Below are 57671 nucleotides of genomic sequence, written 5' to 3'. Positions count from 1 at the left end.
CAGATGAGTGGAGATATTGGGCAAGTTGTCCTTGTAGCAATCACCGATGGGCGGGGTAATATTCCCTTAGCGCGTTCTTTGGGTGAACAGCTAGAACCAGGAGAAAAGCCAGATATCAAAGGAGAATTATTAGAAATCGCTGCGAGAATCCGTGCTTTGGGAATGCAACTATTAGTAATAGATACGGAAAGCAAATTTGTGTCTACTGGCTTTGCTAAAGAATTATCGCAAACAGCAGGTGGTAAATATTATCATTTGCCAAAAGCCACAGATCAAGCTATTGCTGCTATGACCAAAGGTGCGATCGCTGATTTAAAATCTAGATAATTAGTTATTTGTCATTTATCAGTTGCTTTTTTAGTAACCCCTGACCATTGACCAATAACTACGATCCAGTAGGCATTACTTGTGGTTGTAAATAGCAAATCAAATCTTGGATTCCTTTTTGCAGATAGCGCGTTACTGTCATTGGACTGGTTCCAATATTTTTAGCAGCATCTTTGCGAGAAAGTTCTTTCAAAAACACCATTTCAACTGCCATGCGGGGCTTTTCTTCCAGCATATTGATTGCACCTTGCAGTTGTTGGCGTTCTTCTTCTTGTTGCAGAAGAACATGAGAACGAGGACAAGGAAGTGCTTCACCCAAGGTTATTTGACAATCAACATAGTTAACTGCGGTTGCATCTAAACTCAAAGGCATCCGATTTTGAGCAGCTAATTTGGTTTCTTGCCATTCTTGCACAGATACCCGGAGTTGGCTGGCAATTTCAGCATCCTTGGGCTGGCGACCTAAAGAGATTAACAAGTCCTTGCGAATCTTTTGCCCTTCATTGTATAATTCTTGCCAACGACGGGGAATTTTTAATAGAGTACTGCGATCGCGCAAAAAGTGCAGCATCTCACCGCGAATGTATGGCACTGCAAAGGAACTAAAAGCATATCCTTGACTAGGGTCGAAACGCTCAATAGCCCTAATCAAACCAAAATACCCAATTTGTTCTAAATCTTCATAAGGTTCATTACATTGATGGCTGAATTTATGAGCCATTTTCCGTACTAGGCCAGTATGTAACTGTACAAGTTTATTACGAAGTTTAATAGAAGGATTCTGGTGGTACAAGTGTAATAATTCTATACCATCAGTTCGTAAAGAGGACTCACTTGTTGCCATATACATTCCCTTGTTTTAACTCCCATTCCTGAGAAAATGGAGTTGCGTATATTTTCTTCTAAGCTGTTATTATTTTGCTTAGTCAGGGAAGAATAAGCCATCGTCGTTTCACTGAACTTATGAGGGGTCTAACTCCACAATTCAGTATTTGTACGCATGATTTTTTTCATCTCTCTGTTGCAGCTTATGTTTGCTTTTTAGATAATTCTTGAATGACACATAATCTTTAGGTTTTGCAACAAAAACTAGCTATTTATGCGGAACAATGCATAACTGACTTAATAGCCATCTGTCATACTGAGAGCAACGTGAATCGGCGCTGAATTAATCGCAAAAGAGACTGGAAAATTTTATCTCTTAGTACGCACTGTCATTAATAAAGGTCGGGAATCCAAATTAGAAGTTGAGTTGAGGAACAAAACCCAAGCTACAAAAAATAGAATTCCGACTGATTTTTATGAGGATTTGTACTTAGTTGGATATTGACGGACATTTCCATGCTTCTGCAAGCTCTTGTTTAAATAAGCTCGGATTGAATCTAGCCACGATTACAATACAGCCCTCTTTTGCGATCGCAGCTGTTCACGTTCGCCAGTTAGCTTTAATTGTGCCGACCTACTTAAATCCTTGGCTGTTAACCGCAAAGATTGGTAAGAATAGGAATAGGCAGAACGTTTTCTCTAAAAAACAGTTTTTCAACATGAGCAATACTAGTAATTTCCGTGAAGCTATCCGTGAGGCTAAATCTCACGCCCTCGTTGGCCCAAACGTAATTGCCAACGCCCTCCCCTACGTCGGTGGTGGATTGGTGCTAACGGCATTAGGAACCTACGGCGGTTTGGGAGTTATCCGTACTAACCCCGGAATATTCTTTCCCACCTTTATTGGTGCAGTGATTTTGGAGTTAATTTTGTTCTTTGTTGCCCAAAATGTTGCCCAAAAAGGTAACAAGGGTCTCGCGCTACCCCTATTGGCAACCTACAGCCTCTTATCTGGATATACTCTCAGTGGCTTGATATTTGTCGCTTTGAGATCCCAAGGTGTTGGCATTCAAGGCGTTGGGTTGGCAGCCCTTGGTTGTGGCGTGACTTTTATTTTCGCCCGTCAAATTGGTTCAAATCTTTCTGAACAAGACGGGATGGCTTTGACGAAAACCATCAATCTTGGCGTTATCGCCTTGGTGGTTGTGTGCCTTGCCCAGTTCGGGTTTGCCATGTTTGGTTTTTACACGCCAAATTGGTTAGAAATCGCTATCTCCGGTTTAGGAGTATTTCTATTTGTTGGGGTTTCTGTCGTCGATTTCTACATCTTACCCCGCACTTACAGCGATGACCAATATCTACCTGCTGCTTTGTCGATGTACTTAACCTACATCAACTTGTTTGTCTTTATCTTGCGGTTACTCATTGCCATTAATGGCCGCGATTAATTGTCTGTAGGCAATCACAAAAGTAAAGTTTTATAAAGTAAAACCCGTGGTTAAATTTTCAGTAACCACGGGTTTTCATTGTTTTAAAAGTAGAAATAGTAAAGTATATATAACTTTTACCAAGCTAAGTAGAGCGGTATCAATAATTAAAGGTTTGTAGTGAACGCGAATAGCGTCTCGTAGAGAGGAATTTAGCCCTCAAATGAGGACTAATCTCAATATTTTTTACATCACTTAATCTACTTTGATTTATTCTCGCCTACTTACTTAATGAGGTACATCAAAATTTTGTATATCAAGATTTTCGCTTTTTAAAGCGAACATCATGTGATAGGAAAATGCTATATGTCCTTTGAAGTAGTCGTTTGGCTTGCAGCATCTCCTTTCTGCTGTTTCAACTGAAGTAGTTGTTTGGCTTGGAGCAATTGAATCTCACTATCTAAACGGTAGTAAGTTTTAAGAAGATATTCTTCCGTAGTCATCCGTGAATGTGGAAAAGCCACGAAATACCTAACCCCCTAACCCCCTTCCCGACGCGGGAATGGGGAAAATTCAAAGTCTTTCTCCTCTTAGGAGAGAGATTTAGAGAGAGGTCTTCCAGATACCGTGAGAAGTTAAGAATGCAGTCAGATGCAAAACAAAGAGAAAGCCTTGGCTATTCTCAACAATAAACTGCTTGCGATCGCACTAGTCCAAAATGTCCAGCTTAATAAAATTCAACCCCGACTGATAAAGTCTCTATCCAGCAAGCTTATCCGTGAATATATCTTACATCCTTACACCAAGGTAAAAGATTTACGTACCAATGTAGAAACACCTGCTGCGATAGAGGTTTTGAACCGTAAAATTGATCTGTTTATCAAAGCCTATCTGCAACAGCTAAATCACACTACTTCAGAGGACAAAGAAGCCCTTGATAATTTCAAGTAATTTTTGTAACTTAATACAAGTGATGCGGAGTGAAATTGCCCAACTACAGCTAAAATTAATAAACGTAAGTAGAATAAAGAGCAATTTCCCAATCCAAAGCGCTCTATCTATCATTCAGCAAGCACTATGGAAGTTTTAGAACTCAAACGCGAAATCGAAACGTTGTCTGGCCGCCTGGGTAAAACCCAGGACTATCTTTGACGTACCTGCACTGACAGCCAAAATTCAAGACCTGGAAAAAATATCAGCGCAGCCAGAATTTTGGAATGACCAAACCCAAGCCCAACAAACGCTGCAAGAACTCAACGACCTAAAAGCCCACCTCCAGCAATACGATCGCTGGCACGCCAATTTAGAAGATACTAAAGCAGTTGTTGAATTATTGGAGTTAGAAACCGATGAGGCACTACTCCAAGAAGCCGAATCTACTATCACTAAACTGAATCGTGACCTTGACCAGTGGGAATTACAACAGTTACTTTCTGGCCCTTATGATGCAGAAGGTGCTGTACTGACAATTAGTGCTGGCGCTGGTGGCACAGATGCTCAAGACTGGGCATTTATGCTGATGCGGATGTACACCCGTTGGGGCGAAGCTCACGGTTATAAGGTAACTTTAGCTGAAGAGTCGGAGGGTGATGAAGCCGGAATTAAATCGGCAACCCTAGAAATTACTGGCCGCTATGCTTATGGTTACTTGCGTTCAGAAATGGGTACACATCGCTTAGTGCGGATTTCCCCTTTTAATGCCAACGGCAAGCGACAAACCAGTTTTGCAGGCGTGGAAGTAATGCCGCAGATTGATAACTCTGTGCAATTGGATATTCCAGATAAGGATTTGGATATCACCACAACTCGGTCTGGTGGTAAAGGTGGGCAAAATGTCAACAAAGTAGAAACTGCGGTGCGCATTGTTCACCTTCCGACTGGTCTGGCTGTGCGCTGTACAGAAGAGCGATCGCAGCTGCAAAATAAAGAGAAAGCCCTAAATCGTCTCAAAGCAAAGCTTTTGGTCATAGCCAAGGAGCAACGCGCCCAAGAAATTGCTGAAATTCGTGGCGATATGGTGGAGGCTTCCTGGGGAAACCAAATCCGTAACTATGTATTTCATCCCTACCAAATGGTGAAGGATTTACGTACAAGTACAGAGACAACGGGGATTGGCGATGTGATGAATGGCGAACTTGATACATTCATTCAAGCTTATCTGCGCCAAGAAAATAAATTAGTAGAAACTCCTATGGCATAATTTAGGATTATTTACAAGTGCTAAGTGATAATTTTTAACATTACTTAGCACTTGTTATTTATTTTTGAGAATTTCAGATTGGCGCGTAGGTATAGCCTGTTGTAGGCATCGCATAGGATTTTCTTTTATTGGGGCATTTTCAGAGAAATTTCTGAGTAATATACATGCGATCGCCATTCTATGCCCAGACCAACTGTTACAGTTATAAAAGAGTCTGTGGACAAATAACTATGAGCAACTCACCTTCAACAGAACCTCAACCTAGCTATGTAAAACTCGCTATGCGAAACATGGTGCGGAAAGGTGCAACTTCCCTAAAGCATTTTGGGTTGACTGCCATAGGGCTTTTAGCTCTCCTTGTTGGTCTTGCTTACCTAACTCACTAACCCCAAACCATGAAGAGTTTTGAGTAAGGAGACTATGTGCCCCTAAGCGTTGAATTATATGTGGAGGATTCTTTTTACGATTTGTCCCCGACAACATCTGTAAAAATCGCGGATACTGATCCCCGAATTCCTTCTGAAACTTGGCAAAACTGGTTTAATAACTGGTTGGAAATACTTCACCCTCAAATTCCGCCAGCCCCAAGTTATGAAATTGGGCTGCGTTTGACAGATGACTCGCAAATTCAAGAACTGAATGCCCAGTATCGTCAACAAAACAAGCCCACAGACGTTTTAGCTTTTGCTGCTTTGGAGGTGGATTTTCCGCAAAGCAAAGAAATGCTTGCCTCTGTACCATTATACTTAGGTGATATTATTGTTTCTGTAGATACAGCACAGCGTCAAGCTCAACGGCAGGAACATAGCTTACAAACAGAGCTAACCTGGTTAGCTGCTCACGGTTTATTGCACTTATTGGGCTGGGATCATCCTGACGAGGAAAGTTTAGGGCGAATGTTAGAACAGCAAGTAATATTGCTGAACGCAATAGGTATTGCTATTGACATAGAATAGCAGTAGTTATGTCTGCTTAGTGTTAATTTTGGGTAATGCTTTTATAATACTTCTGTGGAAAATTGCTTAAAGATTGCCTCAAAGTTAATTCTGCCATTAAGATCGGCGAATATTCCCACTGTAGCAACTCTATTTTTGTATTTTTAAGTCTATGTCCCCAAAAATTTCTCCATCACCAACGCCTACCTCGTTACAAACACTGGTGTCTAACGAACGGGAATTTTCCTGGAAAGTAGCCTCTAATCTATTTGTGAGTTTTAAATATGCCTGGGCTGGAATCAGTTATAGTTTTCAAACTCAACGTAATTTTCGCATCCACGTCAGTGTTTGTGCAATGGCGATCGCTTTAAGCGTTTTTTTGCATCTGCAAGCTGTGGAAATAGCGGTAATTGGGATAACTAGTGGTTTAGTTTTGGCATTAGAGTTACTAAATACAGCGATCGAATCTCTTGTAGACTTAACGGTTAAGCAGACATACCATGAATTGGCGAAAATTGCTAAAGATTGTGCGGCAGGTGCAGTCCTTATCTCTGCTTTGGTCGCGGTGCTGGTAGCTGGTACGCTATTGCTCCCTCCTTTGGTAAAGTTAATTATATCGACTTTGTAAATATGGTTTGCAACGCCGATAGCGTTCGCGTAGCGTCTTGTAGAGAAGCGGTAGTGAGTCATCGAGCGTCATAGCCCAACTCAGGCATCGGCAAGCGAATTGGTAAGAGAATCACACTCTAACCAATCGACTTTAAAGAACACATATAAGCAATTCAAAATTTAAGAAGTGGCTGGTTGTAGAATAGCCGCTTCATATCTATACGTCTACGTCAGCGTTATTTTTATATCTATAGGACTTACACAAAAAATAGCCCAAACCTTGATTTTCCGGTAGGGGCAATTCATGAATTGCCCCTACCTGTAGTTTTGCGTAAGTCCTAATCTAGCGAAAAAATAGTATGAGTAAATTGGTGAGTGTTAAAAACTAGGAGTGATGAGCTTTGATTATAGTTATCGACAATTACGACAGTTTTACATATAATTTAGTGCAGTATCTGGGAGAATTGGCAGCAGAATTCTCAGTGGCAGATGATATTAAAGTTTTTCGTAACGACAAGATATCTATAAATGAGATTCGGGAATTAAAGCCAAAAGCCGTGGTTATTTCTCCTGGGCCAGGTCGCCCGGAAGATGCTGGTATTTCCCTAGAATTGATTAAACAGCTAGGACAAGAGTTACCAATATTGGGTGTCTGTTTGGGACATCAAAGCATTGGTCAAGTATTCGGTGGTAAAATAATTCCTGCTCCAGAGTTGATGCATGGCAAAACCTCTCAGGTGTCTCATACTGGAGTGGGGGTTTTCCGGGGATTAGAAAATCCTCTAACCGCCACCAGGTATCATAGTTTGGTCATCGAACGTGAGACTTGCCCAGATGTGTTAGAAATCACCGCTTGGGTTGAAGATAACACCATTATGGGAGTGCGGCATCGGAACTATCCTCACATTCAGGGAGTCCAGTTTCATCCAGAGAGTGTCCTGACATCTTCAGGAAAACAGTTATTGCGAAATTTTCTGGAACAGTTACAGTCGAGAACATAATTAATGAAACGACGACAATTGATGGGCTATGCTGGGGCGGCGTTGGCCACAGCTTTAGTTACTACCTTGAGTTCTGAATCTCAAGCTGATGCACAATCTAGCGGTTTATCAGTTCAGTGGTTAGGTCATACTTGCTTTCTTTTTACTGGTGGTGGTGCGAAAATTCTCGTCAATCCATTTCGGTCGGTCGGCTGTACTGCTAAGTATCGTCCACCAAAAGTTGCAGCAGATTTGGTACTAATTAGCAGTCAACTGCTAGATGAAGGTGCTGTGGACGTATTACCGGGAAATGCAAAACTCATCTACGAACCAGGAGTTTACGAGTTTAAAGGTATTAAGCTTCAAGGAATTGCCATAGACCACGATCGCAAAGGTGGTAAGCAGTTTGGCTCAGACACCGCTTGGAGTTGGAAGCAAGGTGGAATTAATATCCTACACTTAGGCGGGGCTGCTGCACCCATTTCCATTGAGCAGAAAATCCTGATGGGACGGCCTGATGTCGCATTCATTCCAGTGGGAGGCAGTGCAAAAGCCTACAATGCTCAAGAAGCAAAGCAGGCTATTCAAGTATTAAACCCAAAACTGGTGATTCCAACGCATTACCGGACACAGGCGGCTGATACTGCTAAGTGCGATATTTCACCACTGGATGATTTTCTCACCTTAATGCAAGGCATGAAAGTACGGCGCAGCAATACAGATAGTATTTCCATTACCCCTAAAGATTTGCCGGAAAATGGAGAGATTCAGGTTTTAACTTACAAGTTTTAAGCCGCAGGCAGTGAGGGAGAAGACGAGAGGTAGGGGATTTCCAAATCAAAAAATATCCTAAAACTGACGCAAAAATCCTCTCCATTTCTACCCTCTCTGTGTTGCGCCAGGTGCTACAAACTCCTCCACCCCCGCAACGCACTGGATTCTCTGCGCCTCTGCGGTTCGTTTATTTGGATAATTTATTTCTTGGAAATCCCTAGCTAGAAAAAATTACTAAGAGACGCGATGCATCGCGTCTCTTAGTAATTTTTAGAACGTATACCACTCTGCACCAAGCTTATCTGCGTCGCTGATGGGAGTCTCAGTTGCTGTTGTCCCATCTATAGTCCAAATTTTGTCTGCACCTGCTGTCTGATCGCGCCAGTAAATATCGGTCTTACCGTCGCCGTTATAATCGCCAAGAGATGGTGTCAAAGCCGCGCTATTAGTTGGTAAGAAAGCTTCTGTAGATACTGTTGTACCATCCATTAACCAAGCGGTGTTCTCACCAGTTGTGCCATTGTGCCAGAAGATATCGGTCTTGCCATCGCCGTTGAAGTCACCAATTTGAGAAGTCCAGGATGAGTCAAGGGTTCCTAAAGCTCCTTCTGTGACTAAGATACCATTCATTGTCCAAACCTTGTTCTCGCCTGTTGTAGCGTTTCTCCAGAGAATATCAGTCTTATAGTCGCCGTTGAAATCACCAAGGCTAGCAGTCCAGGCGGCATCTTGTGATTGCAGGGCAAATTCAGTCTTTTGCGTACCATCCATAAACCAAGCGCTGTTATCGCCGGTTGTGGCATTGCGCCAGAAAATGTCACTCTTACCATTGCCGTCGAAATCAACAATGGTAGGAGTTAATGCTGTGTCTGTTTTATCCAGAACAGTTGCACTCAGAACGGTAGTACCATCCATCTCCCAAATAGCGTTCTCACCGGTTGTACTATTGTGCCAGAAGATATCGGTTTTGCGATCGCCGTTAAAATCTCCAATCTGAGGACTCCACCCTGTATCAACGCTGGTTAAAGAAGCTGTATTAGCAACTTTGGTTCCATCCATTAGCACGATGGTATTCTCACCAGTTGTCTTATTCCGTAATAAGAAGTCGGTTTTGCCATCAGCATTGAAGTCAGCAATTTTGTAATCGTAGGAGGATACGTCGAATTTACCCAAAGAACCCTGTTCGATAACTTTTGTTCCATCCATCAACCTAACGATAATCTCACCGGTTTGAGAATCGACCCAAACTTTGTCGGTTTTACCATCACCGTTGAAGTCAGGACTAATGGCTGCACTGGTTAGGTAAGGATTAGGGTTGGGATTTGATGACGTTTTTACAGGCTTGCTGTCCTCAGTAGACGATTGAATTTGTAATGTTTGTAAGGAACTTTTATTCCAAGATCCCAAATTAGAACTTAAATTCTCAAAAGAAGATGTCAAGATGTCTGATTTTTTGAAAGAAGCTGATGCCCATTCAGATGTATTCAAAGATAAAGGTGAGGAATTTGTAGTTCCAGACATGGTGGATTTTTATGATTGGTTGTCATATTTTTTTAACTTTTTTCCCCAATACTTTTCTGTAACTAAATAACATTTACTATGTTTTAAAGATTTCGTTATAAGCATTTTTTATTTATTAATATCGTTATTTGAAGACAAATGTTTATTTCTTATAAAGGATTTTTAAGTTTTTTTCAAGTCCTATATAAGCAATTTTAAAATATTGATTTTTGTTTGTATATATGCTATTTTGCAGATAAAGTCTTATATAAGATATCCTATTTTAGTTGTCAAATCGAACCGCCAAGCCGCCAAGTCGCCAAGAGAGGAAGGAAGCTCAGAAATCATTTAGGATTGCTATAATTTTATTAATTTCTGACACAAACAAATATTAGTTACAATAACTTAGATTAGCAACTACCGAGAAGCACAATCTGTGCGACCGCTAGTTAATAAAAGTGTAAAATAACACAATACTTTAATACATACATTAGTTATGCAAGCAGAATATCGGCAGCGTCGTGAGCAGTTAATGGCAAAAATTGGTGATGGCACAGCTATTTTTCGCAGTGCGCCAATGGCAGTGATGCACAACGATGTCGAGTATGCTTATCGACAAGAGAGTGATTTTTTTTACCTGACTGGTTTTAACGAACCAGAGGCAGTAGCAGTGTTAGCGCCGCATCATTCAGAACATCGGTTTGTGCTGTTTGTCCAACCGAAGGATCGCGAAAAGGAAGTATGGACTGGTTATCTTTCTGGAGTAGATGCAGCCAAGGAGAGGTATGGTGCTGATGAAGCATACCCCATTAATGAGTTAGATGAAAAGTTGCCCCAGTATTTGGAAAAAGCCAGCCGCCTTTATTATCACTTAGGACGCGATCGCACTTTCAACGACCAAATCCTTACACATTACCAAAGTTTACTGCGGACTTATCCTAAACGCGGTACTGGGCCGATCGCTATCGAAGATACTGGCCCTGTTCTCAATGGCATGAGACTAATTAAAAGTGAAGCTGAATTGGGGTTAATGCGTCAAGCCGTGGCGATCGCAGTCGAAGCACACAATTACGCGCAAGAAATCGCTGCACCTGGACGTTATGAGTATGAAATTCAAGCGGAGATGGAACGCATCTTTCGAGTCCGGGGTGGAATGGGGCCAGCTTATCCTTCGATTGTGGCTTCTGGTGTGAATGCTTGCGTACTCCACTACATTGAAAATAATCGGCAAATGCAGGATGGAGAATTACTGCTAATTGATGCTGGGTGCGCCTACGGTTATTACAACTCAGATATTACCCGGACATTTCCTGTGGGGGGTAAATTTACACCAGAACAGAAGACACTGTATGAGATTGTACTAGAAGCGCAAAAACAAGCGATCGCTCAAATTAAACCAGGTAATCCCTTTAAATTAGTTCACGATACAGCAGTACGTGTTATCACCGAAGGTTTAGTTGAACTTGGCATCCTCAAAGGTGAAATTGATAAGTTAATTGAAGAAGAGAAATATAAACCATATTATATGCATCGCACCAGTCATTGGTTAGGTTTGGATGTTCATGATGTGGGAGTTTATCAGCATGGTGAAGATAAACCACAGATTTTACAACCAGGTCAAATTTTGACAGTGGAACCGGGAATATATATTGTGCCTGATACCAAACTAGCAGAAGACCAACCAGAGACTGATTCTCGATGGATTGGTATTGGTATTCGGATTGAGGATGATGTGTTAGTTACACCCGATGGGCATGAAGTGTTAACTGCGGGGGTTCCCAAGGCAGTAGATGAAGTGGAAAGATAAAAAAATGGGGATGGTACAAACCATCCACAAACTAAAATTGCGGACAAGCCATCAAAGTAGTTGTCAGAATCCCTAAAATTTTATCTATTTCTTTAATAAAGTAATCATTTTTATCGATAAAGATGGTATTCTCACAAAGTTTGAGAAATTTCCAATCTGTTCCTGTTGTGACTACACCATAAATTTCATTGATAATATTTCCTTGTTGTTGGTTAAACAATTGAGATGCAATCATTGTCGCAATGCATTGCCCTAAACCAGATTTAATACTCTCATTTTTAGCTTCCACAATAGTCACGACAGGGCTAGTAATATCATATTGCTCTGGTGAACAACTGAGAATAAAATCACAACGTCCTTCTAAACCTTTAGAAGCATCTACATTAAACTCTGAGCCAGAAAATAGACTAATTTGGTATTTAAAGAAGCGTTTAACTTCAATTAAAACAGGCATAATAATTAGTTCAGAACGAGCTTTTTCTGTATTTATTGCTGTCACCAAAGGTAGATGCTCAGAGAAAATCAAATTTAGATATTCACTTGGAGAAACTGTCTGCACGTTGACAAACAAATCTTGATTTTCAACAAAGATTAATTTAAAGTCAGTTTTAACTTTGCTGAGATTAAAGGCGCTGTACGGCACTATATTTATTACCCCTTAACATAATTCGTAATGGGCTAACGCCCCGCTACGCTAACGTAATTCGTAATTAAAAATCGGGTTAGAGTCCAAATTACCAACCATAACGTAATTACTTTCTTGGGAATTACGAATTACCAATTGTTAACCGATAACGGCTATATCTCAAATCAAGAACAGCCTTCAACAAATTCAACTTCTGGCAGTTTACCTGATCTAAACTGTGTAACACGTTTGCCATCAGTCTCGAAAACAACGCGATAGTTCTGATCAGCACGCTCTTTCGGGATAAATGTCAAGTAGTGTCCACCTTGGACGTATTTATGAGGTGTGACTTTAATTTGTCCTGGATAAAGAGACTTGATTTGCACTTCGGTGTCGCCAATTTTTGCACCTTTGAGGGTAGTAATCTCGGTATTCTGCCGCACATCTACTCTAGAAATACGACCTTCTGTAACCATAAACGAAACATTTTTGGGTTCATTTTGTGGCTTAACATAGTAGCAACTGTTGTTCGGCGAATCTCCCGGTAGCTTAGTACCAGAAGCTTTTGCCGCTTGGGAAACAGTCATCCCAACTCTTACCTCTCCAATACCATTGATGAACAATTTCGATTTATTTGTCAGTTTCGCCTGTGCTACAACTGTGCCGATAGTTAGAAAAGAAACTGCCAACGTTAAGGAAGCAAGAGTCAATAATTTAGTTTTACTATTCATAAATTGTGTAAATAAAAGTGGGTGGATTTTTCTATACAGTAGCTGTGCTAACAGTTTCGGATTTTCAAGTTGGTAATTGGCGAAATTTTGATATTACTTCAATCAAACCAATGATATTACGGTTGAATTCAGGTAAATCTTCCGCAGGTATCCAATATTCTTGATGTATAGAACCGCCTACAGTTTTTACGGAGTAGCGGCTTAAAAACTCTGCACGCACCTGAAAACGTGTAACATAGCCGATGTATTCTGTGTCAGTACTTGCTGCATTCCAGTTACGGGCAATTTGTGCGGCGTATTCTTCGTTAAGTACCGGGTAGAAAATAGGCTGTTCAGGTAGTCGAGGAGGAAATTCGCGATCGCCACTTTCCCTAATCAAAGCCAGTTCTTTTGGCCCAGTGGGACGGAAAAGTGTAATTGTTTCTCTATCAACCTTGGGCAAAGGTTCTCGTGCTTGCAGCCATGCGGTGGGAATACCTGACACACCTGTAGATATTGCCACGATGCCACCCGCGATCGCACAAGTAGTATCTCTATCTCCCAAGCCACTTACAGTTAACCACAGTGCTTCTTCGTAGTTATCAAGGTGCTGGGCAGCACACCATAGTGCAAAGGGGACTGTATCTTGTGCTGAGATATGAGTGCCATTTCCCAGTAGAGTAGCTGCTGATTGCACTGGTGTTTTCTCCGACAAATCATAAGCACTGCGGATTTTTGAACTTACCTCACTTTCTGGAACATAAGGTAAGACAAGGTTAAGAAACTCTTGTTTACTGGGTATAGAACCTTGTAATCTCGCCGCCCAAGCAGCAGCAACTGCTACGGCAATTGCACCTGCGATCGCTTCTGGATGGGTGTGAGTTACTTCGGCACTACAACGAGCTTGATTGACAACCAAATCCAGATCCTCTGCGAAGAACGCCCCTATGGGTGCAACCCGCATTGACGCCCCATTACCATAGGAATCATGTCCGTCAAACAGACTACTCGCCACTTTCTGCCAGGGTTCGCCATCCTGTATCCGCATTAGCAGCCCGTGCATTGCTGCACCATATCCCCGTTCGCTGTCGTATTGTTTCGCAAAGCTTTCTGCCAGCCTATCTTGGTTAATTTCCCCATATTCTTGAAGAATTGCCACAATCGAAAGCGCCATTTGAGTATCGTCGGTATAGTACCAAGGTGATGCTGGGATGGCACGGGCGATAATCAGGCTTTCTGCCACATCTGGATGGAGAAAAAATCGCTCTCCAAAAGCATCCCCCACCGATAAACCTTCAAGGGAGTTTTGAGCGCAAAGGAGGCGAGGATCTTTTGTTGTTGACACAATTCACTCCTGGGCTAGAAAAACTGTGTATTCTAATTGTATTACAAAGTTTACATAAAATAATGGGGATAGTTAATACCATCCCCATTGAGATTGAGCTATTGCTCAAGATTTTTCCTTAAAAACTTACAGTTGCGGTACGTACTGTTGTTTCTCAGGAACTTCAGCGTACTCAGCCACAATCTGGCGGAATTCTTCGCCATCAATGGTTTCTTTTTCGATGAGCAGATCGACTAAGCGATCGGTGACAGTGCGATGATCGCGGACAATCTTCTTGGCATTTTCGTAGCATTCTTCCACGATCGCTCTGACTTGTCCATCAATGCGGGAAGCGATGGATTCGGAATACTCAGATCGGGTTGTCCAGTCACGACCTAAGAACACTTCACCCTGCTGGCTTTCCAATGAAAGTGGCCCTAAATCGGACATCCCGAACCGAGTCACCATCTGCCGTGCCATTCCCGATAACTGCTGCAAGTCTCCACCAGCGCCAGTTGTGACTTCAGCAGCCCCAAAAATCACCTCTTCGGCAGCGCGGCCACCCAAAGCACCAGTAATCCTAGCTTTCAACTGAGAACGAGAAATTAACCCTTGTTCTTCGTTAGGAGTAAACCAAGTTAAACCTTGTGCTTGTCCCCGTGGAATTAAGGTGACTTTTTGCACTGGGTCATGGTTTTTTAATAAAGTCCCCACTAAGGCATGTCCGATTTCATGGTAGGCAATTAAGCGCTTGCTCTTGCTATCTACCAAAGGAGTGCCTTCCATACCAGCAACTACCCGATCCACCGCATCATCAACTTCGCGGAGGGTGATCGCTTCTTTGCGTCTTCTAGCGGTCAAAATTGCCGCTTCGTTGAGTAAGTTAGCTAAATCAGCCCCAGTGAATCCAGGAGTGCGGCGAGCGATCGCATCTAAAGATACGCTAGAGTCTAGTTTCTTGTTCCGCGCATGGACTTCCAAGATTTCCAAACGCCCTTTGATATCGGGTGCATCGACTGTTACTTGTCGATCAAAACGACCGGGACGCAACAAGGCTGAGTCTAATACGTCGGGACGGTTGGTAGCAGCAATAATAATGATGCCTGTGTTACCTTCAAACCCGTCCATTTCGGTGAGCAACTGGTTGAGGGTTTGCTCTCTTTCATCGTTACCGCCACCAATACCAGCGCCCCGTTGCCGTCCTACTGCGTCAATTTCATCGATGAAGATGATGCAGGGGGCATTGTCTTTGGCTTTTTTGAACAAATCGCGGACGCGGGATGCACCCACACCAACGAACATTTCCACAAATTCCGAACCGGAAATACTGAAGAAAGGTACGCCTGCTTCGCCAGCGATCGCTTTTGCTAGTAAAGTTTTACCAGTTCCCGGAGGCCCAACTAACAGCACTCCCTTGGGAATCCGTGCGCCCACAGCAGTAAATCTTTCTGGCTGCTTCAGGAAAGTAACAACTTCTTGTAGTTCTTCTTTAGCTTCTTCAATCCCGGCTACGTCATCAAATTTGACTCCGGTTTTCGCTTCCATTTGGAAACGCGCCTTGGATTTGCCAAAGTTCATTGCTTGACCTGGGCCGCCAGGGAGGTTGCTAGAACGCCGGAACAAAAAGAACAACCCGGTAATCAATAAAACTGGAAAGACGAGATTGCCCAACAATCCCCAAATTGCCCCATCATTCCGCATGGGGTGAGCATCAAAACTAATATCTTTTTCTTTGAGCTTGCTAATTAACTCAGGAGCGTTAATAGGCAAATCTACCCGCCACCTTTGGACACGATTTTCGATATCTGGATCGCGGGCTTCGATAATAGCTGTTCTACCGCCTTCGTACAGATCCACACTGCTGACGCGATCGCCATCTAAATATTCTAGAAAGCGCCCATAAGTCATGCGGGTATTGGCTGTATTCTTACTCATGTCAGTAGGAGCGCCTGCAAAAGCCCCTTGCCAGAAGAAAAAGCCAATTACCAAAGCCGGCAATGTCCAGAGTACTACGACTTTCCAAGAGAATTTCATCTTAATTTGCCTCTAGATGCTTATACAACTCATCAGCATTAGCAACCGAAGTGTAATCACTCTGTCACTTTAAGCTGTTAAACGGATGTCTATAAATCCATTTTGTTTAATTTGATCTCTTATATGCACTGCCATAAGGAAATTAGGGCATTATGGCAATGCCAACAAGAATCTTAATCAAAGTTAACTTAATTTTAATACAATATCGCACGAGAAAAGGGAGATGAGGGAGACAGGCGAGACAGGGGGAATTATTTAACAAGTTTCTTCCCCATGCCCCATGCCCCATGCCCAATTCCCAATTCCCAATTCCCAATTCCCAATTCTTAATGCTTTACTTAACTTCTGTAATTTTTAGAGTGTAAGGAAGATACTTACCTTTTTCGTAAGAACCAACCCAAATTTGGTAATTTCCAGCCAACCATTCACCAATAATGCCGGCATTTTTGCCATCAAAATCGTCATTGCACCAAGTACCACCCGGGCCCTTGATAATGATGGTGGTATCTTCAGGACTTTGGACTTGGAGTTTCAAGTAGTCAAATTTACTTGTTAGCACTAATGTGTGGTCAGGTCTTTCATCAACAAATCCGGTACAAGGCCCAGTGGCTGTTTCACTTCTCGCACCTATTTGACTACCAGATATTGAACCACCACTCATCCCGCGAACTGTCAGGGGGTCTGGCGAAAACTGAGGGCCAATAGTTACATCTCCAAATATCGTTGGAGCTTCTTGAGCATCAGTCACAGCGTTAACTGTCGATGTGATTAAGAGCGTAACTATCATCAACGATAATCTCATCCCTCTATTGAGCGCTTTTGTCAGCATTGTAATTACGTTCGCTTCTAAGTGTTTTTGAAGACATTAATTTTACACACCAAGTTCCCGACGTGAGGAGAATTGACTACCTATTTTAGATTTAAAATTGGGGATAATTCATTAGTAATTAGTCAATAGTTTCTTGTTCTTATAGTTGCTTTACCTTATGGATAGGGACACACCTTTGTCAGCCCCTAAAATCTAAAATATTTCTAGGACTTACGCAAAAAAATAGCTAAAACCCTTATTCTTAGGTAGAGGCAATTCATTAATTGCCCCTACGTCTTGTAGTTTTGCGTAAATTCTCTATTTCTAAAATCTGGAAGTAACCGCTAATTAGCTTCTGTTATTGCCCTACTCAAACGCGACTTGTCTGATTTAGAGCAATTTTCATAAACTCAAAGCTAAAGATAGCACTGGTCGATGGGCGTATTATTTCCTTTATGTAAGACCTGCTTTAGAGCAGGAGTTATTAAAAGCACTCGAATCAAATCAAACTATTGATTTAGAGGATTATGGAAAGGTTGTTGGTTCTTGTTATGGAGAAAAACCTGATGATAAGCTTAAGGCTTTATTAAAAGAAAAATATGGGTTTGATGTTTATACAGCACTTGCGTCTATTATGAGGTACACTAGATTAAAATATAAATACTTTTAAATAAAGTCATACTCTGTCGATCTTCGAGAAAAAATATCTCAATTAGGAAAGTAGCAAACATATTTTCCGTGTCAAAGAGTTTAGTGCAAAAGCTTGTAAAACAACAAAAACTTGAAGGAAATTTACAGCCCCAGCCGCGAGGAAAACCACAATTTAGTCATCTGACAAATGCTGACGTAGAGTTAAGAGAATTAGTAGAAGCGTATCCAGATGCAACATTGATAGAGTTGTGTGAATTATTTGCAGACAAGACTGGCAATTGGGTAGGTCAAAGTGCAATGTGTCGGGCTTTACAGAAATTAGGATTAAATCGTAAAAAAAAAACAAAGAGGAGTACGCAAGCAGGGACTCTAAGAGTCCTGAATTTAAGATTAGATTATTGGGAGAAGGTTAAATATATAGAGCCAGAAAATTTGGTATTTTTGGACGAGACTGGTGTCCTACTTGGGTTAACCAGGACTTATGCCCGTTCAAAAATGGGAACAAGAGCTTACTCTCTTAACCCCTTCTATAGAGGCTCAAAAGTTACAGTAATTGGAGCAATTAGTATTAACAAAGTAGTTGCATTAATGACAATGAATAATTCAATGGGTGGCATCGCATTTGAATTATTTGTTGAGAAGTTTTTAGTGCCAAATTTATGGTCAGGAGCAGTGGACATTAATTGATAATTTATCTGCACATAAACTAGATTCAATTGTGCCAATGATTGAAGCTGTAGGTGCAAAAGTTATTTGTTTATCCTCATACTCCCCCGATTTTAATCCAATTGAATTATGGTGGTCACAACTTAAATCTTTTTTACGCAGTTTTGCTCCAACTACAACAGAAATGGTTGATAAACTAATCTCAGTTGCACTCGACTTAATAAATCCTCAACATTTAAGAAACTGGTTTGCTAGTTGTTGTTACTGTACCTCATAACAGCCGTAAATGCTGTAATTTGATATTAACAAAACATCTGTAGCTTTTTATTAATCATTTTTTGATGGTAAATAGATCCGCTTTATGGATTTTAGGGGCGCACAAATATACGCCCCTAAAATTTGAAATATTTCTAAATCTGGAAGCGATCGCTAATTAGCTTCTGTTATTGCTCTACTCAAGCGCGACTTATCTAAACCAATCTGATTTAGGAGTAACCAAGATTGGATGAGGTCGGGGCCATGAACATCTCCAGTTAAAGCTGCTCGGAGCGATCGCATTACTAAACCTTTTTTGACTTTTTGCTCTTTCACCACTTGTTTAATAATGTCCTGCGCTGCGGCTTCCGATAGTTGCGGCTGATTTTCTAAAGCTGTGACAATTGCTTCAATAACAGTAGTAGAACCTTCTTGTTTGAGTTGCGTACTACCTTCTTCGCTAAATTCAACCGTGTCGCTAAAAAACAGTTGGCTTTGAGCTACTGCATCTACTAAACGAGTTAAACTCTGGCTAATTAAAGTTACTAGTTGCTCTAACCAGGAGCGATCTCTTCCACCATCAAATTTATACCCAGCCGCTTCCCAAAAGGGTATGAGTAAATCTGTGAGTTTATCTACTGGCGTATTGTGGAGATACTGACTGTTCAACCAATCCAGCTTGTCCCAGTCAAACTTTGCACCCGCTTTATTTACCCGCTCAAAGCCAAACTCCTTGGCTGCTGCTTCTAAGGTAAATATTTCTTGCGTCGAGTCTGGTGGCGACCAACCCAGCAATGTCATGTAATTCACCAAGCCTTCAGCAACAAAGCCCATTTTCTGAAATTCAGAAATAGAAGTAACTCCATCCCGCTTAGAAAGCTTGCGTCCTTCCATGTTCAAAATTAGCGGCGTGTGGGAAAACTCTGGAATTTCTGCGCCCATTGCTTCATACAGTAAAATTTGCTTGGCGGTGTTGGCGATGTGGTCTTCTCCGCGAATGACATGAGTGATTTGCATGTCGATGTCATCCACTACAACGACAAAGTTATACAGTGGTTGACCGCTACCCTCTTCTGAAGCACGGGCGATAACCATATCACCACCTAAATCGCTACCTCGCCAAGACATTTTTCCTCTTACTAGGTCATTCCAGACAATTTCTCGCCCATCTTCGATTTTGAAACGAATCACAGAAGAACGACCTTCTGCTTCAAAAGCGGCGCGTTGTTCTGGGGTGAGGTTGCGGTGACGGTTGTCATAGCGGGGAGCTTCGCCTCTAGCTTTTTGGGCTTCTCTAAGGGCCTCAAGTTCCTCGCTGGTGGTGTAGCAGCGATAGGCTAATCCTTCATCTAACAGTTTTTGCACTGCTTCTTTATAAAGATCCAGGCGTTGGGATTGGAAAAATGGCCCTTCATCCCAGTTCAGCCCTAGCCAGCGCAATCCTTCAAGAATATTGTCGGTGTATTCGGGACGCGATCGCTCTAAATCTGTGTCTTCTATTCGCAGTATGAAATTCCCACCGTGGTGGCGGGCAAATAGCCAGTTAAATACAGCCGTTCTCGCTGTACCAATATGTAAATTTCCGGTTGGACTCGGTGCAATACGGACTCTGACAGTCACAGTTAATTCTCTCTTTTGCAAAGCATGATAAATGTAGCTTATATTCAAACCCCCAATTCTGGGTCAATCCTTTTGGGGAATTCAAAACCAAAAACCACCGAATTGAAATTCGGTGATTAACAACTGACAAATTTATAACGGGACTGACGGGGCTCGAACCCGCAACTTCCGCCGTGACAGGGCGGTGCTCTAACCAATTGAACTACAGTCCCTTGTTTGGTCAACTTTGCTATCATCACTATTTTTTTTCTATTTGTCAAGTCTTTTGGAGTTATAAATTAGAAATTATTTTTGCCCCAGTCTCTCTAACGCTCTTTTATGACTCTCACGAGATAAAAATCAGAAACCTTTGTTGTCACTATTTTCTATAAATCTATGGGTAGGTTGGGTTGAGGAACGAAACCCAACGCCAATAATCCCTGCTTCTGTTGGGTAACACGAATGTTCAACCTAACCTACAAATATTTTATTTTTTCAAAGTAATAAAAGAGCGCTAAGGTGGAATTTACCCTTAAATAGACTTTGATAATACAACCTGGGGCTTAGATTCCAGATGCTCCAATATCCGGGATTGCATTTGTTTATATTGCTGTTTTAATAGCTGTTTACTCACCTGGGGCACAGAAGCTGGTGGTAGGCTATGAGTTTGTTGCACCCATGTTTTCAACATTTGTCGCTGAGTTGGCTCAATGCGACTGCTGAGAACGTTGATGCAGGAATGTGGTGCTTCCAGAGTAAAGAAAATCAAAGGATAGTGTTCATTTTCAGCCAGTAGACTTACCACCCTAAGATTTTGGGAACTTTGCATATCTAAATAACAGGGTAGCCACTTAGGAGCTAATTGCCGATTGTAGAGTATAGTTACCCACAACAGCATTGGGTGCGGCGATGTCATGAAGATAAACTGGTTATAACGGGTGGAAAGACCATAGTTTTTGATTTCTTGTTTAGGCAACATCAACCATAGTGCTGTCATAGATCCTTGTGCAGTATCTATAAGCTGGGGAAAAACTATTTCTTGAGTTGGTTTATTTTCAGGCCACAAAAGTTGCCGACAACTTTGTTCTATTGCAATTGGTAATCCAGAATCTAAGGGATGGTTCAGGATGAAATTAGAGGATATATTTGTTGGTAAACTAGTATAATTAGATTGTTCTAAGCTATTTAAAACTTGCAAAATTTGAGCGATATTTTGTGGGCGATCGTTTGCTTTTTTGGCAAGACAAGACACGATCAAATTATTTAGCTTCTGAGGTATTTTCAGAGTAGGTTTAACATCTGCGATCGTTTTTGGTGCTTCAAAATGATGTGCTTTATACCAAGCACCAAAATAATCAGTTTCTGGTTCCCAGGGTTTTTTGCCTGTGAGCATTTCAAACATCATCACACCCAAGCTATAAATATCAGAACGACTATCCAATTTTTCTCCATCTAGCTGTTCTGGAGAACAATAAGGCAAAGTGCCATTAAATCCTCTATTTGTACTAGCTGTTGATGCATAATTTAGAAATCTAGCAATTCCAAAATCGAGAATTTTAACTAACTGACCCAATATCGGATCGGGAATAACTAATATATTCGCAGGCTTAATATCTCTATGAACCAACGGACAAATTTTGCCGTCAATATTAATGCCTTGATGAGCGCACTGTAAACCCAAACAAATTTGGCGGGAGAGAGTCAAAAATATTGACAAGGGTAGCGGAATTAAATCCTTTAAACTCTTGCCGGACAAATATTCCATAACGTAGTATGGTTTTCCTTTCTCATTTAGACCATAATCATACGCCCGCACTATATGTAAGCTTTTTTGACTCAAAGCTGCACTCATTAAAGCTTCACGAGCAAAGTCTTGTTGCATCTTGGTATTGACAACAGTTTGAGTCAAAAACTTGATAGCAACTGGTATGCCTCCTAACAAAATATCATTTGCTAAGAAAACTTCACCCATGCCACCGCTACCAATTAATTGCTTGAGTTGATAACGATTGGCAAGCAAGCCCGTACTATTTGGAGATATAAATGGGCTTTGATTCACTTTGTTCACCTCTGCTACTGAGTCCATTTAAAGTCAGCAAGACATACATAAGAAGATAGTTAGGTAATGTTGGAAAGCATTTTGATAACGAACTTTCAAGAGCGCGACAAAAGTTTAAAAAAAATTTCAAATAATTTATCCATCCAATTCTTTAAACCTTCTTTTTCCGCTTTTTGATCTGTGGTTAACTTTTGTAAAATGTCTAATTTTAGTTTTTCGTACTCTGTTCTTAGAAGACTTTTGGCTTGATTAGGCAAAATTAATTCATTTGACCGTTGACTTATATCTAACCAATCTACAATTTGCTGGCGCTGATTAGCCGTGAGGCTTAAGGTTGTTACATGAGAGCAACGGTTTGGATCTTCTAGAGGAAAAAATAGTAGATGATAATAGCCTACCTCCGCTAAACTACGTGCTATATTCTGTCCTTTATTATCTTTCAAATCTAGGAAATAAGGTAGCCATTTAGTCATAGAAGGCTGTTCATCATATAATACTGTTACCCACAAAAGCATCGGATATACATTAACTTGACTAATGAATTCAGTGCCATGTATTTTATCCAAAAACTTTGTAATCTCTTCTTTAGGCAACATTGCCCAAAAAGTTGGTATAGGTCTTTGAATAGTTTGTAGTAAATGGGGAAAACCAATTGCGCCAATTGGTTTATTTTTAGGCCAATTTTTCTGCAAACACTCTTGTTCTGACAATAAAGTTGCAGGTACTAATTGAACTGGAAGTGAGAGTTTAATAATCTCACTGCTATTACTAGGTATAGCATCATTAAACTGAATATTAACCTTTTCTAAATCTTCTAATATTTGGTTGATATTTTGTGGGCGCTCGCTCACTTCTTTAGCTAAACAACTCATTAATAATTTTTGTAATACCTGTGGGATTTTGACTTGCGGATTAACTTCTTCAACTGTAGGTGGCATTTGAAAGCGATGCGCTTGATACCAAGTACCAAAAGAGTTACTTTTTGTCTGAAATGGATGTTTTCCTGTTAACATCTCAAACATTAGTACTCCCAAACTATAAATATCAGAGCGCACATCTAGGAGTTTGCGCCCTTCCATGTGTTCTGGAGAACAGTAAGGTAAACTGCCAATAAAAGAATCTGTTAGAGTCATCCCACTTCGCTCTGTTAAAAATTTGGCAATGCCAAAATCGAGTATTTTAACAATTTCTCCATATTTACTATCTTCACAAATAAATATATTTTCGGGCTTGATATCTCTGTGAACAATAGGATAAATCTCTCCTTTGAGGCTGATACCTTGGTGGGCGCATTGTAAGCCTAAACAAATTTGATTACAAATCTTCAAAAACTTCGGTATTGTTAAGGGCTGAATTTTGAGAATTTGTTTGAGATTTTTTCCTTGGAGATACTCCATTACATAAAATGGGGTTTTATCTTCAGTAACGCCATAACTTAAGATGCGAACAATATGTTTACTTTTACGCCCCAATTGAGCGCCAATAAAAATCTCTCTGGCAAAGCGTTGCGACATTTGCTGATTTGCCAAACTGAGTGATAAAATTTTGATTGCGATCGGCATACCATTTTTAGCAGTATCTTCTGCTAAATAAACTCTACCCATTCCCCCTTTGCCAATCAAATCTCTAATTAAATAGCGATTATTTAAAAATTGTCCAATGTAATTGTCTAATTCTGGTTTTTGCCCTACCATATTCTCAATTTCTTTTTGTGGCATAAAAATCATTTATGAAAAATATTGTTGGCGAATTAGTTTAATAAGTCTAGCTAATTACTAAAATTCAATCTAAAAATATAAGTTTTTGTAGGCAATTAATCATATACTGCCATCATGATTAATCTGTCTGCAAAGTTCCCTACACATTGTGTAACATATTTATTAAGGAATACGGTTGAGAAATTACACGGAAACTACAAATAGGCTAGATAAATTTGCCTATTAGATTCAGTGAATACACAGGAATAAGCTGAAAAGATGTAAATAGCAGTAAAGGGGTGATACCTCTGTACAGTTAAGGGTTGAGATTCGGCAGTAAACGACGTAATAATCTCATCAGTGGTGTTTCAATTTTCATTTTAAAAGCTAGTATTTGGGTACGTTGCAGCGAGTTAAAATTGTTATCACTGATGAGAATTAATGATTGTTGACCATCAGGTAGTTTAGGCCCAAGAGTTAAGCCTTCGATGTTGTCTAGTAGTACATCTAGGGTTCTCAAATCTAATAGCAGTTTTTTCTGAACTGGTTTAATATTTGTGGAGTCAATTGCTAAAAGGCTATCAATCTTATGAATATCATCAGCTTCTTCTAAAGAAACCTGAAACAGGGAAATAGCAAACCCTAAACCAGTAAAAGACCTTTCTAAACTTAGGAAGTGTCCTTGATTATCAAGAGCAAGTAAATCAGGTAATCCACTAGCGAATTTACCAGTTAAATTGAAAAATGGTGAAACTGGTTCAGTTTTATAAATAAATTCCTTTTCTGGCTGGCTGTTGAACAAGTTGTATTGTAAAATTCGACATGGACTGCCCATGTTAGGTTTAGCTGCGACACCATCTTGAATTAGAGCATTTTCGGTGGCTGTAAATAGATGCTTTTTATCGGGTGTGATGGTGAGACTTTCAAAAGCCAAATTGTTGCGGATACCTTGTTGGCCACTTTTATCTGGCAAAAATTTGTTTGGAATAGGAAGTGTTCTAATTTGCCTTCCAGAAGATATTGAAAACTCTTTAATAAAAGGATTAATTAGTTTTGCGGCATCGCCTTCAGAAGAAATAAATACAGTTGCTTTATTAGTTAATGCAATACCTTCTGTATCGGTTTCACCAGGACGGAATGTTTGACCATTTTCATTTAATAATGTGGTTACGCTTACAGGAACAACTTTACCTTTTTGTAGAGAACCCTTGCTTAAGTCGATTTTCAGGGTATAGAAACGAGCATTAGCTTTTTGCCCACGGTCATCGGAAACAGCATAATAAAGGTTATCTTTGGGATTATATGTAATTCCAGATAAACCTCCAAGTTCAGTTTTTTTAAAGATTAAACCTTTCGGTAAAGTGGCTTCTCCGATAAATTCTATGGTACTAACTTCAACAGCATTTGATGGTAAACTTTTGAATGAAAAAGTGATAATAAAAATAATTATGAATAAGAAAATAATTTGTGGTGGCGCGAATATTTGTTTAATTAGCTGCATAGAATTTTTATGAAAGTATAAATAAAATCTTGATTTTAATGTCATTTATGAACCAATTCAGCGCTGATAAATATCTGCTACAAATAAAAAAAGATTACATCAACCTCAGCCTAAACTTGACCCAATTGCAGAATTTAATTAGGACAATTCAAGGCACTATTGACAATTGACAACCAAAAAGCGATCGCAACTTATAAAACTTCATTGGTAGCGCAAGTATCGGACTAGCAACCAGCAAAATCGCATCTTCAGTGTCACTTACTCAAATAGCAAAACACCATTTTAATTTACAACAGCCTTTTTGTGGAGCGTTGTTGCTGGAGTGCTAACCAGTATAATAGCCTGGATATTCTTTAAAAAAAATTCGCCGCTAATCACTCTTAGCTTTGTGTCCTTTGCGGTTAGATATCCTAAACCATGTCCACTCAACCTACAATCCAAAGCATATATACCGATGGCGCTTGCACCGGGAACCCTGGCCCTGGCGGTTGGGGAGTTGTCGTCTACTTTAGCGATGGCTCAATCCACGAAATGGGCGATGCATCCCCTCATACCACTAATAATAAAATGGAAATGCAAGCTGCGATCGCAGCCCTCCAATACCTGCAAACATCTCAACAAGCCCAAACCATCACCCTACATACAGATAGCGAATACCTAATTAACTGCGTTACCAAGTGGGTGAAAGGCTGGAAAAAGAAAGGCTGGAAAAAGTCAGATGGTAAACCCGTCCAAAACCAAGAGCTTTTAGAAACTCTTGATGAACTCAATACCCAACAGGTAAAATGGCAACACGTCAGGGGACATTCTGGTAACATAGGTAACGAACGTTGTGATGTGATCGCTCGCTGTTATGCTACTGGCAAAATCCCTCCGTTACAACAATTAACTCCCACAAATTTTTATAACTCTTTATCTGCCAAAAATGACCTAAATGTAGCAAAAGTAGCTGATTATGAAAAAAACTCTCGAATAATTAACCAAAGTCCGCAAGAAATCAGTACTTCTGCACCAGAAATAACCGTTATGGAACCATCAACTGGGACAAATGCGGCCACTACCGATGAAAAACCACCAGAAATGCGGGTTTTGCAACTCCGTAGCTTGGTTGAAACTCTGCGTATCGCTGACGAAATTTCTGAAAAAGGCTACTTAATCACCAGTTCTGAGTTAGCAGACTTGATGGATGTCCACGCCAGCGCTGTTACCAGTCGGGGAGATCAGTGGCGCTGGCGAAATTGGATAGTGTCACGGGTACGCCGTGAAGGAAATCAAATTCTTTGGGAACTGGAACGCGGGGATCAAGTGGGAGGTGAAGAGGAGTAGGGAATGGGGCATGGGGCATGGGGAGATAAGGGAGATAAGGGGAATAACCAATGCCCAATTCCCCACTATATATATTTCCGTCCTCGCCACTCGCGTGGCTTGTGGAACGCAGATAAGAAAATTCGCAGCACAGCTAGAGGATCAGCTAAAGGGGAAAGCCAGAATAGCCAGCCGCCTTTAGCACTTTTGCGATCGTAAGAAGGTGCGATCGCAATTAGCATCGCAAAGCGAATCACCAGCAAAAATAAATTCAGTCCCAGCAGAAGAAGTGGGGGAGTGGGTAGAGACGCGATTAATCGCGTCTGTAGCAAGTAAGGGAGTAGGGGAGAAATCAATAAAAAACTGAGGACAATTAAAAGGGGTAAACCCTGAACAGATGTAAGTAGCCATAAATCTCCCCACAACTGCGAACGAGAAGTTGCATCTTTAAGATCGAGACTCCGCCCCCATTCCTTCCACGTCTCCATCGCCCCTTCATACATCCTTACTTTCAGCACCTTTGCGCCATCTAAAAAGCCTACTTTATACCCTTGAGCAGCAATATTTCGTGCCAATGTGACATCATCACAAAAAGAACCACTCGCACTGCTATAGCCACCCACAGCAGCTAAAACGGAGCGGCGACACAAAAAACACTGCCCATTTGCCATCACTCGTTCAGGCTGCTCTGCATTGATCCCAGCAGGATCAAATCGGTAAAGCAGAGTCATCAACAAAGCTGGTTGTAGCCAGCACTCCCCTGGATATTTGAGGATAAACTGAGGTGAAAGGGAAACTAAGTCATAGCCTTGTGCTTCGGCTATCTTCACCAAACCCGCAACTAAGCCAGGATGGGGTTGAATATCAGCATCTAGCCCTAAAAACCACTCACTACCCTCAGAACTATATAGAAAACCGTTATGCAACGCCCAAGGCCGCCCCACCCAACCAGAAGGTAAAGGATCGTCCGTCATCACACGAAAACGCGGATCTTTTTGCTGTGTCGCTTTTACTAAGTCTGGTGTACCATCACTGGAGTTGCTGTCTACAACAATAATTTCCCGAACTTCGTAGCTTTGCTGACTTAAACCAGCTAGCAGAGGGCTAATACGAAGCGCCTCGTTCAACGTGGGAACGACAACACTAACCTTACCCAAAAGTCTCGGTGTCGGCTGTTGTGGTTTTATTGGTGGCAACCGTCTTGGCCCCTTTAGCAAACGCGAAAACAGAATCGCCGTTGCTGGTACTTGGATAAGTAGGAATAAAAGGGATATGGCACTTTCTAATATTAAAGCGTTGTCTACTGTTGTCAAAATACTTATCAATTAAAATTGCGACTATACAAAATAATGTGAATTTGGCATGGGGCATGGGGCATGGGGTATTTCCCTAGTCTTCAATCCTAGTCCCCAGTCCCCAATCCCTAGTCCCCTATTTCTAGGCTATTTCAAGGCAACTTCAACCTTTGCTACTGATACTTCTTTGCTTACTGGTTCAATAGCAACTTGAGTCGCTGTGGTTGAACTCCTTAACCACAGCGCCACGGCGGGAACCACACCAAGCAATAAGCCGAGCAATACAGGGATAGAGAATCCAGCAGCTAAACTTAGTCCGGCGGCGAAGGCAAAGTTCGTTAAATAAACGACTAAGGGGAGATTGAGTTGCGATCGCTCTAATTTAATCGATGTATTTCTCCACAACAACCCTGCCACACTCATAAACAGGGCGCTAGTGCCAAACCAACCTGCATAATTTTGGTAAGGTGTCCCAAAGAAAGCTCCTGGTTGTTCCCAATACCAGAAAGGCAGAGAAGTTTGACTCATAGCTGGCTCAAGGGCAAAATCCCAACAAGTGAAGAGTAAAGCACCAACGGCTATAGCCGCAATATGGCGACCCCAACTGGGTTTTTGAGCCACTTTCAAACCAGTTCTCGCAATTAAATAAGACGACAGCCCAACATAAAACCAAGATAAAGGAATTGTAAAAGGAACTAGCCCCGCAATCTTATAACCCAAACCACTCAAGTAGCTATAATCACCAAATGGGAAACCTGTACTGGTTCCCAGTAGTTCACTTCCCAAAGAGATAAACATAGCCGGCAGCATAAATGCTAGCCAAGTTCCCAATCCCAATGTCCGGTAGGCATAAATAGAGACAGCTATTGTCCCTAAGATGATATCAACTACACCGCCGCCTGCCATACTTAACTGTATGGCAGTTTCTCCAACCTGCGATAAATTTAAAATTATGTCGGCATTAGGTATGACCAGTAGCATCCCTACTAGTCCGAAGGCTTTTGATACGATATGACCAATCAGGCATACGCGCTCAACGATAACAAGTTGTCTCATGATAATTCCTTAACAAGATGTGACACGCGGCTACTCGGCTGCTAACAGTTTACAAATGTTTAACAACATATTTAAATACTTTGTCCCGCAATTCTCTACAAACTTGTTTGGCTTTCTTGATTAAGAGCATAACAGCCTATTGATTGAAGCTATAAGAAATATGATGATAAACCTACTAGTCTAAGCTATATACTCGAAATCTACATAATCTCATCTGTAAAACTTCTGCTTTTTTGTCCCACTGATACCCGTCCGTGTGCTGAATAACTCCTTTCATTCAAGGATCTCTTTGAGGGAGGATAACCATCATAGATTAACTAAGTCCGAAAGTAAAATAAAGTCTTTAGCTAACTCCGACAAAAACCCTACATCTCAACCGTTTGCACAGCTTTATATTCGCGTAGCAGGCGATCGTCTGAGAAGAAAAAGATCGTTTGGTAAGTATGAAGAATGATACATTTACCCCAGCAAATCACACCAGGGACTACGAAGTATACCGTAATCTAGAAGTTGTCAATGAATAACTTCTAACTTAATGACCAAGAGACGGCAATTTTTCAAAGGGGTGGCAGCACTTTCTAGCTTATCTTTAGCTGGTTGTGGCTGGAGGCTGGCTGAAGTCCGTGCTAATTCTAATACTTCTAGTCAGCGTGACCAGCTTTATATCTTTACCTGGACACAATATACTGACAACCAATTATTGAAAACCTTTAGCACCCAAACTGGCATGAAAGTGCTAGCGGATGTGTATGATTCCAATGATGTCATGCTAGCTAAGTTGCAAGCTGGAGGTGGTGGTACTTACAGCATCATCTATCCATCCGATTACATGGTGCAGAAGATGCTGAACAAAGGTTTGTTGGCAGAAATAAATCACGATCGCTTAATCGGTTTAGAGAATTTATTCCCCCGGTTTCAGAATCCTAGTTATGACCTCAATAACCGATATAGCATCCCTTTTAACTGGGGGACAACAGGTTTACTTTACAATTCCGAAAAAATCAGAGATGTGCCACAAGACTGGGATTACCTTTGGCAGAACCAAAAGCAGCTTAATCAACGGATGACCTTGCTTAATGATGTTCGAGAAGTGATGGGTGCAACGTTACGGATGCTAGGTTATTCTTACAACTCGAAAAATGAACAAGAAATCAAACAAGCTTATGAAAAGTTGAAAGTGCTAAAACCTGCGATCGCACGTTTTGACACCGACGCTTGGCAAAATCAAATTCTGGCAGGAGATTTACTATTAGCAATGTGCTATTCAGCAGATGCGGTGAGAATATCTCAAGAAAATCCTAAACTCAAATATGTAATTCCTCGCAGTGGTTCTTCATTATGGACAGACACTATTGTAATTCCTAAAACAGCCCCAAATTTAGCAGGAGCTTATGCTTGGATTAACATGATTCTGCAACCAGAACTAGCAGCCCAAATCAGTCAACGCCTGAGTATTTCTACACCTAATAAGGCTGGATTTGAGCAATTGCCAAAAAGAATTCAAAACAATGGTAATTTATTTCCCTCAGAGTCGCTTTTAGCAAATTGTGAACGGGTTACTCCTGTCGGAGATTTTGAAGAGGTTTACGATCGCTACTGGACTGAATTAACTAGCAGTTAAAAAAGTTAGGAGTTATAAGTGATGAATATTGAGAAAAATGGAATTTCGCAAATAGAAGAATTAAATCGCCTACCAGTAAATTGGCTGCAACCTTTGATATTACTTGCGCCATCGGGTATTTGGTTATTACTTTTATTGGTACTGCCAACTTTGATAATTTTCGAGTTGAGTTTAGTTGCAGATATCCGGCCTGGAGATTTGGTTAATCCTAACGGATTTCAAAACTATATCCGAATATTCGATCCGCTTTATGTGCAAGTAATTGTGCGATCGCTATTTTTCGCATGTGGAACCACCATAATTTGTTTAATTTTGGGCTTTCCCGTCGCTTATTGGATTGCTCAGATAGCGCCGCAACGTTGGCGAAATTTGCTGCTATTAGGCTTTGTTTTGCCTTTGTGGACTTCTTCATTACTCCGCTCTTATGCTTGGATTACAATTCTTCGTCCTACTGGTTTATTGAACAGTTTACTCAGCACTTTCGGTTTGCCTACTTTGCAATTACTCAATCAGAGTCAAGCTGTATTTATTGGCATGAGTTATAGCTTGTTACCCTATATGGTTTTGATTTTATATGCTTCTCTCGAAAAGTTAGACAAGCGATTGCTAGAAGCGGCGGCTGATTTAGGTGCAAATCCGGTGGAAACTTTTTTTCAAGTAACCGTACCACAAATTTTGCCTGGAATTACGGCTGCTTCCATGCTGGTATTTATCACAGGCTTAGGGGATTTTGTCGATCCAGAATTACTCGGTGGTGCTTCTAGTATGACGGCAGCGCGGTTAGTTTATAATCAATTTCTTGGAGCAACCCAAAATTGGGGATTTGGTTCAGCTTTAAGTATGACGTTAATTTTGCTTGTTAGTATTGCGATCGCACTTTTAATTAAGTTTGGCGAACCTGAAGCCAAACGCTAACTTTTCGTTACTCATTTATAATAATGGCATCAAACGCCAGCGAGACAACGGTTATGCTCTCACCCGATCTCAAAAATGCGTTACCAACTACTGATGAACTTCCCTGTTCAGACGATACATCAGTGGATAACGAAGATCAAAACTTTTTGCCCAACATTTTACTCTTCTTACTCAACTCTATTTGGGCAAATCGCCTGGATTGGTACTTCGGAGTAGATATGGGAGTGTATCACACCACGGGAGTCAATCCCAGAGTACCTGTAGTGCCAGATGCTTTTTTAAGTGTGGGAGTAGAGCGCAAAAAGGGAGGTAAATCACGCAAAAGTTACGCGGTTTGGGAAGAAAATGGCATAGTTCCAATATTCACTTTAGAAATAGTATCCCACACCCCCAGAGGTGAATATGACAGGAGCGACAAACGGCTGAACAGTTAGCGCAGTATTTACTTTCTCTAGGTGTAGATCCAAATAATCTACCTGGTAATTAAGGCGATCGCGTTCCAAGGGTTGATACACTTTATCGGTACACCATACCTCTCTCCCTACTGTCGCATCACTTAACTTAAACTCCCACAGATAATTTACTGATAGCAACCAACTAAAATAAGATTAATGTCAATGATTTGTCACCATAAGCAAATGGTTTCAATCATCTGTATTACTATTCATTAGACCCTTAATTGTAGACAGAAACTCATTCTCTAAATAAGGCTTGGTTAAATAAGCCTTTGCGCCCAATTCTTGGGCAAGTTGGCGATGTTTTTCAGAACTGCGAGAAGTGAGAATTACTACAGGTATTTTTGCTAATTTGGGGTATTGACGGAAATTGCCCAGCAACTCAAAACCATTCATTCGTGGCATCTCTAAATCAGAGACGACAACTTGAATTTCTGGATGTAACTGCAACTTTTCTAGAGCTTCTACACCATTTTGAGCTTGTATTACTTGATAGCCAGATTTTTGTAGAGTGAGAGAGATAGTTTGGCGCAGACTAATTGCGTCATCTACAACTAAAACAACTTTTGGTGATTTGTTATCTGACTCTTGAGAATAACTGGGTTGGCTTTCTAGAGTTTTGGTAGAAGTAGATCCACAAAGTAATGGTGTAGATGCAAAAGTGTCTCCCGATATCGCCAAGGCTTTATGATTTGAGGGAGAAGCTATTGGTAGCGCCATGATATCAAGTGTTGTCTGTTGGAGCCTATTAGACTCTACCAGGACGGAAGCATCAATCACTAAGATAAGATTGCCATTAGCTAAACTACTACAACCATAAATATATTTTGGCTGGGCGATCGCATTTCCTAGAGGTCTGATTACCAGTTCTTGTTCACCAATTATTTGGTCAACTTCTAAAGCAAACATTCCCTGATTTCGTTTTAGCAAAAGCACCGGATTTGTCACTACGCTAGAGTCTTTAGTGGTGTATGTAGTACCAGTATTCAAGAATGAATCATTATAATCAATCAATTTTGACAGTTGGCGGAGACTAACCATAGTCTCATCACTGTCTGTATTCCAATGCAAGACTTTTTGACCTTCAATTTCTTTGATCTGCTGTTCGGAGGGAATCAAGATTTTTTCGATGCTGTCCAAAAGGAGGGCATAAACAACACCTTTGGCTTGAACCAGCATTAATTTTTCTGTAGTCATAGAAAAAGGAATTTTGAGTATGAATATTGTTCCCTGGTTGGGTGAGGATTGTACTGAAATTGAGCCATTAAGTGCATTCATCTGAGTCCGTACAATATCTAACCCCATACCGCGCCCAGAGATTTCAGTCACTTTATTAGCAGTAGAAAATCCAGGTGAAAATATCATGTCTAAAAGTTCAGATTCAGCTAGATTAGAAGTATAAACTTTAGTTTTTTCTTCAATTTGGATGGGATATAATTCAGTAGCTTTTCTGCGAATTCTGTCTAAATTTAATCCCTGACCATCATCCCGAACTTCGATAACAGTTTGGCTACTCTGATGATAGGCGCGGATTTCGATTAACCCTTGTTCTGGTTTACCAAGCTCCCGGCGAAGTTGCGGAGCTTCAATACCGTGGTCAAAAGCATTACGGACTAAATGTAATAAGGGATCGTAGAGCTTTTCTGCGATCGCTTTATCTACTAGTACCTCAGTACCAGTAAGCTTCAATTCTACAAGTTTGGCGTAAATATTCCCAAATTTATTGACCATCTGGGGGAAACGATTTAGGATGTTGCCCAAAGGCAACATTCGTGCTTCTACTAAGCTATCTATAATATTAAGAGTTAAATTCTCCTGTTTTTCACTAATTTGAGCAGCTTGAGTCACAAGCAATTCTAGAGATTCTGTGGTTTCTTGTAATTGCAGTGTTTCTTCTATTGCCTCATGCAGTGTTGTATGGAATTCTGTATATACATCCATTTCTAAAGAGTCAAATTTCACTGCAAAATTTTGTATTTCTTGTGAGGAACTATTTGGTATTTGTAATGGCAAATCACGTAATTCATTTAAAGTTGTTTGGTGTCTCGAAATTTGCCGGATTAATTGATCGATGATTTCTTTAACTTGTTCATCTTGCAAACTACGTCGTTTTTGGTAAATCAGCAATTCTCCAGCTAGATAATTTAGGTGTTGTAGCTTTTCTGTATCTACTCGAATAAAGGAAGGTTGACGAAAGTTTTTAGTTTGAACATACTGTGATTTGTCTTCTATATCTTTGTTGATTTGTGTTGCTAAATCAGACATGACTTCAATAGCTGTTTCAGGAATATCTATAGCTACCTGCTCATTGAAAGTTAATGAATCAAGCTTTTCTGAAGAATCATCAGTCGCGGTAGTCACCACTTGTTCTGTAACGTTTTCGCTAGTTTCTTCACCCCATATTGTCTCTAGTAGATTATCAGTAATTTCAGAAGATACAGATTTGGGTATTTCTTTAATAACTAACAATGATTGTAACTTGGGGCTATCAAGCCAATTTATCTCTTTGCTAGTAACTGGAGGATAATTTTTATATTTTTGTGCTAATGCATGAATTCGATTTTGTAATATTTTAATTACCGAAAGATAGATGTCACTTTTGTTAACAGAATATTGAAATTTTATTACTGCAAATAAGATGATTAATACGATCCCATTCCGATATATATAAAGACTTTTACTCTCTTTCTCATCTTGGATAAAATCAAGAAAATTTTTCAGCCAATTTTCGATATAATCAAGTAAATTGTCTCTTTCTAAGCTAGGAACCAATAAAGTGAAATTAAGGTCTGTCTTTGGTATTAGTATCTCGTGATTAAACCAGCCAAAAATGTAGCGAATTACTTTTAAATAAAATTTAGCAGTTATTGGCTTTACAGATTCATTTTTATTATTATCAGATGTAGTGAGGAACTGGTAAAATTGTTGTTCGTTGAATGTATCAATAGATAAATGATTTTGCAATTCTCCAGAGAAGTCATTATTTGCCACTATCGTGAGTTTTCGCAAAGCTGGAGAAGTTTCTCCGCCAAATGTGCGATCGCCTTCTAATACCAATTTTTGTGCTTGTTGTAAATCTGCAAGAGCAATTTCTGCGATTTTCTGCACCTGAGTTGGATTTACTTGGAGTGCTAACAGAATTGTTTGGGAAATTTCTCCTAATCCAGGTAAATTTAGAGATTCTGCTAAACCGAGAAAAACTTCAGCTTGAGAGTGTAAAAAATCGATAAATTCGTCACTACTTGGTGGATTGTTAACAGCTTCAGCAATACTGTTTAGACGTTGCTCTACTCCTACTTCAAAAACTGACTGTACAATATCAAATCCCAATTCCTCAGAAGTCGGAATATGAGCCTCATCACCAAATGCATCACCCAGCTTTTCTTGTAATTGTGCAAACACTGAAGTTGCTCGATTGAGTAATTCTTCATCATTAACAGTGCTGCCTATTAGTTGGGTGTTTAATGCTATGCTAAGACACTCATAAGCTTGTATTAAAAGTGTTTGTAATTCAGCATCGACTACCACCTTGGGATTATACAGAGCCTTAAAAACATCTTCTAAAAAATGGGCTATCATCTTAATTACTTCTAGCCCAACATTAGCAGCGCCACCTTTAAGTGTATGGGTAGCCCGCATTAAGTTATGAACTTTAGCAATACTATAATCTTCTGATAAGGTAAATAGTTCTTGTTCAATAATTTGGACTAATTCTGGGGCTTCAGCCAGAAAGTAGATGTATCCTTGTTCACGAATTTCGCTATCTGTAATCATAGTGAGCGAGTGGGGAGTGGGGAGTGGGGAGTGGGGAGTAGGGAGTAGGGAGTAATTTAAATTAAAATTCCCTACTCCCTATTCCCTAGTTAATTTACTTTAAACTTACTAGAAGTTGTTAATAAGTCTTGCGCCATCCCTGATAAATCTTGAAAGACAGTAGCAATTTCTTGAGATTCAGCAAAAGTCTTATTAGCAATTTCTGCTACATCTTGCATTGATTTTGTGACTGTTACAGATTGCGTCATTTGTTTTTGAGTTGCTGCGGTAATCCGCTCGATTAGCTGACTAATTTCGGCAGTCGCTGAAACGATCGCATTCAAGTTTTGGCGAGTGTCACTAACAAGATTTGTGCCTTCTACCACCTGCTGAATACCAGTTTCCATTGCTAATGCAACTTCCCCGGTTTCTGCTTGAATTTCCTGAACTAATTTTTCGATTTCAATGGTTGCTGCTGCTGACTGACGAGATAAAGAACGAACTTCATCAGCTACAACTGCAAAGCCTTTGCCATATTCACCAGCACGGGTGGCTTCAATAGCTGCATTCAAAGCCAATACGTTTGTCTGTGTAGCAAAATTACCAATCAAACTCACCACTTTGGAGATTTTTTGCGAAGATTCACTGAGGCGTTTAATCTTTTTGCTGGTTTGAGCAACGGTTTCACGAATTCCTTGGATTGCTTTTACAGTTAGGTTCATCGCAGTATCGCCAGACTCTACTGTTTGATTAGCTTGTTGCACTGCTAGTTGCACTAACTCGGCATTCGTCACCACAGCTTGAGTAGAGTCTACCATCTGTTGAATTTTGCCTAATGCTGCGGTAATTTCCTCAGATTGTTGTTGTGCCAGATTATTCAGTCCCGCTAGTGAAGCCTCGCTATTGCTAGAAGTTTGAGCAACTTGTTGAGCAGCTCCCTGTACCTGAAGAACTATTTGCCGCAGTGCTTGCAGGGTATTATTGTAAGCATCGGCGATCGTACCTAGTTCGTCTTCTGTAATGGGTGCGCGTACGGTTAAATCACCGTTGAGGGCAGGTCTAAGGGCTGTTAGCAGTTGAATAGATCGTTGTTGTAGTAACTCCTTGGCAGCCTTTTCTCGTGCTGCTGCTTCTGCTAATTTGGCTGACTGCCCTTGGACTTGTTGCAAATATTCAGTCTGTTGTAATGCTAGTCCTAACTGGTTGCCAATGCGTGATAACAAGGTGACTTCCGATTCTTCCCAATCACGAGTTGCAGAATTTTGATAAGCTCCCAGCAATCCCCACAATTGCTCTCCTACAAATACAGGAACAATTACATAAGCTTTGACTTCAAATTGCTCTAAAATTTCAAGATGGCAATTAGAATGACCTACCTGATAGATGTCATTTACAACAAAGTTTTCAGCCTGGGCATATCGACCTCCTTGAGTTTCTTGCAAGTGAGTATCTTCCCAGACAGTTTTGATATCGGGGCCTACCAGTTTTACCCAAGTATGACCTACTGATTCTGCTACAAATTCACCAGTCCAATTAGGGTTGAAGCGATAGACTGCGACGCGATCGCATCGTAATAATTGCCGTACTTCTTGAGTGGTTGTTTTGAAGATTTCTTCGACATCTAAAGATTGTCGGATGCGGTTACTAATCTTGGTGACAGCTTTTTCTTGCTCTGCTATCTGAGCTAGTTTGTCAGATTTCAAGCGCACTAATTCCAAATAATCTATCTGTGATTTAGCTAGGCTAAATTGCAAGCTGATCTGAACCAAAAAGGTCACTTCCCAGGTTTGCCATTCACGGTGGCTAGAATTTTGATAAGCTGCCAGCAAACCCCACAATTTATCCCCGAAGAATATAGGAACAATTATGTAAGCTTTGGCTTCAAACTGCTCTAAAATCTCAATATGGCACGGAGCAAGTCCTACTTTATAGATATCATTAACGATAAAGTTTTCACCTCTGACATACCTACCTCCCTTAGTATCTTGCAAGTATGTATCGTCTAAAACGGTTTTAATCTCAGGGCTTACCAGTTTTGTCCAACCAGTACCTACAGACTCAGCCAAAAATTCGCCACCCCAGTCAGGGTTAAAGCGATATACGGCGACGCGATCGCATCGTAGTGATTGACGCACTTCTTGAGTGGTTGTTTTGAAGATGCTATCTACATCTAAAGATTGCCGGATGCGACCTACTATCTTAGTGAAAGCTTTTTCTTGTTCAACTATTTGAGATAGTTGCTCAGATTTCTGATACATTTGTTCGAGATATTCACCTTGTGAGATAGCTACGCCAAATTGCAGCCCAATTTGAGTTACAAAGCTTTCTTCCCAAGGTTGCCAATCACGAGGGCCAGAATTTTGATAAGCTCCCAGTAAACCCCATAATTTCTCTCCAGAAAATATAGGGGCAATGATATAAGCTTTCATTTCATACTGCTCTAAAATATCAATGTGGCATTGAGCATGACCCATTTTATAGATGTCTTTGGCCACATAGCTTTCACCCTTGGCATAACGTCCTCCTTGGGTATCTTGTAAGTGAGTATCTTCCCACACCATATAAAAATCAGGGCTGACCATTTTTATCCAGCCATTACCAACTGACTCAGCGACAAACTCGCCACTCCAGTCAGGGTTGAAGCGATAAACACCGACGCGATCGCATTTTAGTAATTGACGGACTTCTTGAGTGGTTGTTTGAAAAATCTTATCGACACTTGATGCCCGCAGAATTTTGTCGATGACTTTAGCTACTGATTTTTTTGCTAGTATTCGCTGTTGTTCTTCTTTTTTGAATTCAAAACTCTGTAATTTGTAGATTAATTCTGTTGTAATTTGAGATAAGAGACTAATTTCTACTTCTTGCCACTGCCGCGTTGAGTAGCAATTATTTACTGTTAGTAAACCCCAGACTTTACCTTCTACTACAATTGGTACACTCAAACTAGCTTTAATTTGAAATTTATCTAGCAGTTGCTTTTGATAAGGGGTAAGTTGAATCTGACTGATATCATCAATAACTACAGGTTCTAAATAGTCTTGATTGGTATATAAACCAAAAATAATTCCGGGAATATTTTCGCCTAAAGTCGGTGTCCAACCTAGTGTTCTAGATTCTGCTAAAACATTACCTGAATCAAGGGAAGTAAACTGATAAATTAAGGCGCGATCGCAGCCAATTTTTTCTCTAATTTGCGCTACAGTAATTTTGAGTAGTGTATCAATGTCTGGGGCTTGGCGCAGATGGATTGTGATATCTTGTAACTGTCGCCGCCAAGTTTTAAATTCCTGAGCGATCGCATTTAATAAAGATATTTCATTGCTAGCAATATTTGCTATATCAGCTTTCCCATTCATATTTTCCACTTCAGGGATTAGATGCTCAGTTTCATGGCTATTGTTATACAAAAATGTCATTGGATTGTCCTCAATTTTTTTATGGATAATAATGAGAAATTTTGCAGGTAATAATGAACTATTATTTTGTTAGTAAGGATTAGAATTTGTCAAAATACTATACTTAAATCACTCATTATCAAATGTTCAATGATCAATCTTCCAAATGGGAGCTTGGATAATTGTCATGGCATCCAAGTTGAAAATCACATCTTCAGATTCATTAATAAAGTATCCCTCTAAGAAAGGTGATATTTTAGGATAAAATAATTCGGCACTTGGGGGTTTCATCTGATGACTATCTAGCCATTCAATATCTATAAGCTGTCGCACCAATAGTCCCAAATACTTTCCATTGTTTTCCAAAACAATCGCCATCATTTTTGAAAGTAAATTTGCTCCTTGGGAAATTGGAGGATAACCTAACATTGCCTCTAAGTCTACTAACCAAAGCATCTCACCACGCCAATTATAGATACCCAAAACGCAACTGGGCATCTGAGGAACGCCACATATTTCTGGTAATGATACTTGCAAAACTTCTGTGATGTATTGTAACGAAATTACGGCTGTATCCCTGACTCCCAAGTTAAAACTTAAAAACTTATCTTTGGTTTCCAAAGTTATCGATCCTTTGTCCTTGATGATTTATCTTTAGCGACTACTTGTAGTTATTATTTAATTTGTCGTTGCTTCTAAATTAGAAGTAGTAACTTTTTTTGGATGTTTCTCTACTAAATTACTACTTGTTAATTAGCTGTTTGACAATTACCACTAATTCCTCTCGATTAATTGGTTTTGATAAATACCCCTCTGCGCCCAACATATTACCCCATATCTTATCTACATCGCTATTTTTTGTAGAACAGAAAACTACAGGTATTTTGCTAGTTGTGGGGTTATTTTTCAGTTCTCGACAAATTTCAAAACCACTTTTACCTGGTAAAATTACGTCGAGAAATATTAGGTCTGGCTTATTTTTATCTATTTTGTCTTGAGCCTCTTCACTGCTTGTAGCGCTAATCACTGAATAACCTGCCTGTTGCAAGTAACGGCTGATTATTTCCATATCTGTTAAGCCATCTTCAACAACTAAAACAGTATTCATGGTAAGTACCCTTTAATTAATTTTAAAAATGTAAACAAATTAGACAGACAAATCCTAAATGATTCGTGAGCAAAGATATGGAAGGTATTAGAGAGTAGTCCCTAACCCCTTTGGCATAGACAATATTTCATAATTCAATAGAACTGCTATAAATACAATTTTTGGTATTTGTCTAATTTTGATTCAATCTTTATGTATTAACCTCAGAATAAGTACGTAATGAACAGAGCTAAATATATATTTTTGTGAAGCTAAAGGTTTCGTCAATAAATATTCTTTACAAAAATTAATGAGGATAAATATATATGTTTTGTATCTTTGTTTAACCTTTGATTAAATGCAAAAAAATTAGGTAGTTTTAAGACCGCCACCTAGTTTTTTATTAATTATAAATTTTTATTCATGACCTCAATAGTTTTATGTTTATTCAGGTGGGAAAACTTATAGACTGTAAAGTTTTTTGTTAGGGCTATTCATAAGTAATACGCTAATGCTGAGAAATGAAATTTTCAAATTCATCAGATTTACTGATGATTAATCTCAATAAAAATGATTAATTCTTCGTAATTACAACAGAAGTCCTCCTTTTTAAACGTGGCTTCCTCCTGCCTCCTGAAAAACATCAACCTTAGCTTTACTTGTGACACTTGATGTAGGTAAATACTTACGTACTATACTCATTACCTTGTCAGCCACTATGGGTTTAGTAATAAAATCTGTAGAACCGACAACCTTGGCACGAACTCTATCTAAAAGGCCATCACTACCTGTTAATATAATCACTGGTGTATTGGCAAAGGCAGATATTCGCCGCAACTGAGTGCAGATTTCATAACCACTTGCGACTGGCATAATCAAATCCAAGAAAATTAGGTCTGGTTTATGTTGAATGAGAGTTGGAAGTGCTTGTACAGCATCTTGAATCTTGATAAACCTTAGTCCATTGGAAGTGATAATATCCTCTAGCATTTTACAAACTTGAGGGCTATCATCCACACAGGCTATTAGTGGAGCAATCGGTTTCTTTGATTGTGGGGTGACAGGTTTATTATTATTTACTTCAGCTACTATTAAAGGCATATCACCTACTTCCACCAATTCGATGATTCCTTTAAGGATATAAGGAAGCAAGGAACGGGTGAGTGGCAGTACACTCTGCTTCATTTTCACGCCTAAATCTCGCAGAGTCAATTTACCGTTGATTAAACTCACAAAGTTTTTGTAGACAGACGGACTTACTATCTGCTGGAGTTGTTCTGGTCGCCGCAGAACTGGTGCTAAGTCAGGAGAAAAATTTGCTAAACCAGCTTCTGACCAAGTTTTCCATGAGTCTTGCATGTGCTTTACAGACATTTCTGCACTTGTAAAGCTCATTGGTGTTTCTAAGATAACTTCTTGGCTACGATTGCAACTTATAGAAGCAAAATTTCCTTGCAGAGCTAGATCAAATAATAGTTCTGTGATGGTGTTTTCAGCAATAGACTGAATCTGTTCTCTCTGAATTTTCTGTTTTTTATAAAATATTTCTAGAAGACGGTAATCCCAGTAATCTATTGATACATCTTTCGAACGCAATAGCAACTTATCAACATCAATTTGAGGACAATTTTGAGCCATCTGTCTACGCCATCGGCGGAAGGGATGAGTTCCACCTGTTCCCCAAACTATCCGTCCCAGCCGATAGTAAAAAGTCCATTGGCTGCCTTTTGAACTTTTAATATTTAATTTGCCATTAAATTGTAGTTGAGTACAAGTTTTAAATTCATTTACCAGGTTATTTGAAAGAATAAGTTCTGAGTGGGTCATACTTTGTTCCTTATATTAAAAAGCCACCTATTAAAAACCCACACTATGTATATAGTGGTCAAACAGACACCTCAAAAAGTTTAAATCCATTTTGGTATATAGTAGTTTAAATCAAATTTATTAAAATCAACGATGATGGGAAAATAGCAAAAATCTTGATAGTTCATAAATTCTATAGCACAGAGCTGATTCTCGACAGACTTTAGAACTGAAGTAGATTGCTATAGTCCACATCATTGAAATGCATTCAGTATTTGTATATCATTTTAATAAATTTCTTAGGGGATTATATCCGTAGAAGTTCTGAATTTTTTGTTTAAATAAGGATTAGTAGCCTCTAAAGACTTTTAGTTTAGTTATTGAGAAGAACTATAAATGTTAGAAATATTTATTTAAGTTTATATTTGTTAATCTCTATCAATTATAGTGGGTTTTACTAGGAAATTTTATCCTTAAAAAAAGGTGTCCTACTCAGACAAGTAGCAGCCACCTATAGAGTATTTATTGAGGAAAATTTTTTAAGGTTGGTTGTGGTTTTGATAGCTGATAATAGCTGCCCTAAGATTACTTTGGTGTTCTGAAAGAAGCCGATCGCCCTCCTCTTTTTCTAAACCAGTCCAGTGCATTAATAATGCTAGCTTAACCCACTTGCCACTGCGTTCTAATAAAAAACTAGCAGCTTCCCGACTTAAACCTGTGAGGTCTTGTAAAATTCGCAAAGCGCGATCGCGTAGCTTTTGATTTGTTACCGCCACATCCACCATCCGATTGCCATAAACCTTACCTAGTTTGACCATTACCCCAGTAGAAAGGATATTTAAAGCTAACTTGGTGGCTGTACCAGCTTTCAGACGAGTTGAGCCGGCGATGATTTCTGGCCCTGTCAAGAGGCGAATGTCAATATCGGCATCAAAGCTAACTTGTTCAGCCGGAACACAGGCGATAAAGATAGTGATGGCTCCCCGTTGACGAGCAGCATGAAGGGCACCGTGGACATAAGGCGTTGTGCCACCAGCAGTAATGCCGACTACGACATCTAGCTGGGTAATGTGTCGCCCAGCGATCGCAGTTTCACCATCTTCGATGCTATCTTCTAAACCCTCCGAACTGCGTACCAGCGCACCCGCACCACCAGCAATAATCCCCTGTACCAACTCTGGGGGCGTACAAAAAGTAGGTGGACACTCAGCAGCGTCTAACACTCCTAACCTACCACTTGTGCCTGCACCGATATAGAATAAACGTCCGCCGTGGCGCAAACGCTCTGCGGTGCTATCAATTGCTTCAGCCAACTGAACTTTTGCCGTTGCCACCGCCGCGACTGCTTTTTGGTCTTCGCTATTAAACAGTTCTACCAAGTCCAGAGAACTAAGCTGGTCTAAGTTAAGACTGTTAGGATTTACCATCTCGGTTAAAAGATGCCCGCGTTCTTGTAAATTTGTCATTTGTCCTTTATCCTTTGTTTTTTGTCTCTTGTCATTAGTCAATTAGCGACCAATGACCAATGACTAATGACTAATGACTAATTAAAGCAATCCTTCCAATTTGCGACGCATTTTCTCTAGTTCAGAATCAGATAATTCTGGTTCTTCTAGTGGCTGTTGATTGACAGGGAAGGTGTCTTCAACAGTATCCTCCTTCTGGGCATCTACTTGCCAGTCAGTTTCTTCCACGTTTAGTTCTGGGACTTTACTGATTAAAGGGCTGTTTTCGGGGATAATTTCCCATTCATATCCAGCACTTTCGCAAAATTCCTTGATTTCCTCAGCATCGATTGGCTCTGGTGTCGGAGAGGGGAAATCCTGAGCTTCCAGCATTAGGGCAAAGCGCGTCGCGTCGTCTTCTGACTCAAACATCAGAATTTTATTGCGTAGCTTGCCGCCTTCGGCATCGCCCTCTCGGATCGTGTGAATCCCCTCATTTTCCGTCCGAGCATTAAAAATCAACACAAAAACACGCATAGGTGTAATCATCTGTCTTTTTTAAAGTCTATTCATATTAAAGTTCTAGGTTGTACCTTAGCAAAAGTCAAAGGAACAATTTTCACTCTATTTAGATCAGATTTACCTGAAAACGCCAATATTCTTAAGCAGAAGTATTGGATCAAGCAAATACCGCAACTCAACCAATGAAGTCTTGGATTTAGTTGGCGTATCCTGGAAATGGCAGACTGAATCAATGTGTCAGTTAATGCTTGTGTGTGCCAGCGACATCCGGCAATTAATACAGTGAAAGCAAATGACTAAATCTCCCAATCAAGATATTCACTCCCCCTGCCCTATCCATAAGCGTCTGTGGTTGCTGGTGTTGAAGCGGGGTAGCATTGCTTTGGGCGGACTTTTACTGTTAGGAGTTATTGTTGGGATTTGGCGGTTGTGGACTTTTGTACAAACAGAGTTAACGCCGTTGGCACAGCAAAGTCTGACTACTACACTCAACCGCCCGGTAAAACTGGGAAAAGTCACACAATTTTCGTTGACGGGAGTGCAGTTTGGGGCTTCCGCTATCCCAGCCACACCCATAGATCCAGATCGGGCCACAGTCGAAACTGTAGAAGTGGGTTTTGACCTGTTACAACTAATCTTTAACCGCCATTTAAAGCTAGATGTCACTTTAGTTAACCCAGATATTTATATTCAACAGGATGATCGAGGGCGCTGGGTTTCTACTAGCATCGCGCCGTCAGGTGGAGGCGGTGCAATTAGAACTGATTTGGACTACCTGCGGTTTCGCAATGCCAAGCTGGCCTTGATGCCGGAGAAGAGAATAGAGGAGGCAGGGGGAGGAATATCTGCCGCGACTCCCACCTCCCCGGTAACATTTTCTCAACTGAATGGATCTGCCCAACTTTTAGCAAATAACCAGTTAATTCGTTTTGATGTGGGGGGGCAAGCAGACAGTGGTGGCAATATTTCCATTCAGGGAGAGACACGTTCTAAAGTGCTAGCAGGCAACTTTCAGGTGCGATCGCAAGATTTGTTCGCTGCGGATATTACTCGCCTAATTAAGTTACCAATAAACTTACAGGCGGGTCGAGCTAATGGCGACTTGTTAGTTCGGTTGACACCAGGACAAAAGACTTTATTGTATGGCAGTGCGGTTGTACAAGGGGTAACACTTCAAATACCCAAAGTTCCGCAACTGTTGAGTAAGAGCCAAGGAAATCTTCGTTTTCAGGGAACGGAGTTGCAGTTAAACAATGTTACTACCAACTACGGCAAAATTCCTGTAGTGGCTACGGGAATTATCGACACTCAAGCAGGCTTTAAGTTGTCAGGGCGGGTAAATGCGGTGAGTTTGGCTAATGCCCAAGAGACTTTAAAGGTAAAACTACCTGTGCCGATCGCTGGACAAGTACAAGCAGATTTGCTGATGACTGGATCAACTAAAGCGCCAATTCTCTCAGGTTCAGTTGCCACAATCCAAACTGCCCAGATTGATAAAGTTGATTTTAATAGCATCAGTAGTAAATTTGAGCTTGTTACTAGTTCTAGTTCCTCTTTACTGACCTTAAAAGATATTCAAGGTAAAGCAAAGGTTGGTGGTGATATCATCGGCGCTGGCACAATTCAACTTGGTAAAACGCCGCGAATAGATTTAAATTTCGCTGCGAAGAATGTTCCAGGGGATGCGATCGCAAAAGTCTACGAAACAACACCTGCGTTCCAAATCGGCAATGTCTCAGCTACAGCCCAATTAAGCGGCATTTCTACCAATGTCCAAACTTTGGTACAATTTCAAGCTCCCAATGGAACTTACCCTGGAACCGGTGAAGTTGCGATCGCTCCAAATCGCAATGTCTCTTTCCGCAATGTAGCTCTTAATGTCAGTGGTGGTACAGTCAGGGCAACTGGGAGTTATCTTAATGAGCATTGGCAAGCTGTGGCTATTGCCTCTAGGGTAAAATTAGAACCCTTTGTAGACAAAAGTCAACTGCAAAATGTCTCTTTGGCGGAGGCACAGTTTAATGGTCGTCTTATCCTCTCAGGCAGCACAGCACCATTTAAAATTGCCACGATTCGCAGTGATGGGGCAGGAGTTCAAATTGGTGGCGGCACAGTTGCAGTTTCTAATGTCCAACTGCAAGATCAAGGTTTCTCTGCTCAACTTGTAGCTAATGGTGTGCGGTTGGGGCAGATATTGAAACAGTCTCCCCCAGCTTTAAATAATCCTTTGGCGGGTACATTCCAAATCGCAGGCAACAGAGATAATTTCAGCCTGAAAACTCTCCGTGGCAATGGTGAGGGTAGCCTTGCTATTGGCGGTGGTACGGTTACAGCTAAAAATATTCAACTTGCTGATGGTGTCTACCAGGCGCAAGTTCAGGCTAAAAATGTACCTGTGCAGGAATTGGCATCACTACCAAAGCGGTTTCAAGGGGCGTTAACTGGTGAGTTTGATGTAGCGGGTTCTGTTGATTCTTTTAAACCGCAAACTATTCAAGCCAGTGGTCAGGCGCGGGTAAATGTTGCGGGTGGAACTATTACAGCCTCTAATATCCAACTTGCTAATGGTGTCTATCAGGCGCAAGTTCAGGCAAATAATGTCCCGTTGCAGCAGTTGGCAGCAGTACCACCGCAGTTTAGAGGGACGTTAACTGGTCAAGTAAACGTCGCGGGTTCTGTTGAATCCTTCCAACCACAAACTATCCAAGCTAGCGGTCAGGCGCGGGTAAATGTTGCGGGTGGGACGATTACAGCCTCTAATATCCAACTTGCTAACGGTGTTTATCAGGCGCAAGTTCAGGCAAATAATGTCCCGTTGCAGCAGTTGGCAGCAGTACCACCGCAATTTAGAGGGAGATTAACTGGTCAAGCAAACGTGGCGGGTTCTGTTGAGTCCTTCCAACCACAAACTATCCAAGCTAGCGGTCAGGGACGGCTGGATGTTGCAGGTGGAACGATCGCAGCTTCTAATATCCAATTGGCTAACGGTCGCTATCAAGCTGTAGTTAATGCTTCTGGTGTAGAGTTAAATCGCTTCAATCAGCAATTGCGGGGTCAGCTTGGCGGTCAGTTACAATTAGCTGGCAATGTCGGATCGTCAAAATTAGCCGATGTGCGTGCTGCTGGACAGGTGCAATTATCTCAAGGTATCCCTGGTCTTGAGCAACCTCTGACGGCTGCGATCGCTTGGAGTGGTGAAAGACTTACTATTGAACGAGCAACTGCTCCCGGTTTAAGTGTGACTGGTAATATATTAGCCAATGCAACCAAGGCAGGCATACCGGAAATTACGGCATTAAATCTCAATGTCCAAGCGCAGAATTACAACTTAAAACAGTTACCGATCAATCTTCCTAATCAGGTTGCGGTGGCGGGGAGTGTAGATTTTAATGGTCAAATCACTGGTAAGCTACCCTTGCCAAATGTGGTAGGGCAAATTAATTTACGAGACTTGGTTGTTGAAGATATTGCTTTTGAGCCGTTGTTGACTGGAAACATCGATTCAGCACAGGGACGCGGTTTGAGTTTAAATTTGGTAGGAAATAGCGTAGACCCGTTGGCGAAGCCTCTCGTAGAGAAGGGGCTTCTCGGCAGAGATCGCCTATCCTTTAATTTAGATACCAATAATCGCCCGAAATCTTTTTTAGTCAAATGGCAGGAAGCATCAGCCACAGGTAACGTTCAAGGGAATGATTGGGCGCTCAAAGTTGGAAATTTCCCCTTACAGATATTGAATTTGACTCCGCCAGCAATTACTCGACTGGGTGCTGGTAAGATAACTGGGTTGTTAACTGGGGATTTGTTGTTTAATCAGCAGACATTGGCAGCAACGGGGAATTTAGCGATCGCTAATCCGCAAATTGGCCGACTTAAAGGCGATCGAATAGCTGCTCAATTTCGCTACGGTAATGGTAAAGCCACACTCACCAGTAGCGAATTTGTCAAAGGCAAAAGTAGCTACGCCCTTGTCGGAACTTTCGCCCAAAGCCCTAAAGGGCCTCAACTACAAGGTAAATTAAACGTCAGTCAAGGAGAGATCCAAGATGTTCTGACTGTGGCACAGATATTTGATTTACAAAATTTGCCAGGTGGTTCAGCAGAAATCTATGGCACAGCAGAGGATCTAACCACCACCCCCCAAGGAGTGCCAAATCAACCCTTATTAACCCAAATCCAACGGTTTTCTGAAATTGCAACTTTGGTAGAAGAACAGGAAGAACAGCGAATTAATTCCACTCCAATACCAGATTTGGCAGACTTAAAGGGGACTTTTAATGGGGAAGTGGCTGTAAATACAGCTACAGCCAATGGATTATCAGTAGATTTTAAGTTGAATGGACAAAACTTTGCCTGGGGTAAAAAGGAAGAACGAAATCGTTATTATACTGCCGAAAAAGCGATCGCCGAAGGCAACTTTGAAAACGGTGTTTTGAGTTTGCGACCTTTACGGCTTGAATCTCAAAATAGGTTGATTGCCTTTACGGGTAACGTTGGCGGTGATGAACAATCTGGCCAGTTGCGGGTGAATAATTTCCCTGTAAAATTACTGAACAATGTTGTCAAACTACCAGTTGGAATTACAGGTAATCTGAACGGTACAGCAGCAATAGCCGGCAGCATTGCTAATCCTCAAGCTAGAGGGGAATTGCAAATCACAGAAGGATTATTGAATCAGAAAGCAATAGAATCAGCGAGGGCAAGTTTTAGCTATGCTAACGGACGTTTAAACTTTGGTAGTACTGTAGCAGTTTCTGGGCCAAAACCTGTTGATATTAATGGCAGCATCCCTTATAAATTGCCTTTTGCAACCGTAGCACCAGACAATGACCAAATCAGTTTAGATATGAAGTTGGAAAACGAGGGATTAGGACTTTTAAACGCATTGACTAATCAAGTGGTATTTGAAAAAGGTGAAGGAGAAATAGACCTGAAGGTACGCGGAACATTACAAAAACCTGAAGTACAGGGAATTGCTACTGTTAATAATGCTACTTTTTCAGCCCAGGCTTTGCCAGGTAAGTTGAGAGGTGTAACAGGTAGAGTACTGTTTAATTTTGACCGCATCTTAGTAGAAAATATTGAAGGTAGATTTAGCCGTGGGAAAGTACAAGCTGCTGGAGAAATTCCCATTTTCAACAATCAGAAAGCCACTATCCACAATCCTCTAACTGTTAATCTCGAACAGCTAGCGTTAAATCTCAAGGGAATTTACCAAGGAGGTGCTAGCGGCAATTTACAGATTACTGGTTCTGCTCTTAACCCGTTAATTGGCGGTAAAGTAAATTTGTTTGATGGTCAGGTATTACTGGCAGAATCTACCAACGCGGATTCATCTGCAAATAGTAGTCTTGGTGTATCACCCACAAAGGAGAATAAGCAGAGTAAAGCTGAAATTGGGAATGGCATGGGAAATGGCATCGCTAAATTTAATAATCTAGATTTAGAACTTGGTAAAAATGTCCAAATTACTCGTCCGCCGATTCTCAATTTTCGCGCTAGTGGGAATCTCATTGTTAACGGCTTCATCAATCAGCCCGTACCCAATGGCACTATCCGCTTAGAACAAGGAGGGGTGAATTTATTTACTACCCAATTTAACCTTGCTCGTGGCTATAAACACACGGCAACTTTTAGCCCTTCAGAACCTCGCGATCCCAACTTAGATATTCGGCTATTTGCCAAAGTATTAGATGTTACTCAAAGTAATGATTTTAGCCGGATAAATTCTACAGGTTTATCAGCATTAGAGAGTGTTCGAGTCGAAGCCACTATCAACGGTCTTGCCAGTAAACTAAATGACAATCTAGAACTAACAAGCAGTCCATCACGTAGTCAAACCGAAATTGTTGCTCTTTTAGGAGGTGGATTTGTAGACACCCAAGGACGTGGTGACAGTACTTTGGGTCTGATTAATATTGCAGGTTCGGCTGTGTTCAACAATTTTCAGTCAGCTTTTAACCAGATTGGAAGTACCTTTGGCTTAAGTGAACTGCGGATATTTCCTACCGTTATTTCTGAGAATCCTGAAGCGGGAAGGAGCAGTTCAACTTTGGAATTAGCAGCCGAGGCTGGAGTTGACATTTCTTCTAAAATATCGGTTTCTAGTATCAAAATTTTAACAACAAATGATCCCTTTCAATGGGGTATTAATTACCGGATAAATGATGAATTTCGTGTGCGTGCTTCCACTAATTTAACTGATGATAGTCGTGCAGTAGTGGAGTATCAAACGCGGTTTTAAAAAAGGTTTTTTGGGGACTGGGGACTGGGGGCTGGGGACTGGGGACTGGGGGCTGGGGACTGGGGACTGGGGACTGGGGACTGGGGACTGGGGACTGGGGACTGGGGACTGGGGACTGGGGACTGGGGACTGGGGACTGGGAAATTTGGGAAGGATCAAAGCCTTAAACATCATTTTTCTGCACTCTTACCCAGTCCCTAATCCCTAATCCCTAATCCCTAATCCCCAGTCCCTAATCCCCAGTCCCTAATCCCTATTCTTCAACAATCCAAGTACCATGAAATCCATAAGGCACTCGTTGAGGAATTATCACCCGCGCTACAGGTTCAGCAGTCACATCTTGGGCATTAACCACTACTAATTCTGAAGTGTTTGAATTTTCATCGTGGATGAAAGTTACAAGCCAGCCATCATCCTCAGTAATTGCACTAGGACGCGGCGCAAATACAGCTTCACCGCCATAGCGCCCCTGTCCGAATAGGTGGGTTTGGGACTTTCCACTATTGAAGTCGTACTTAATCATGCCTTCAAATAATGGTAGGGGACTATTCGCCATTTTGTTGGTGTAGCCATATCGAGTTTGCCGCCCCAATAGATTTTCGTTGACGCGGGGAAATTCTGAAGCTACATCGTCTAACATTTCTTCACGCACTGTCCCCATATTGAGGTTAAATCGCCAACGATACAAACGCGGGATATTTGCTTGTGCGTCGGGTTGCGAATCATCAGCACCCAAAACAGTCGTAGAACTCATACGACAGGCAATCAGTACTACTTCGTCGCCGTCTTCGTAAGCGTTGAGGGTATGGAAGACGTAGCAAGCAGCAGTCTCAAACCATCGGATATTACTGTTGTCTCCGTGACGTGGTACAATGCCAAAACGACTAGGGCGATCGCGCTCAAACATCATAATGGGTTCTCCCCGTTGCGATCGCTCAACGCTGAAAGTCAAAGGCAAATCCATGAAAATTGTGTAGTTTTCTGTGATGGCGAAATCGTGCATCATCACTCCTATGGGGAGGTCGATTGGCACTGTTCGCAATAGTTCGCCTTGTGCCGAGACTACACTATATTGGACGTATGGTGGTGTAAACAGAGAGTACCCAAAGAACATCATCTCGCCTGTAACTGGGTCTACCTTGGGATGGGCTGTGAAGGCAGAAATCAGCTTGTCATTGTAAGTATATTCGCCAATAGTTTCTAATTCAGGAAGCTTGATAGCGTAAGGTTTAGCTCCCTCGTTCAGCGCCAACATCTGACCAGCGTGCCAAACTAAGGCAGTGTTGGCGGTTTTTTTGTAGCCACCATGAGGATTATCCTTTCGCGGTGGTTCTAACAATCCTGTCCAGAGAGCTTTACCTGCTTCTCGTTCTTTTTTCCATGCGGCTGTCTGGATGTAACGGTTGCGATAAGTGGCTACGCCGTTGCTAATTTGTACACCATGCAACATCCCATCTCCGTCGAACCAGTGATATTGACCGATTGGTGTCCATTGAGGGTTAGGGCCATTCCGTACAAACATCCCCGACAAATCAAGGGGTAATTCACCGATGACTAACAGTTTGTCGGTGGTGATTTCTTCACGGATGGGAGCAAAATTGCGATCGAGATAAGGATTGACGGCTATTGTTGCCATTTATAAAATCTGGTAATGTGATGTACATGGCTTTTGGTGACTGATAACATTTATTGCTATCTTCAACCAATCAATATAAGTCTGTTCTCTTCGGATCGCTAACTCCAGCACCAGCCTTTGCATTACTTGCTTGCGGTTGGCAGACTGATCATCAAGTAATGGCAAATCAATGATTTCACACTCAGCAAGCTTTTTGATTCGAGCCGTTAATTGCTGCTCCAGTAGATGAATAATGGTTTCATTCGGCAATTGCTCTGCAAAATGCAACTGGAGGAGCAAAGGTTCTCGGATAGTCGGTAAGGGTTGATGAGTCTCAAGCCATCGGGCAAATTCGGCTTTTCCTGGCTCCGTTAGACTATAGACTTTACGATTGGGGCGATCGCGTTGAATCTCAATTGTACAGGTAATCCAGCCTTGCTCAACTAGCTTATCAAGAGTTCTATAAATTTGTGCCTGGTCTGCTGGCCACAAATGGGCAATACATTGATCGAAGCAGCTTGTTTTGAGGTCGTAGCCCGTCATTTCTTGCTGCTGAAGAAAACCTAGAATTATGTATGCTAGGGACATTAAGGCAGTTTTCCCATAATTGACATTTCCTCAATAGATGTACTTCTTATAACTTTATGCTATTATATGATTAATCCAATATAAGATACAACAGTTATAATGTAATAAATGCTCCTTAACAACGAAACCGAATTCAGGAACCGAGCTTAAGCAGATAGTTAACAATGCTGTTTGCACAGATGCAGAATTAAAACTTTAATTACGAATTACGAATTACGTAAAGCCTGCGGCATAGCTTCGCTTAGAGCGTAGCGGGGCGTTCGCGCAGCGTCTTGCAGAGAAGCCCATTACGAATTACGAATTAGTAAAAGGCTATTGTAACGAGAGGATTGGTAACATTGACTTCTAACACACTTTCACAAAGAATACGTCAACATCAATATCTGCGTGATTTACGCAACAAATTGCTTCATCTGCACAAAATGTTGCTGGACACAGAACGTATTGCCTACGAACAGGTTAGTGGACGAGTATCAAGCGGAGAATTACTTCAGCTAGTTATCGCTCATGAACAATTTGCTTGGCTACATCGGATTTCTGAGGTGGTTGTGCAAGTTGATGAAATGCTCGAAGCTGATGAACCGATTGCAATGGAAGATTTTGAAAAGTTAATTGCTGATGTCCGCACGCTGATTATACCGTTAGAAACGGGCAATACCTTCGAGAGAAAGTATTATAACGCTCTCCAGAGCGAACCTGCTGCTGTGTTGGCACATGCGGAAATATCAAGATTTCTCACGACTAAGGTTTAAAGAGCAAGACTTGGGGCTTAGAGCTATTTTGAGGTAAATAGACCACGCGGTAGGGGCAGAGCATTGCTGCGCCCTTACGACAGATGTGGTTCAAATACTTGAATTCTGCTGTAAGCCCCAAGTTCTAGAGCAACTTCACAGGCTATCGGCATAAGTTTTCTTGTATCAGATAACGTGGTCATGAATAATATAGAAGACCAGCTTTGCGTAGGCATAGCCCCTTTATAATAACAATGACCACTGTAATATTTGTACATGGCACTGGCATTAGAGAACGAGAATATAACCAAACTTTTGAGATAATTGAGCAAAAGATTCACGCTCAACGTCCTGACATCAAAGTTGCTCCCTGTCTTTGGGGTGCATTGGGTGCAAAGTTCAATGAAAATCGGGCATCAGTACCCTTAGAAGATGCAACACTGGCTTTATCTCCAGGAGAAGAAGACGCAGAGATTGTATTGTGGGGGCAATTATACCGCGATCCTCTGTATGAATTGCGACTGTTTTCTTTGCAACCTCTTGAGTCAGGAAATCCATTTGGGGAACAACTAGGGGATGTTTTACAATCTCGTGTAGCCAGTCTCACACCGACATCTCAACTGGAAGCTAACTTGCAAGAGGCGGGAATTGCAGAGGTATTTGAGCAAGCACGAGAGGCTACTATCCACAGTGAACCGTATCATCGGGCATTGCTCACAGTTTCCGAATCTGATTTGAGTGAATATTATGCACCAATAGCTAGAGCGATCGTGGCTCAAGCAATGTTTATTAGCGAACAGGAAGAAAAATTTCCTCCCATACTCACCGATGCCCAATTGCGCGATGATGTTGTGGAATTGCTGACTCTGGGTTTGGGAGAGGCGGAGTTAGGATTGGGTGGCTGGTTATTAAAGCCACTTGTTGGATTAGCACAGCACGGCGGAACAAATTATATCAGAGGAAACCGCCTTGAGTTAACTGATAAAATTTCGCCTATGCCTGGTGATATTTTGTTGTATCAGACGCGGGGTGAAAAAATTAGGGCGTTTATCCAGCAACAAATCGAAGAAGCAGAACCGCCAGTAGTTTTAATCGCCCATAGTTTGGGAGGTATCGCTTGTGTAGATTTGCTAGTACAGCAGCAGTTGTCTCAGGTGGAATTATTGGTAACAGTTGGTTCCCAAGCACCATTTTTATATGAGATTAACGCCCTTTACAGCTTAGAATATGGGCAGTTATTGCCGGAGCATTTCCCGGAATGGTTGAATATCTACGATTTACGGGATTTTCTCAGTTACGTGGGTAAGAATATTTTTCCTGGTAGAGTGCAGGATGTGCGAGTGGATAGCAGACAACCTTTTCCCCGTTCTCACGGTGCTTATTGGAGAAATGCTAAAACCTGGGAGGCGATTATTTCGAGGTTGCCATAATGGTTTACTTTTTACGGTATCTAGAAAACCCCTCTGCCAACCTCTTTTTTACAACGAGAGAGGCTTTAAATTTTCCCCCTTCCCAATTAGGGAAAGGAGTTAGGGACTGTTTTCAAACTGGAAGATCCCCCCTAACCCCCCTTAAGAAGGGGGGAAAAGAAACTCTAAAAGCTCTCCTTTTTAAGGGGGGAAAAGAAACTCTAAAAGCTCTCCTTTTTAAGGGGGGAAAAGAAACTCTAAAAGCTCTCCTTTTTAAGAAGGGAAAAGAAACTCTAAAAGCTCTCCTTTTTAAGAAGGGAAAAGAAACTCTAAAAGCTCTCCTTTTTAAGGGGGGAAAAGAAACTCTAAAAGCTCTCCTTTTTAAGAAGGGAAAAGAAACTCTAAAAGCTCTCCTTTTTAAGAAGGGAAAAGAAACTCTAAAAGCCCCCCTTTTTAAGGGGGGTTGGGGGGATCTCCAAAGACTCAGGTGCTTCAAGAAAGGTTTGAAAACACGCCCTAGTGGGTTAGGTTATTTTCCCCATCACGTGAGAGGCTAGGTCATCATGCAGTTGATGGCTAAACCTGAGCGGACTTTTGGGTTAATTGTGGGTATTGAAAAGTACCACGAATCTACTTGGAATGTAACGGGTGGGGGGCCAGCCGATGACGCGCTGAAATTTGCTCATTGGCTGCATCGGCGCGGTGTACCGAAGGAGAATATTCGGTTATGTTTATCAGCGCTGCAAGAAAATCATCAGTTAATTGGGGAATGTGGGTTAGATGTAGAGAAGGCAACTGAGCAAAATATCTCCGACATTGTGACTAACTTTTTATCCCCAAAGTCGGGGGATTTACTCTACATTTTTTGGGCGGGACATGGTTTGATTACCTCAGAACGAGAGCGTCGGTTACTTTGTGCTGATGCCAATAAACAGAATTGGCAGAATTTAGATTTGAATTCTTTATTAGTTTTGTTGGGTTCCGATAAATTTCAGATTCGGAATCATATTTGTATTATTGATGCCTGTGCCAATTATGTTTTAGAGTCGAAGGGAAGACCAACTAACTTAGGTGGCAAAGCTTTTTTGAGTGGACAGCCACATAAAGATAGTCAACAATTTGTGTTACTGGCTACGCGGGAAGGAGAGCAAGCTAAGGTAAATTCTGAAAATAAAACAGGATACTTCTCTCAAGCAGTGAGAGAGGCTTTCGCTGAAGCTAATGGGACTTTTCCGCCGGATATGAAAGGAGTTACTGAGGCAGTTAAGCAGCGATTTAATAGTCTAGATAAAAAACAACTGCCGACTTATTTTTATTCCCGCAGTTGGGATGGAGATATTGAAAAATCTCATTTTAACCCGTTTGAAATTCCGCATAATATCCAACAGAGTCAAGCTCGTAAATTTGTTGGCAGGGATGAGCAAATAGAACAATTGCGTCAGCTATTGCAAGCAAATGATGTTGTGGCAATTAGCGATGTGACTGGGCTAGGTGGGGTGGGTAAAACAGAGTTAGCTATTCAATACTCAGAACAATATTTGGGAGATTATTCTGGCGGGTGTTGTTGGTTAAATCCCCAAGGTATTGATTTGGGAACCCAGTTAGTAGAGTTTGCAGTTGTGAATTTACCTAACTTTAATCTCCCTGATGGATTAAGCCTAGCAGGTAAAGTTGCTTATTGCTGGAAGAATTGGCAAGCTGACAAAGTTTTATTAGTATTTGATGATGTTAAAGACTGGATGCAAATTAAACCCTATCTACCACCTAACGGTTCTCGGTTTAAGGTGTTAATTACCACTCGTCAAAACATAGGTTTAAGATATCCATCACTGCCGTTAGGTGAATTGTCACCAGATGCAGCCTTAGAATTATTAGCAAAGCTATTGGGAAATGAATATGTTCAACAGGAGGCGGAGACAGCAAAAGGAATTTGCAAATTAATGGGCTATATACCCATTGGACTTTACCAAATAGCGGCGTATAGTCGTAACCGAGGAGGAATATTATGTTAGCAGACATCCTCGCACGGCTACAAAAGCAAGCATCAGCAGGTGAGTCTGGTGTAACAGCAGCTTTTGAGTTGAATTGGCAAAGCTTGGAATCAGAAGCACAAAAATTGGCTTGTTTGTTGAGTTTGTTTGCTTTGGCTCCTATCTCCTGGTCTTTGGTAGAATCAGCAGCAAGTGCTAGCCTTATGGAATTTGACCTCAAAGCTAACTGCACTATTTTAGTTGAGCGTTATCTGCTGCAAGAATTGGGAGATGACACCTACCAAGTTCACGAACGCATTCAGGAATTATTGCAGCAGAAGTTAGAAGAGTTAGCGGAAGCTGACGAACTTAAGCGCGGCTTTTGTCAAGCAATGGTAGCCGTAGCAAAAAATATTCCTGAGACACTCACATTGATAGACATTGCTCAAGCAACTCTTGCCATCCCTCACCTTGCCGGAACTGCTACAGTTTACCAAGCTTGGTTAAGTGATGATGATTTAATCTCGCCTTTTGAAGGCTTGGGTAGATTTTACGAAGGACAAGGAGCCTACGAGCAAGCTTTACCTTGGGGTGAACAAAGTTTATTAGCTGCTAAAGAACGTTTTGGGGATGAACACCCCTCTGTGGCAGCTAGCCTGAACAATTTGGCAGGACTCTACTATTCACAGGGAAGGTACAGCGATGCCGAACCAAAGTACATTGAAGCTTTGTCCATGAGAAAACGCCTGCTGGGGGATGAACACCCAGATGTGGCAACTAGCCTGAACAATTTGGCAGCACTCTACTATTCACAGGGAAGGTACAGTGATGCCGAACCCTTGTACATCGAAGCTTTGGCGATGAGAAAACGCCTGCTGGGGGATGAACACCCAGATGTGGCAACTAGCCTGAACAATTTGGCAGCACTCTACTATTCACAGGGAAGGTACAGCGATGCCGAACCTTTGTATATCGAAGCTTTAGCGATGAGAAAACGCCTGCTGGGGGATGAACACCCTAATGTGGCAACTAGCCTGAACAATTTGGCATTACTCTACTATTCACAGGGAAGGTACAGCGATGCCGAACCTTTGTATATCGAAGCTTTAGCGATGAGAAAACGCCTGCTGGGGGATGAACACCCTA

General features: G+C 41.1%; 44 protein-coding genes, 1 tRNA gene and 1 pseudogene (1 of these 46 running past the window's edge). 22 read left to right on the top strand and 24 right to left on the bottom strand.

Annotation, left to right across the window (positions count from 1 at the left end):
• Positions 1 to 327, top strand: the 3' end of a protein-coding gene (gene bchD / locus V7K38_RS07515; RefSeq protein ID WP_334856676.1) for a magnesium chelatase ATPase subunit D. It extends 1707 nt beyond the left edge of the window; 327 of the gene's 2034 nt are visible here — the last part of the coding sequence; its start codon lies off the left edge, out of view; the stop codon is at positions 325 to 327.
• Positions 328 to 385: 58 nt separating this feature from the next.
• Here bchD and V7K38_RS07510 read toward each other — a convergent pair whose 3' ends face one another.
• Entirely contained in the window at positions 386 to 1171 is a 786-nt protein-coding gene (locus V7K38_RS07510; RefSeq protein WP_334856675.1) for an RNA polymerase sigma factor SigF, read from the bottom strand.
• Positions 1172 to 1871: 700 nt separating this feature from the next.
• Between V7K38_RS07510 and V7K38_RS07505 the strand changes: the two genes are divergently transcribed.
• Complete coding sequence (locus V7K38_RS07505) at positions 1872 to 2600, top strand: Bax inhibitor-1/YccA family protein (RefSeq protein ID WP_334856751.1); 729 nt, start codon at positions 1872 to 1874, stop codon at positions 2598 to 2600.
• A gap of 341 nt (positions 2601 to 2941) precedes the next feature.
• On the opposite strand, the gene V7K38_RS07500 is transcribed toward V7K38_RS07505, so the two are convergent.
• The gene (locus V7K38_RS07500; RefSeq protein WP_334856674.1) at positions 2942 to 3103 is read right to left on the bottom strand and encodes a hypothetical protein; all 162 of its coding nucleotides are present in this window, start codon (positions 3101 to 3103) and stop codon (positions 2942 to 2944) included.
• Between the two features lie 127 nt (positions 3104 to 3230).
• Here V7K38_RS07500 and V7K38_RS07495 point away from each other — a divergent pair, with 127 nt between their 5' ends.
• The 7 genes from V7K38_RS07495 (at position 3231) to V7K38_RS07465 (ending at position 8095) form a co-directional block, all read left to right on the top strand.
• Positions 3231 to 3530 carry a hypothetical protein gene (locus V7K38_RS07495; RefSeq protein ID WP_334856672.1) on the top strand — a complete coding sequence of 100 codons (300 nt, stop codon included), beginning with the start codon at positions 3231 to 3233 and terminating at the stop codon, positions 3528 to 3530.
• A 126-nt stretch (positions 3531 to 3656) separates the two neighbouring features.
• Positions 3657 to 4779, top strand: a protein-coding gene (gene prfB, locus V7K38_RS07490) for a peptide chain release factor 2 (RefSeq protein WP_334856670.1) whose coding sequence is annotated in 2 segments (ribosomal slippage) — positions 3657 to 3728 and positions 3730 to 4779 — 1122 coding nt in all. Because the reading frame shifts where the segments join, the coding sequence is not laid out codon by codon here.
• 230 nt (positions 4780 to 5009) lie between these two features.
• On the top strand, positions 5010 to 5165 hold the full coding sequence (locus V7K38_RS07485; protein ID WP_265272478.1) for a DUF3285 domain-containing protein: 156 nt from the start codon (positions 5010 to 5012) through the stop codon (positions 5163 to 5165).
• Positions 5166 to 5201: 36 nt separating this feature from the next.
• Positions 5202 to 5735: an rRNA maturation RNase YbeY gene (gene ybeY / locus V7K38_RS07480; protein ID WP_334856667.1), complete on the top strand. Its 534-nt coding sequence runs from the start codon at positions 5202 to 5204 to the stop codon at positions 5733 to 5735.
• A 151-nt stretch (positions 5736 to 5886) separates the two neighbouring features.
• Positions 5887 to 6342 carry a diacylglycerol kinase gene (locus V7K38_RS07475; protein WP_334856666.1) on the top strand — a complete coding sequence of 152 codons (456 nt, stop codon included), beginning with the start codon at positions 5887 to 5889 and terminating at the stop codon, positions 6340 to 6342.
• A gap of 382 nt (positions 6343 to 6724) precedes the next feature.
• Positions 6725 to 7324 carry an anthranilate synthase component II gene (locus V7K38_RS07470; RefSeq protein WP_334856664.1) on the top strand — a complete coding sequence of 200 codons (600 nt, stop codon included), beginning with the start codon at positions 6725 to 6727 and terminating at the stop codon, positions 7322 to 7324.
• A 3-nt stretch (positions 7325 to 7327) separates the two neighbouring features.
• Positions 7328 to 8095: an MBL fold metallo-hydrolase gene (locus V7K38_RS07465; protein WP_334856663.1), complete on the top strand. Its 768-nt coding sequence runs from the start codon at positions 7328 to 7330 to the stop codon at positions 8093 to 8095.
• Positions 8096 to 8347: 252 nt separating this feature from the next.
• On the opposite strand, the gene V7K38_RS07460 is transcribed toward V7K38_RS07465, so the two are convergent.
• Positions 8348 to 9598, bottom strand: coding sequence for an FG-GAP repeat domain-containing protein (locus V7K38_RS07460; protein ID WP_334856662.1), 1251 nt, complete (start codon positions 9596 to 9598; stop codon positions 8348 to 8350).
• A gap of 475 nt (positions 9599 to 10073) precedes the next feature.
• On the opposite strand from V7K38_RS07460, the gene V7K38_RS07455 reads away from it, so the two are divergent.
• On the top strand, positions 10074 to 11384 hold the full coding sequence (locus V7K38_RS07455) for an aminopeptidase P N-terminal domain-containing protein (RefSeq protein WP_334856660.1): 1311 nt from the start codon (positions 10074 to 10076) through the stop codon (positions 11382 to 11384).
• 31 nt (positions 11385 to 11415) lie between these two features.
• On the opposite strand, the gene V7K38_RS07450 is transcribed toward V7K38_RS07455, so the two are convergent.
• The 5 genes from V7K38_RS07450 to V7K38_RS07430 all read right to left on the bottom strand — a co-directional run bounded on the left by V7K38_RS07450 (position 11416) and on the right by V7K38_RS07430 (position 16906).
• Positions 11416 to 12027: a hypothetical protein gene (locus V7K38_RS07450; protein WP_334856659.1), complete on the bottom strand. Its 612-nt coding sequence runs from the start codon at positions 12025 to 12027 to the stop codon at positions 11416 to 11418.
• A 167-nt stretch (positions 12028 to 12194) separates the two neighbouring features.
• Entirely contained in the window at positions 12195 to 12740 is a 546-nt protein-coding gene (locus V7K38_RS07445) for a hypothetical protein (protein ID WP_334856657.1), read from the bottom strand.
• A 64-nt stretch (positions 12741 to 12804) separates the two neighbouring features.
• Positions 12805 to 14064 carry an ADP-ribosylglycohydrolase family protein gene (locus V7K38_RS07440; protein ID WP_334856656.1) on the bottom strand — a complete coding sequence of 420 codons (1260 nt, stop codon included), beginning with the start codon at positions 14062 to 14064 and terminating at the stop codon, positions 12805 to 12807.
• A 126-nt stretch (positions 14065 to 14190) separates the two neighbouring features.
• Positions 14191 to 16077: an ATP-dependent zinc metalloprotease FtsH2 gene (ftsH2, locus tag V7K38_RS07435; protein WP_334856655.1), complete on the bottom strand. Its 1887-nt coding sequence runs from the start codon at positions 16075 to 16077 to the stop codon at positions 14191 to 14193.
• A gap of 334 nt (positions 16078 to 16411) precedes the next feature.
• A complete protein-coding gene (locus tag V7K38_RS07430; RefSeq protein ID WP_334856653.1) occupies positions 16412 to 16906 on the bottom strand; it encodes a hypothetical protein in 495 nt (164 codons plus the stop codon).
• 717 nt (positions 16907 to 17623) lie between these two features.
• Between V7K38_RS07430 and V7K38_RS07425 the strand changes: the two genes are divergently transcribed.
• On the top strand, positions 17624 to 18223 hold the full coding sequence (locus tag V7K38_RS07425; RefSeq protein ID WP_334856652.1) for a transposase: 600 nt from the start codon (positions 17624 to 17626) through the stop codon (positions 18221 to 18223).
• A 37-nt stretch (positions 18224 to 18260) separates the two neighbouring features.
• Positions 18261 to 18479 (top strand): transposase, encoded by a 219-nt coding sequence (locus V7K38_RS29620; RefSeq protein WP_190947376.1) that lies wholly within the window; start codon positions 18261 to 18263, stop codon positions 18477 to 18479.
• 152 nt (positions 18480 to 18631) lie between these two features.
• Here the strand turns inward: V7K38_RS29620 and gltX are convergent, their stop codons facing one another.
• The 5 genes from gltX to V7K38_RS07400 all read right to left on the bottom strand — a co-directional run bounded on the left by gltX (position 18632) and on the right by V7K38_RS07400 (position 25313).
• Positions 18632 to 20077: a glutamate--tRNA ligase gene (gene gltX / locus V7K38_RS07420; RefSeq protein ID WP_334856650.1), complete on the bottom strand. Its 1446-nt coding sequence runs from the start codon at positions 20075 to 20077 to the stop codon at positions 18632 to 18634.
• Between the two features lie 138 nt (positions 20078 to 20215).
• A tRNA-Asp gene (locus tag V7K38_RS07415) sits at positions 20216 to 20289 on the bottom strand.
• A 299-nt stretch (positions 20290 to 20588) separates the two neighbouring features.
• Positions 20589 to 22115 (bottom strand): serine/threonine protein kinase, encoded by a 1527-nt coding sequence (locus tag V7K38_RS07410; protein ID WP_334856648.1) that lies wholly within the window; start codon positions 22113 to 22115, stop codon positions 20589 to 20591.
• Between the two features lie 95 nt (positions 22116 to 22210).
• Positions 22211 to 23833: a serine/threonine protein kinase gene (locus V7K38_RS07405; protein ID WP_334856646.1), complete on the bottom strand. Its 1623-nt coding sequence runs from the start codon at positions 23831 to 23833 to the stop codon at positions 22211 to 22213.
• 295 nt (positions 23834 to 24128) lie between these two features.
• The gene (locus tag V7K38_RS07400; protein ID WP_334856749.1) at positions 24129 to 25313 is read right to left on the bottom strand and encodes an esterase-like activity of phytase family protein; all 1185 of its coding nucleotides are present in this window, start codon (positions 25311 to 25313) and stop codon (positions 24129 to 24131) included.
• Positions 25314 to 25730: 417 nt separating this feature from the next.
• Here V7K38_RS07400 and rnhA point away from each other — a divergent pair, with 417 nt between their 5' ends.
• Positions 25731 to 26639: a ribonuclease HI gene (gene rnhA, locus V7K38_RS07395; RefSeq protein WP_334856644.1), complete on the top strand. Its 909-nt coding sequence runs from the start codon at positions 25731 to 25733 to the stop codon at positions 26637 to 26639.
• A 65-nt stretch (positions 26640 to 26704) separates the two neighbouring features.
• Here the strand turns inward: rnhA and cruG are convergent, their stop codons facing one another.
• Both cruG and cruF read right to left on the bottom strand, forming a co-directional pair.
• Positions 26705 to 27931 carry a 2'-O-glycosyltransferase CruG gene (cruG, locus tag V7K38_RS07390; RefSeq protein ID WP_442940756.1) on the bottom strand — a complete coding sequence of 409 codons (1227 nt, stop codon included), beginning with the start codon at positions 27929 to 27931 and terminating at the stop codon, positions 26705 to 26707.
• 129 nt (positions 27932 to 28060) lie between these two features.
• A complete protein-coding gene (gene cruF, locus V7K38_RS07385) occupies positions 28061 to 28969 on the bottom strand; it encodes a gamma-carotene 1'-hydroxylase CruF (protein WP_334856642.1) in 909 nt (302 codons plus the stop codon).
• Positions 28970 to 29504: 535 nt separating this feature from the next.
• Between cruF and V7K38_RS07380 the strand changes: the two genes are divergently transcribed.
• From V7K38_RS07380 to V7K38_RS07370, 3 genes and pseudogenes are all read left to right on the top strand, one after another.
• Positions 29505 to 30590 (top strand): ABC transporter substrate-binding protein, encoded by a 1086-nt coding sequence (locus V7K38_RS07380; protein WP_334856640.1) that lies wholly within the window; start codon positions 29505 to 29507, stop codon positions 30588 to 30590.
• 21 nt (positions 30591 to 30611) lie between these two features.
• Entirely contained in the window at positions 30612 to 31505 is an 894-nt protein-coding gene (locus V7K38_RS07375) for an ABC transporter permease (protein ID WP_334856638.1), read from the top strand.
• Between the two features lie 53 nt (positions 31506 to 31558).
• Positions 31559 to 31912 (top strand): annotated as a pseudogene (locus V7K38_RS07370) (hypothetical protein); the annotation flags it as partial.
• Between the two features lie 237 nt (positions 31913 to 32149).
• On the opposite strand, the gene V7K38_RS07365 reads toward V7K38_RS07370, so the two are convergent.
• The 7 genes from V7K38_RS07365 to V7K38_RS07335 form a co-directional block, all read right to left on the bottom strand.
• On the bottom strand, positions 32150 to 35734 hold the full coding sequence (locus tag V7K38_RS07365; protein ID WP_334856636.1) for a hybrid sensor histidine kinase/response regulator: 3585 nt from the start codon (positions 35732 to 35734) through the stop codon (positions 32150 to 32152).
• Positions 35735 to 35823: 89 nt separating this feature from the next.
• Entirely contained in the window at positions 35824 to 39132 is a 3309-nt protein-coding gene (locus V7K38_RS07360) for a GAF domain-containing protein (RefSeq protein WP_334856634.1), read from the bottom strand.
• A 126-nt stretch (positions 39133 to 39258) separates the two neighbouring features.
• A complete protein-coding gene (locus V7K38_RS07355; protein ID WP_334856632.1) occupies positions 39259 to 39732 on the bottom strand; it encodes a chemotaxis protein CheW in 474 nt (157 codons plus the stop codon).
• Between the two features lie 121 nt (positions 39733 to 39853).
• The gene (locus V7K38_RS07350; RefSeq protein WP_334856631.1) at positions 39854 to 40219 is read right to left on the bottom strand and encodes a response regulator transcription factor; all 366 of its coding nucleotides are present in this window, start codon (positions 40217 to 40219) and stop codon (positions 39854 to 39856) included.
• A 588-nt stretch (positions 40220 to 40807) separates the two neighbouring features.
• Positions 40808 to 42025 carry a response regulator gene (locus V7K38_RS07345; RefSeq protein ID WP_334856629.1) on the bottom strand — a complete coding sequence of 406 codons (1218 nt, stop codon included), beginning with the start codon at positions 42023 to 42025 and terminating at the stop codon, positions 40808 to 40810.
• A gap of 518 nt (positions 42026 to 42543) precedes the next feature.
• The gene (murQ, locus tag V7K38_RS07340; RefSeq protein WP_334856628.1) at positions 42544 to 43470 is read right to left on the bottom strand and encodes an N-acetylmuramic acid 6-phosphate etherase; all 927 of its coding nucleotides are present in this window, start codon (positions 43468 to 43470) and stop codon (positions 42544 to 42546) included.
• Between the two features lie 81 nt (positions 43471 to 43551).
• Positions 43552 to 43998, bottom strand: coding sequence for a DUF3110 domain-containing protein (locus V7K38_RS07335; RefSeq protein WP_334856626.1), 447 nt, complete (start codon positions 43996 to 43998; stop codon positions 43552 to 43554).
• Positions 43999 to 44263: 265 nt separating this feature from the next.
• On the opposite strand from V7K38_RS07335, the gene V7K38_RS07330 reads away from it, so the two are divergent.
• Positions 44264 to 50212 (top strand): translocation/assembly module TamB domain-containing protein, encoded by a 5949-nt coding sequence (locus V7K38_RS07330; protein WP_334856624.1) that lies wholly within the window; start codon positions 44264 to 44266, stop codon positions 50210 to 50212.
• A gap of 253 nt (positions 50213 to 50465) precedes the next feature.
• Here V7K38_RS07330 and V7K38_RS07325 read toward each other — a convergent pair whose 3' ends face one another.
• A complete protein-coding gene (locus V7K38_RS07325; protein ID WP_334856623.1) occupies positions 50466 to 51848 on the bottom strand; it encodes a carotenoid oxygenase family protein in 1383 nt (460 codons plus the stop codon).
• Positions 51849 to 52415, bottom strand: a complete 567-nt coding sequence (locus V7K38_RS07320) for a PadR family transcriptional regulator (RefSeq protein ID WP_334856621.1) — start codon at positions 52413 to 52415, stop codon at positions 51849 to 51851.
• A 338-nt stretch (positions 52416 to 52753) separates the two neighbouring features.
• Here V7K38_RS07320 and V7K38_RS07315 point away from each other — a divergent pair, with 338 nt between their 5' ends.
• From V7K38_RS07315 to V7K38_RS07295, 5 genes are all read left to right on the top strand, one after another.
• Positions 52754 to 53167 (top strand): hypothetical protein, encoded by a 414-nt coding sequence (locus V7K38_RS07315; RefSeq protein WP_334856619.1) that lies wholly within the window; start codon positions 52754 to 52756, stop codon positions 53165 to 53167.
• Positions 53168 to 53400: 233 nt separating this feature from the next.
• Positions 53401 to 54576, top strand: a complete 1176-nt coding sequence (locus V7K38_RS07310; protein WP_334856617.1) for a hypothetical protein — start codon at positions 53401 to 53403, stop codon at positions 54574 to 54576.
• Positions 54576 to 55112: a hypothetical protein gene (locus tag V7K38_RS07305; RefSeq protein WP_334856615.1), complete on the top strand. Its 537-nt coding sequence runs from the start codon at positions 54576 to 54578 to the stop codon at positions 55110 to 55112. The genes V7K38_RS07310 and V7K38_RS07305 overlap by 1 nt, the downstream gene beginning before the upstream one ends.
• 6 nt (positions 55113 to 55118) lie before the next feature.
• Complete coding sequence (locus V7K38_RS07300; protein ID WP_334856613.1) at positions 55119 to 56567, top strand: NB-ARC domain-containing protein; 1449 nt, start codon at positions 55119 to 55121, stop codon at positions 56565 to 56567.
• The coding region (locus V7K38_RS07295; protein ID WP_334856611.1) for a tetratricopeptide repeat protein at positions 56561 to 57671 on the top strand (1111 nt) is incomplete at its 3' end. The genes V7K38_RS07300 and V7K38_RS07295, both read left to right, overlap by 7 nt.

This window comes from Nostoc sp. (assembly GCF_036917465.1).
Taxonomy (GTDB): Bacteria; Cyanobacteriota; Cyanobacteriia; order Cyanobacteriales; family Nostocaceae; genus Nostoc.
This window is presented reverse-complemented; position numbering and strand designations above follow the sequence as displayed.

Excerpts from the sequence above, each read along its gene's own strand:
- V7K38_RS07510 (WP_334856675.1), bottom strand. The coding sequence starts at position 1,171 with ATGGCAACAAGTGAGTCCTCTTTACGAACTGATGGTATAGAATTATTA.
- V7K38_RS07505 (WP_334856751.1), top strand. The coding sequence starts at position 1,872 with ATGAGCAATACTAGTAATTTCCGTGAAGCTATCCGTGAGGCTAAATCT.
- V7K38_RS07495 (WP_334856672.1), top strand. The coding sequence starts at position 3,231 with ATGCAAAACAAAGAGAAAGCCTTGGCTATTCTCAACAATAAACTGCTT.
- V7K38_RS07485 (WP_265272478.1), top strand. The coding sequence starts at position 5,010 with ATGAGCAACTCACCTTCAACAGAACCTCAACCTAGCTATGTAAAACTC.
- V7K38_RS07475 (WP_334856666.1), top strand. The coding sequence starts at position 5,887 with ATGTCCCCAAAAATTTCTCCATCACCAACGCCTACCTCGTTACAAACA.
- V7K38_RS07465 (WP_334856663.1), top strand. The coding sequence starts at position 7,328 with ATGAAACGACGACAATTGATGGGCTATGCTGGGGCGGCGTTGGCCACA.
- V7K38_RS07460 (WP_334856662.1), bottom strand. The coding sequence starts at position 9,598 with ATGTCTGGAACTACAAATTCCTCACCTTTATCTTTGAATACATCTGAA.
- V7K38_RS07455 (WP_334856660.1), top strand. The coding sequence starts at position 10,074 with ATGCAAGCAGAATATCGGCAGCGTCGTGAGCAGTTAATGGCAAAAATT.
- V7K38_RS07445 (WP_334856657.1), bottom strand. The coding sequence starts at position 12,740 with ATGAATAGTAAAACTAAATTATTGACTCTTGCTTCCTTAACGTTGGCA.
- ftsH2 (WP_334856655.1), bottom strand. The coding sequence starts at position 16,077 with ATGAAATTCTCTTGGAAAGTCGTAGTACTCTGGACATTGCCGGCTTTG.
- V7K38_RS07430 (WP_334856653.1), bottom strand. The coding sequence starts at position 16,906 with ATGCTGACAAAAGCGCTCAATAGAGGGATGAGATTATCGTTGATGATA.
- V7K38_RS29620 (WP_190947376.1), top strand. The coding sequence starts at position 18,261 with ATGATTGAAGCTGTAGGTGCAAAAGTTATTTGTTTATCCTCATACTCC.
- V7K38_RS07405 (WP_334856646.1), bottom strand. The coding sequence starts at position 23,833 with ATGCCACAAAAAGAAATTGAGAATATGGTAGGGCAAAAACCAGAATTA.
- V7K38_RS07400 (WP_334856749.1), bottom strand. The coding sequence starts at position 25,313 with ATGCAGCTAATTAAACAAATATTCGCGCCACCACAAATTATTTTCTTA.
- rnhA (WP_334856644.1), top strand. The coding sequence starts at position 25,731 with ATGTCCACTCAACCTACAATCCAAAGCATATATACCGATGGCGCTTGC.
- cruF (WP_334856642.1), bottom strand. The coding sequence starts at position 28,969 with ATGAGACAACTTGTTATCGTTGAGCGCGTATGCCTGATTGGTCATATC.
- V7K38_RS07380 (WP_334856640.1), top strand. The coding sequence starts at position 29,505 with ATGACCAAGAGACGGCAATTTTTCAAAGGGGTGGCAGCACTTTCTAGC.
- V7K38_RS07375 (WP_334856638.1), top strand. The coding sequence starts at position 30,612 with ATGAATATTGAGAAAAATGGAATTTCGCAAATAGAAGAATTAAATCGC.
- V7K38_RS07365 (WP_334856636.1), bottom strand. The coding sequence starts at position 35,734 with ATGATTACAGATAGCGAAATTCGTGAACAAGGATACATCTACTTTCTG.
- V7K38_RS07360 (WP_334856634.1), bottom strand. The coding sequence starts at position 39,132 with ATGACATTTTTGTATAACAATAGCCATGAAACTGAGCATCTAATCCCT.
- V7K38_RS07350 (WP_334856631.1), bottom strand. The coding sequence starts at position 40,219 with ATGAATACTGTTTTAGTTGTTGAAGATGGCTTAACAGATATGGAAATA.
- V7K38_RS07345 (WP_334856629.1), bottom strand. The coding sequence starts at position 42,025 with ATGACCCACTCAGAACTTATTCTTTCAAATAACCTGGTAAATGAATTT.
- murQ (WP_334856628.1), bottom strand. The coding sequence starts at position 43,470 with ATGACAAATTTACAAGAACGCGGGCATCTTTTAACCGAGATGGTAAAT.
- V7K38_RS07335 (WP_334856626.1), bottom strand. The coding sequence starts at position 43,998 with ATGATTACACCTATGCGTGTTTTTGTGTTGATTTTTAATGCTCGGACG.
- V7K38_RS07330 (WP_334856624.1), top strand. The coding sequence starts at position 44,264 with ATGACTAAATCTCCCAATCAAGATATTCACTCCCCCTGCCCTATCCAT.
- V7K38_RS07325 (WP_334856623.1), bottom strand. The coding sequence starts at position 51,848 with ATGGCAACAATAGCCGTCAATCCTTATCTCGATCGCAATTTTGCTCCC.
- V7K38_RS07320 (WP_334856621.1), bottom strand. The coding sequence starts at position 52,415 with ATGTCCCTAGCATACATAATTCTAGGTTTTCTTCAGCAGCAAGAAATG.
- V7K38_RS07310 (WP_334856617.1), top strand. The coding sequence starts at position 53,401 with ATGACCACTGTAATATTTGTACATGGCACTGGCATTAGAGAACGAGAA.
- V7K38_RS07305 (WP_334856615.1), top strand. The coding sequence starts at position 54,576 with ATGGTTTACTTTTTACGGTATCTAGAAAACCCCTCTGCCAACCTCTTT.
- V7K38_RS07300 (WP_334856613.1), top strand. The coding sequence starts at position 55,119 with ATGCAGTTGATGGCTAAACCTGAGCGGACTTTTGGGTTAATTGTGGGT.